General features: G+C 71.6%; 48 protein-coding genes and 5 pseudogenes (1 of these 53 only partly in view). 20 read left to right on the top strand and 33 right to left on the bottom strand.

The window, feature by feature from the left end; all coding sequences use genetic code 11:
• The first annotated feature begins 132 nt into the window (after window positions 1–132).
• Window positions 133–5310 carry an amino acid adenylation domain-containing protein gene (locus ACGF2V_RS04925; RefSeq protein WP_362705541.1) on the top strand — a complete coding sequence of 1726 codons (5178 nt, stop codon included), beginning with the start codon at window positions 133–135 and terminating at the stop codon, window positions 5308–5310.
• Between the two features lie 1054 nt (window positions 5311–6364).
• A complete protein-coding gene (locus tag ACGF2V_RS04920; RefSeq protein WP_362617598.1) occupies window positions 6365–7129 on the top strand; it encodes a BTAD domain-containing putative transcriptional regulator in 765 nt (254 codons plus the stop codon).
• A gap of 356 nt (window positions 7130–7485) precedes the next feature.
• Here the strand turns inward: ACGF2V_RS04920 and ACGF2V_RS04915 are convergent, their stop codons facing one another.
• Entirely contained in the window at window positions 7486–7971 is a 486-nt protein-coding gene (locus ACGF2V_RS04915) for an ArsI/CadI family heavy metal resistance metalloenzyme (RefSeq protein ID WP_362705544.1), read from the bottom strand.
• An 80-nt stretch (window positions 7972–8051) separates the two neighbouring features.
• Between ACGF2V_RS04915 and ACGF2V_RS04910 the strand changes: the two genes are divergently transcribed.
• The 3 genes from ACGF2V_RS04910 to ACGF2V_RS04900 are packed head-to-tail and all read left to right on the top strand — an operon-like array spanning window position 8052 to window position 10019.
• Window positions 8052–8453 (top strand): metalloregulator ArsR/SmtB family transcription factor, encoded by a 402-nt coding sequence (locus ACGF2V_RS04910; RefSeq protein ID WP_362705547.1) that lies wholly within the window; start codon window positions 8052–8054, stop codon window positions 8451–8453.
• A gap of 20 nt (window positions 8454–8473) precedes the next feature.
• Entirely contained in the window at window positions 8474–9562 is a 1089-nt protein-coding gene (gene arsB / locus ACGF2V_RS04905) for an ACR3 family arsenite efflux transporter (protein ID WP_362705550.1), read from the top strand.
• On the top strand, window positions 9555–10019 hold the full coding sequence (locus ACGF2V_RS04900; protein WP_362617609.1) for an arsenate reductase ArsC: 465 nt from the start codon (window positions 9555–9557) through the stop codon (window positions 10017–10019). Before arsB ends, ACGF2V_RS04900 begins: the two co-directional genes overlap by 8 nt.
• A 90-nt stretch (window positions 10020–10109) precedes the next feature.
• Here the strand turns inward: ACGF2V_RS04900 and ACGF2V_RS04895 are convergent, their stop codons facing one another.
• Window positions 10110–11042, bottom strand: a complete 933-nt coding sequence (locus ACGF2V_RS04895) for a hypothetical protein (protein ID WP_362705553.1) — start codon at window positions 11040–11042, stop codon at window positions 10110–10112.
• A gap of 8 nt (window positions 11043–11050) precedes the next feature.
• Window positions 11051–11155, bottom strand: a pseudogene (locus ACGF2V_RS04890) (Na+/H+ antiporter subunit G); the annotation flags it as partial.
• A gap of 385 nt (window positions 11156–11540) precedes the next feature.
• Here ACGF2V_RS04890 and ACGF2V_RS04885 point away from each other — a divergent pair.
• The 5 genes from ACGF2V_RS04885 (at window position 11541) to ACGF2V_RS04865 (ending at window position 17173) form a co-directional block, all read left to right on the top strand.
• Complete coding sequence (locus tag ACGF2V_RS04885; RefSeq protein WP_362617615.1) at window positions 11541–14516, top strand: nitrate- and nitrite sensing domain-containing protein; 2976 nt, start codon at window positions 11541–11543, stop codon at window positions 14514–14516.
• Window positions 14513–14950, top strand: coding sequence for a roadblock/LC7 domain-containing protein (locus ACGF2V_RS04880; protein ID WP_362617618.1), 438 nt, complete (start codon window positions 14513–14515; stop codon window positions 14948–14950). The genes ACGF2V_RS04885 and ACGF2V_RS04880 overlap by 4 nt, the downstream gene beginning before the upstream one ends.
• The gene (locus ACGF2V_RS04875; protein ID WP_389045155.1) at window positions 14947–15351 is read left to right on the top strand and encodes a DUF742 domain-containing protein; all 405 of its coding nucleotides are present in this window, start codon (window positions 14947–14949) and stop codon (window positions 15349–15351) included. The genes ACGF2V_RS04880 and ACGF2V_RS04875 overlap by 4 nt, the downstream gene beginning before the upstream one ends.
• A 6-nt stretch (window positions 15352–15357) precedes the next feature.
• Window positions 15358–15927: an ATP/GTP-binding protein gene (locus tag ACGF2V_RS04870; protein ID WP_362705555.1), complete on the top strand. Its 570-nt coding sequence runs from the start codon at window positions 15358–15360 to the stop codon at window positions 15925–15927.
• A gap of 112 nt (window positions 15928–16039) precedes the next feature.
• Complete coding sequence (locus ACGF2V_RS04865) at window positions 16040–17173, top strand: FAD-dependent monooxygenase (protein ID WP_362705557.1); 1134 nt, start codon at window positions 16040–16042, stop codon at window positions 17171–17173.
• A gap of 233 nt (window positions 17174–17406) precedes the next feature.
• Here ACGF2V_RS04865 and ACGF2V_RS04860 read toward each other — a convergent pair whose 3' ends face one another.
• On the bottom strand, window positions 17407–17808 hold the full coding sequence (locus tag ACGF2V_RS04860) for a RidA family protein (RefSeq protein WP_362617627.1): 402 nt from the start codon (window positions 17806–17808) through the stop codon (window positions 17407–17409).
• Window positions 17805–18953: an acyl-CoA dehydrogenase family protein gene (locus tag ACGF2V_RS04855; protein WP_362705559.1), complete on the bottom strand. Its 1149-nt coding sequence runs from the start codon at window positions 18951–18953 to the stop codon at window positions 17805–17807. The genes ACGF2V_RS04860 and ACGF2V_RS04855 overlap by 4 nt, the downstream gene beginning before the upstream one ends.
• Before the next feature lie 221 nt (window positions 18954–19174).
• Here ACGF2V_RS04855 and ACGF2V_RS04850 point away from each other — a divergent pair, with 221 nt between their 5' ends.
• Genes ACGF2V_RS04850 through ACGF2V_RS04840 form a run of 3 tightly spaced genes read left to right on the top strand, consistent with a single transcriptional unit; the run spans window position 19175 to window position 22187 of the window.
• Window positions 19175–20815: an AMP-binding protein gene (locus ACGF2V_RS04850; protein WP_362705562.1), complete on the top strand. Its 1641-nt coding sequence runs from the start codon at window positions 19175–19177 to the stop codon at window positions 20813–20815.
• 47 nt (window positions 20816–20862) lie between these two features.
• Window positions 20863–21702: a GNAT family N-acetyltransferase gene (locus ACGF2V_RS04845; protein ID WP_362705565.1), complete on the top strand. Its 840-nt coding sequence runs from the start codon at window positions 20863–20865 to the stop codon at window positions 21700–21702.
• Window positions 21699–22187 (top strand): hypothetical protein, encoded by a 489-nt coding sequence (locus tag ACGF2V_RS04840; RefSeq protein ID WP_362705568.1) that lies wholly within the window; start codon window positions 21699–21701, stop codon window positions 22185–22187. The genes ACGF2V_RS04845 and ACGF2V_RS04840 overlap by 4 nt, the downstream gene beginning before the upstream one ends.
• Here the strand turns inward: ACGF2V_RS04840 and ACGF2V_RS04835 are convergent.
• A complete protein-coding gene (locus ACGF2V_RS04835; protein ID WP_362618037.1) occupies window positions 22174–24543 on the bottom strand; it encodes a bifunctional salicylyl-CoA 5-hydroxylase/oxidoreductase in 2370 nt (789 codons plus the stop codon). The two genes, ACGF2V_RS04840 and ACGF2V_RS04835, sit on opposite strands and share 14 nt — an antisense overlap.
• A 49-nt stretch (window positions 24544–24592) precedes the next feature.
• Window positions 24593–25420 (bottom strand): enoyl-CoA hydratase family protein, encoded by an 828-nt coding sequence (locus tag ACGF2V_RS04830; RefSeq protein WP_362617639.1) that lies wholly within the window; start codon window positions 25418–25420, stop codon window positions 24593–24595.
• A gap of 228 nt (window positions 25421–25648) precedes the next feature.
• Between ACGF2V_RS04830 and ACGF2V_RS04825 the strand changes: the two genes are divergently transcribed.
• On the top strand, window positions 25649–26083 hold the full coding sequence (locus tag ACGF2V_RS04825; protein WP_362617642.1) for an ATP-binding protein: 435 nt from the start codon (window positions 25649–25651) through the stop codon (window positions 26081–26083).
• 42 nt (window positions 26084–26125) lie between these two features.
• Here the strand turns inward: ACGF2V_RS04825 and ACGF2V_RS04820 are convergent, their stop codons facing one another.
• The 4 genes and pseudogenes from ACGF2V_RS04820 to ACGF2V_RS04805 form a co-directional block, all read right to left on the bottom strand.
• Complete coding sequence (locus ACGF2V_RS04820) at window positions 26126–27592, bottom strand: amino acid permease (RefSeq protein ID WP_362705571.1); 1467 nt, start codon at window positions 27590–27592, stop codon at window positions 26126–26128.
• A 335-nt stretch (window positions 27593–27927) separates the two neighbouring features.
• Window positions 27928–28965, bottom strand: a complete 1038-nt coding sequence (gene argF, locus ACGF2V_RS04815) for an ornithine carbamoyltransferase (protein WP_362617649.1) — start codon at window positions 28963–28965, stop codon at window positions 27928–27930.
• Between the two features lie 150 nt (window positions 28966–29115).
• On the bottom strand, window positions 29116–30351 hold the full coding sequence (locus ACGF2V_RS04810; protein WP_362705574.1) for an arginine deiminase: 1236 nt from the start codon (window positions 30349–30351) through the stop codon (window positions 29116–29118).
• Window positions 30352–30489: 138 nt separating this feature from the next.
• Window positions 30490–32817 (bottom strand): annotated as a pseudogene (locus ACGF2V_RS04805) (polynucleotide kinase-phosphatase); the annotation flags it as partial.
• 256 nt (window positions 32818–33073) lie between these two features.
• On the opposite strand from ACGF2V_RS04805, the pseudogene ACGF2V_RS04800 reads away from it, so the two are divergent.
• Window positions 33074–33415, top strand: a pseudogene (locus ACGF2V_RS04800) (IS701 family transposase); the annotation flags it as partial.
• Window positions 33416–33517: 102 nt separating this feature from the next.
• Here ACGF2V_RS04800 and ACGF2V_RS04795 read toward each other — a convergent pair.
• The 18 genes and pseudogenes from ACGF2V_RS04795 to ACGF2V_RS04710 all read right to left on the bottom strand — a co-directional run bounded on the left by ACGF2V_RS04795 (window position 33518) and on the right by ACGF2V_RS04710 (window position 48504).
• A complete protein-coding gene (locus ACGF2V_RS04795; RefSeq protein ID WP_362705576.1) occupies window positions 33518–33985 on the bottom strand; it encodes an ATP-binding protein in 468 nt (155 codons plus the stop codon).
• Between the two features lie 39 nt (window positions 33986–34024).
• Window positions 34025–34210, bottom strand: a complete 186-nt coding sequence (locus ACGF2V_RS04790; protein ID WP_362705579.1) for a hypothetical protein — start codon at window positions 34208–34210, stop codon at window positions 34025–34027.
• Window positions 34207–34776 carry a GNAT family N-acetyltransferase gene (locus ACGF2V_RS04785; RefSeq protein WP_362705582.1) on the bottom strand — a complete coding sequence of 190 codons (570 nt, stop codon included), beginning with the start codon at window positions 34774–34776 and terminating at the stop codon, window positions 34207–34209. Before ACGF2V_RS04785 ends, ACGF2V_RS04790 begins: the two co-directional genes overlap by 4 nt.
• A gap of 119 nt (window positions 34777–34895) precedes the next feature.
• Window positions 34896–35425: pseudogene (locus ACGF2V_RS04780) on the bottom strand (alpha/beta fold hydrolase); the annotation flags it as partial.
• A 41-nt stretch (window positions 35426–35466) separates the two neighbouring features.
• Window positions 35467–37110 (bottom strand): hypothetical protein, encoded by a 1644-nt coding sequence (locus tag ACGF2V_RS04775; protein WP_362705709.1) that lies wholly within the window; start codon window positions 37108–37110, stop codon window positions 35467–35469.
• Window positions 37109–37366, bottom strand: a pseudogene (locus ACGF2V_RS04770) (3' terminal RNA ribose 2'-O-methyltransferase Hen1); the annotation flags it as partial. The pseudogene ACGF2V_RS04770 and the gene ACGF2V_RS04775, both read right to left, overlap by 2 nt.
• Before the next feature lie 12 nt (window positions 37367–37378).
• The gene (gene mmuM / locus ACGF2V_RS04765) at window positions 37379–38371 is read right to left on the bottom strand and encodes a homocysteine S-methyltransferase (protein ID WP_362705585.1); all 993 of its coding nucleotides are present in this window, start codon (window positions 38369–38371) and stop codon (window positions 37379–37381) included.
• Window positions 38372–38662: 291 nt separating this feature from the next.
• Window positions 38663–39586: an LLM class F420-dependent oxidoreductase gene (locus ACGF2V_RS04760; protein WP_362705587.1), complete on the bottom strand. Its 924-nt coding sequence runs from the start codon at window positions 39584–39586 to the stop codon at window positions 38663–38665.
• A 257-nt stretch (window positions 39587–39843) separates the two neighbouring features.
• On the bottom strand, window positions 39844–40380 hold the full coding sequence (locus ACGF2V_RS04755; protein WP_362617666.1) for a DUF6099 family protein: 537 nt from the start codon (window positions 40378–40380) through the stop codon (window positions 39844–39846).
• A gap of 123 nt (window positions 40381–40503) precedes the next feature.
• A complete protein-coding gene (locus ACGF2V_RS04750; protein WP_362617670.1) occupies window positions 40504–40872 on the bottom strand; it encodes a nucleotide pyrophosphohydrolase in 369 nt (122 codons plus the stop codon).
• A 2-nt stretch (window positions 40873–40874) separates the two neighbouring features.
• A complete protein-coding gene (locus ACGF2V_RS04745; protein ID WP_362705590.1) occupies window positions 40875–42332 on the bottom strand; it encodes an ATP-binding protein in 1458 nt (485 codons plus the stop codon).
• A 277-nt stretch (window positions 42333–42609) separates the two neighbouring features.
• Window positions 42610–43008: a cell division protein SepF gene (locus ACGF2V_RS04740; protein WP_073785031.1), complete on the bottom strand. Its 399-nt coding sequence runs from the start codon at window positions 43006–43008 to the stop codon at window positions 42610–42612.
• A gap of 104 nt (window positions 43009–43112) precedes the next feature.
• Window positions 43113–44444, bottom strand: coding sequence for a cytochrome P450 (locus ACGF2V_RS04735; protein WP_362705593.1), 1332 nt, complete (start codon window positions 44442–44444; stop codon window positions 43113–43115).
• A complete protein-coding gene (locus tag ACGF2V_RS04730; protein ID WP_362705595.1) occupies window positions 44441–45055 on the bottom strand; it encodes an ATP/GTP-binding protein in 615 nt (204 codons plus the stop codon). The genes ACGF2V_RS04735 and ACGF2V_RS04730 overlap by 4 nt, the downstream gene beginning before the upstream one ends.
• On the bottom strand, window positions 45033–45386 hold the full coding sequence (locus ACGF2V_RS04725; protein WP_362705598.1) for a DUF742 domain-containing protein: 354 nt from the start codon (window positions 45384–45386) through the stop codon (window positions 45033–45035). Before ACGF2V_RS04725 ends, ACGF2V_RS04730 begins: the two co-directional genes overlap by 23 nt.
• Entirely contained in the window at window positions 45383–45808 is a 426-nt protein-coding gene (locus ACGF2V_RS04720) for a roadblock/LC7 domain-containing protein (RefSeq protein WP_362617687.1), read from the bottom strand. The genes ACGF2V_RS04725 and ACGF2V_RS04720 overlap by 4 nt, the downstream gene beginning before the upstream one ends.
• Window positions 45805–47388 carry an ATP-binding protein gene (locus ACGF2V_RS04715; RefSeq protein ID WP_362705601.1) on the bottom strand — a complete coding sequence of 528 codons (1584 nt, stop codon included), beginning with the start codon at window positions 47386–47388 and terminating at the stop codon, window positions 45805–45807. Before ACGF2V_RS04715 ends, ACGF2V_RS04720 begins: the two co-directional genes overlap by 4 nt.
• A 114-nt stretch (window positions 47389–47502) precedes the next feature.
• On the bottom strand, window positions 47503–48504 hold the full coding sequence (locus tag ACGF2V_RS04710) for an MBL fold metallo-hydrolase (RefSeq protein ID WP_362617692.1): 1002 nt from the start codon (window positions 48502–48504) through the stop codon (window positions 47503–47505).
• 191 nt (window positions 48505–48695) lie between these two features.
• Between ACGF2V_RS04710 and ACGF2V_RS04705 the strand changes: the two genes are divergently transcribed.
• Complete coding sequence (locus ACGF2V_RS04705) at window positions 48696–48836, top strand: hypothetical protein (protein ID WP_362617695.1); 141 nt, start codon at window positions 48696–48698, stop codon at window positions 48834–48836.
• Window positions 48837–49257: 421 nt separating this feature from the next.
• Here the strand turns inward: ACGF2V_RS04705 and ACGF2V_RS04700 are convergent, their stop codons facing one another.
• The gene (locus ACGF2V_RS04700; protein ID WP_362705603.1) at window positions 49258–50058 is read right to left on the bottom strand and encodes a DeoR/GlpR family DNA-binding transcription regulator; all 801 of its coding nucleotides are present in this window, start codon (window positions 50056–50058) and stop codon (window positions 49258–49260) included.
• Between the two features lie 195 nt (window positions 50059–50253).
• On the opposite strand from ACGF2V_RS04700, the gene ACGF2V_RS04695 reads away from it, so the two are divergent.
• Together ACGF2V_RS04695 and ACGF2V_RS04690 are read left to right on the top strand one after the other, a co-directional pair.
• Window positions 50254–51150, top strand: coding sequence for a sugar isomerase (locus tag ACGF2V_RS04695; RefSeq protein ID WP_362705606.1), 897 nt, complete (start codon window positions 50254–50256; stop codon window positions 51148–51150).
• A gap of 31 nt (window positions 51151–51181) precedes the next feature.
• Window positions 51182–51586 carry an acyl-CoA thioester hydrolase/BAAT C-terminal domain-containing protein gene (locus tag ACGF2V_RS04690; RefSeq protein ID WP_362705609.1) on the top strand — a complete coding sequence of 135 codons (405 nt, stop codon included), beginning with the start codon at window positions 51182–51184 and terminating at the stop codon, window positions 51584–51586.
• A 41-nt stretch (window positions 51587–51627) separates the two neighbouring features.
• Here ACGF2V_RS04690 and ACGF2V_RS04685 read toward each other — a convergent pair whose 3' ends face one another.
• The 3 genes from ACGF2V_RS04685 to ACGF2V_RS04675 form a co-directional block, all read right to left on the bottom strand.
• Window positions 51628–52200: a hypothetical protein gene (locus ACGF2V_RS04685; protein WP_362705612.1), complete on the bottom strand. Its 573-nt coding sequence runs from the start codon at window positions 52198–52200 to the stop codon at window positions 51628–51630.
• Between the two features lie 113 nt (window positions 52201–52313).
• Entirely contained in the window at window positions 52314–53498 is a 1185-nt protein-coding gene (locus tag ACGF2V_RS04680) for a P1 family peptidase (protein ID WP_362705701.1), read from the bottom strand.
• A 220-nt stretch (window positions 53499–53718) separates the two neighbouring features.
• Window positions 53719–54498, bottom strand: coding sequence for a 4'-phosphopantetheinyl transferase superfamily protein (locus ACGF2V_RS04675; RefSeq protein WP_362705614.1), 780 nt, complete (start codon window positions 54496–54498; stop codon window positions 53719–53721).
• A 1237-nt stretch (window positions 54499–55735) separates the two neighbouring features.
• On the opposite strand from ACGF2V_RS04675, the gene ACGF2V_RS04670 reads away from it, so the two are divergent.
• Together ACGF2V_RS04670 and ACGF2V_RS04665 are read left to right on the top strand one after the other, a co-directional pair.
• Entirely contained in the window at window positions 55736–56920 is a 1185-nt protein-coding gene (locus tag ACGF2V_RS04670) for an ADP-ribosylglycohydrolase family protein (RefSeq protein ID WP_362705617.1), read from the top strand.
• Window positions 56908–57289: the 5' end (the start) of an ADP-ribosylglycohydrolase family protein gene (locus ACGF2V_RS04665; protein ID WP_362705619.1), read on the top strand. The gene runs 1211 nt beyond the window's last position; 382 of the gene's 1593 nt are visible here — the first part of the coding sequence; its start codon is at window positions 56908–56910; the stop codon falls past the right edge of the window. Before ACGF2V_RS04670 ends, ACGF2V_RS04665 begins: the two co-directional genes overlap by 13 nt.

Genomic DNA, 57289 nt, shown 5'->3' with positions numbered 1-57289 from the left:
GCAGGCCGCGGTGCGGCGACAGACCCCGGGGCCGGCGGGACCGCGCACCGGCCGTCGCACCACGACGCAGTTCACCGTGTCCGGAACGCAGCAGCCCGACTGTCCGGCCCGTCTCAGCCCAGGAGTACGCCTGTGAGTACGCCTTCCTCCCCCCGACCCCACACGTCCTCGACCGCCGCGCACGGGCCCGGGGGCACTGACCGGCACCGGCCCGGCGAGATCCCGGAGGCGTGGCAGGGCCCCGTCGTGCCGGAACCGGGCGCCACGCTGCCGGAGCTGTTCGAGCGGCAGGCCGCCCTGACCCCGGACCGGGTCGCGGTGGTCGCCTGCCGGGCGGAGATCCGTTACGGGGATCTCGACCGCCGGGCCAACCGCCTGGCGCGCCTCCTGCTGGCACGGGGCGTGCGTCCGGGAGACCGGGTCGCGCTGGTCCTGGGGCGCTCGGTGGACCTGCCGGCCTGTCTGCTGGCGGTGCTCAAGTGCGGCGCCGCCTATGTGCCGGTGGACCCGGCCCATCCGGCCGAGCGCGTCGCCGACGTGCTCGCCGACGCGGCCCCGGCGCTGGTGGTGGCCGACACCGCGACGCGGGACCGGCTCCCGGCGTCCGATGCCGTCCGCCTGCTGCTCGACGATCCGGACAGCGTCCGCGCGCTCGCCGGGTTCGACGGCGGCACGCTCACCGACGCCGAACGCGGTATGCCGCCGTGCCCGGCCTCGGCCGCGTACGTGATCTACACGTCGGGCTCGACCGGCCGCCCGAAGGGGGTGGTGGTCACCCATGCCAACCTGGCCAACTTCCTTGCGGACATGAGCGTCCGGTTCCCGCTCGGCGGGGGCGACGGCTGGCTCGCCGTCACCACGATCGCCTTCGACATCGCTGCGCTGGAGCTGTATCTGCCGCTGATCAGCGGTGCCCGGGTGATCCTGGCCGACCGGGCGGCGGTGCTGGATCCGGCGGAGCTGATCGCGCTGCTCCACCACCACAAGGTGACGATCATGCAGGCCACGCCCTCGCTGTGGCGGGTGCTGTCGGCCGAGCTGTCGGAGCGTGACGAGGTTCCGCCCGCACTGCGGGTCCTGGTCGGGGGCGAGGCCCTGCCCGCGCGTCTCGCCGACGCGCTGCGCCGGGTCGGCGAGACGACCAACCTCTACGGCCCGACCGAGACCACCATCTGGTCCACGGCCGCGCGGATCGAGGCGGGCGCGCCGGACGGCCCGCCGCCCATCGGCCGTCCGATCGCGAACACCCGGGCCCATGTCCTCGACGAACGCCTGCGGCCGGTGCCGCCCGGGGTGACGGCGGACCTGTATCTCGCCGGATCCGGGGTGGCCCGCGGGTATCACGGGCGGCCCGGGCTCACCGCGGAGCGTTTCACGGCGGACCCCTTCGGACCGCCGGGCTCCCGGATGTACCGCACGGGGGACCGTGTCCGCCGGACGCGGGACGGCGAACTGGTCTTCGTCGGCCGGGCGGACGGCCAGGTCAAGGTCCGGGGGCACCGGATCGAGCCGAGCGACGTCGAGGCGGGGCTGGCACGCCACCCGGACGTGGACCAGGCCGCCGTGGTCGCCCGCGCGGACGCGGCCGGGGACCAGCGCCTGGTCGCCTACGTCACCTCCGCGGCGACGGACACCGGCCGGCTTCCCGCCGCCGTCCGGGACTTCGCGGCCGAGCGGCTGCCCGAGTACATGGTTCCGGCGCTGGTGGTGGTCCTGGACGCGCTGCCGCTCACCGCCAACGGGAAGGTGGACCGCAAGGCCCTGCCCGCCCCGGACTTCGGCAGCGGCGCGGGGGCCGGCCGGTCGCCCGCCACACACCGGGAGGAGATCCTCTGCGGGCTGTTCGCCGAGGTCCTCGGCCTGCCACGGGCGGGGGTGGACGACGACTTCTTCGCGCTCGGCGGGCATTCGCTGTCGGCGTCCCGGCTGGCGAGCCGGGTGCGGGCCGTGCTCGGCGCGGAGCTGCCGATCAGGACGCTGTTCGAGGCGCCGACGGCCGCCGGGCTCGCCGCCCGCCTCGACGGTGCGGACGAGGCCCGTCCGGCGCTGTCCCGCGGGGACCGCCCGCGGCGCATGCCGCTGTCGTTCGCGCAGCGGCGGCTGTGGTTCATCAACAGCCTGGAGGGTCCGTCGGCGCTCTATCACCTGCCGTCCGTGCACCGTCTGACGCGGGGCACGGACCGTGGGGCCCTGGAGGCCGCGCTGGGCGATGTGGTGGAGCGGCACGAGGCCCTGCGCACCGTGTATCCCGAGACCGACGGGGAGCCCTGCCAGCTCGTGCTGGACGCCGCGTCCGCCCGCCCCCCGCTCCGGGTCGTCCGGTGCGCCCCCGAGCGGCTGGACGCGGAGCTGCGGCGGGCGGCGGCCGTGCCGTTCGACCTGACACGTGACGTTCCGTTGCGCGCCGTGCTGTTCGAAGTGGATGCCGACGAGTCCGTGCTGCTCCTGGTGTTCCACCACATCGCTTCGGACGGCTGGTCCGACGGCCCGTTCGGCCGCGATCTGGAGCGTGCGTACGCGTCGAGGTGCGCCAAAACGGCTCCGGACCGGGCCGAACTCCCCATCCAGTACGCCGACTACACCCTGTGGCAGCGTGAACTGCTGGGCGCGGCGGACGATCCGGGGAGCCGGTTCGCGGCCCAGCTGGAGTACTGGCGCAAGGCGTTGTGTGACCTGCCCGAGGAGCTGGCGCTGCCCTTCGACCGCCCGCGCCCGGCGGTCGCGAGCCATCGCGGCGAGCGGATCGCGTTGCGGATCGACGCCGGTCTGCACGCCCGCCTGGCCGGGCTCGCCCGCGAGAACGGCGGCACGCTCTTCATGGTCGTGCAGGCGGCGCTCTCGGCGCTGTTCCACCGGCTGGGCGCCGGTGACGACATCCCCCTGGGGTCGGCGGTCGCGGGACGGCCCGACGAACTGCTCGACGACCTGGTCGGGTTCTTCGTGAACACCGTGGTCCTGCGCACCGATGTCTCCGGGCGGGTCGGCTTCCGCGAACTGCTCGGGCGGGCGAGGACGGCCACGCTCGCCGCCCTGGACCACCAGGACGTGCCGTTCGAGCATGTGGTGGAAGCGGTCAACCCGCTGCGCGTGCAGGCGCGGCATCCGCTGTTCCAGACCATGCTGGTGTTCCAGGACGCGGGCGAGACGGGTCTCTCGCTGCCCTCGCTGGCCGGGACGTCCGAGGAACTCGGCACGGGCACGGCCAAGTTCGACCTGCTGTTCAACATCTCGGCACATCGCTTCGAGGACCGGGAGTGCGCGGGGATGACCGGGACCGTCGAGTACGCCACCGACCTGTTCGACCGTGCGACGGTGGAACGGCTCCTGGAACGGCTCGTCCTGCTGCTCGAAGCCGTGGCCGAGGACCCCGACCGGCCGGTCGCCTCGATCGGTCTGCTCGACGACGCCGAGCGGCATCAGGTCATGCTCGGTTGGAACGACACGGCCGCGGCGCTGCCGCCCGGCTCCCTGAGCCGGCAGATGGAGGCGCAGGCCGCCCGCACACCTGACGCGACCGCGGTGACGGATCCCGGGACCACGCTCTCGTACGGTGAACTCAACGCCCGGGCCAATCGTCTGGCCCGGCTGCTGGTCGACCGGGGAATCGGGCCCGAGGACCACGTGTGCGTCCTGCTGCCGCGCTCCGCGGAGCTCCTGGTCGCCTTTCTGGCGATCTTCAAGGCCGGCGCCGTGTACGTACCGGTGGACCCGTCGTTCCCACCTGACCGGATCGCGTACATCACCGAGGACTGCCGGCCCGCGCTCGTCGTGACGACCGGCGCCGCGAGCGGGTTGCCGCCCGCTGCCCCGGTGCTGCGGCTCGACGCGCCCGGGACCGTCGAGGCCCTGCGATGCCACTCGCCGGAGAACCTGACGGGCGCTCAATATCCGCAAGCCGACCCGCGGTCGCCGTCGTACGTGATCTACACCTCCGGTTCGACCGGCCGGCCCAAGGGCGTCGTCGTCACCTACCAGGTGCTGGACAACCTGCTCGCCTGGAACCGGCACGCCGTCCCGGCCGAACCCGGGGCCCGGGTGGCCCAGTTCAGCTCGATCACGTTCGACGCCTCCATCCACGAGTTCCTGGCGACGCTGCTCAATGGCAAGACGCTGCTGATCCCCACGGAGGAGACCAGGCTCGACCCGGCGGAGCTCGCCGCCTGGCTGGACCGGGAGCGGGTGACCGAGTTGTTCGCACCCGATCTGGTCATGAGCGGTGTGTACGAGGCGGCCGACCAACGGGATCTGGAGCTCGCCTCGCTGCGCCACGTGCTTCAGGCGGGCGAGGCGCTGCGGCTGTCCGAGAACGTCGCCGCGTTCCATCGGCGCCGCCCCTGGGTCCGGCTCCACAACCACTACGGGCCGTCGGAGACCCACGTGGTGACCGCGTACACCCTGCCGGACGACGTGGACGCCTGGCCCACGACGGCCCCGATCGGCGCACCCGTGTGGAACAGTCAAACGTATGTGCTGGACGCGTCGCTCAACCCGGTGCCGGTCGGAGTGGTCGGCGAGCTGTACCTGGCGGGCGACGGCGTGGCGCGCGGGTACCTCGGTCGCGCCGGGCTGACGAGCGAGCGCTTCGTCGCGGACCCCTTCGGACCGCCCGGCTCCCGCATGTACCGCTCGGGCGACCTCGCCCGTTGGCAGCCCGACGGGCAGCTCGACTACCTCGGGCGCGCCGACGGCCAGGTGAAGATCCGCGGCGTACGCATCGAGCCGGACGAGATCGTGAGCGTCCTCTCCGGCTGCCCCGGGGTGGGGCAGGTCGCCGTGGTGGCGAAGGCGTCCGCCGCCGGGGAGAAGCAACTGGTCGCCTATGTGGTGCCGCCGCCCGGGGAGCGCTGCCCGGACGCCTCGGTACTGCGCGGGCACGCCGCCGCGACGCTCCCGGAGTACATGGTCCCGTCCGCCTTCGTCGCGCTCGACGCGTTGCCTTTGACCGGCAACGGCAAGTTGGACCACCGGGCCCTGCCCGAGGTGTCCGCGGCCGTCTCCCCCGGTGGTGAGCCGCCGCGCGACGAGTGGGAGCGCAACGCGTGCCTGTTGATCGAGCAGGTGCTGGACGTCACCTCGGTCGGCAGGGAGGACAACTTCTTCTCCCTCGGCGGGAGTTCGATGACGGCGGCGAAGCTGGTGAACCGCGCCCGTTCGTTCCTGGGCCTGGAACTCACGGTCCGGACGGTGTTCGAGGCACCCGTGGTCGCGGATCTCGCGCGGCGGCTGGCCGGCGCGGCACCGGCACGGCCGCTGGGCACCTCCCTCCGGGATCTCGCGAGCCGTCGACGGTCCATGACGACCGACCACTGAGTGGTCAATGGTTCGCCAAGGCCCGGTAAAGCCGATTCCCCGTCCGTCCGGGGGGCCTGACACCCGATTCACCGCGCAAAGGCAATTGCCACGCCACAATCGATCACCACTGGACTCGGGGAACGGCTCTCGCTGTTCCCCGAGTCCAGTGGGTTCGGATCGTCCCGCCGATTTCCGAACGACGGGATGGCCGGCGTCGACCCGCCTGTGAGTCTCCCGTGATGCCCATACGGCTCGCGCGCGATCGGAGCACGCCCTTCCGGTTCCTTTCACAACCCCGCAACCGGAGGAAGCGGAAGGCCGATCGGCCGTTTCGCAGCGCATGGCAGGAACGGGACCATGCCCCCTTCGTTGCACCGACCTCGTCATTCCCGGGTGATCCGGGACCGATGAGGTCGGGGCAACACGCGTCCGCGCCCGGGCGGCGGGCGACCGGCGTCGTCCGGTGATGCGGGGAACGCTGCCGAAAGTCCCGGAGGGCCGAGCACACGGAAGGGGATTTCTCGCGCCGGGAGAAGGCGTGCTTCGCCACTCGGCCGACTTCAAAACGAAGCGCATGGCGAGAAGATCCCCACAGCTCGGGGGGATTGACACGGGCGTTGCGGACGAGCACGGTGATGCCGACGGGGAGGTTGGGGGTGGACAGTGCGTTGTCGTGGGCCGGTTGGCGGCCCCGGGCTCCGACGAGGAGCCGACACCACGCCGAAGGGCATTGCCCGGAGCAGCCCCGGGCGCGCGGATCCGGCCGATACCGAGTAGCCGGGTACGGCGTTCTCCCGACAGCCGGGCCAGGTGCCCGGCGATGTGAAGCGGACGATTTCCAGCGCAGCGGTGCAGGTGACGCCTCTGGCCCTGCGGAATCCCTCGGTCGTATGCGCCCTCGGCGGGATCGACCCTGCCAGGGGCATCGCGCTGCGGGGAAGTCGAGAGCCTGAGCGGTCCACGGGCCACGAGCCACGAGCCGCGGTCGGCGTCACCGGGCATGTCGAGACGTTACCGAGAAAGGTTAACGGGTAATTTCATGAGTGGCGACTGTACTATTTCGGTACGCGCTTTGGGCGCCTTCAAGGTCACTTTCAACGGAGATCCTGTTGAAAGATGGCAGGCCGGCAAGGCACGGAAATTGCTTCAGTTCCTGCTGCTGCACCGGGATCAGGTGGTGCCACGCGACAGCCTCTACGACGCCCTCTGGCCCGATGCGTCGACGGCGACCAACTCCAGCTCGCTCAAAGTGGCGGTGCACGCACTCAGGAAAATACTGCAACAGGCGCAGCGGCTGCACAGTCCGGAGCATCTGAAATCCTCGCTGCGCGTACATACGTACGAATCCGGCTACAAGCTGGAAACTCGTAACGTCTGGACCGACTTCAACGAATTCGAATCACTGGTCGACCGGGCATACCACGCCCAGAGACGTCACGACCTCCACCACGCGGACGAGCTCTACAGCAAAGCGAGCGAACTCTACGAAGGGGAATTCCTACCGGGCTTGTCGGACGACTGGGCCGCCACCCAGCGCGAGTGGCTGAGAAGCCGTCAACTCGTCGCGCTGAACTTCCTCTCGGAGAGGCACCTCAAGCAGGGCGACCACCTCGGCGTCATCGACGTGTGCCGGCGCATGCTGGCCGTCGACTCCCTCCACGAGGATTCGTACCGCATGCTCATCTCCGTGCACGCCGAACTGGGGCAGCTGACGCAGGTCCAGCGGTGGTACCGGCTCTGCGTCAAACGGCTGGGCGACGAGTTACAGGTGCCCCCGAACGACAAGACCCAACGCATGTACGAGCACGCCCTGCGCGGTGAACAACTGACCTGGTGACCACGGCGCCCCCGACAGCGATCGACCTCCGCCTCCCCGCCTGCCGCCTTCGATGCTCACCGCGACCGGTCCGCCGGTCGGCGGACGGGCGGCCCCGGCCCCTGTCACCCACTACCTGACCGCGGTCGCGGTCCGCACCCCGGACGCCACCGTACGGTCCCCCGCCCCTGCCGGCGGGTGGGCGTGCTCCCCTCGGCCGTCGCCGACGTCCGAGGGGACGGACATCGCCACACCCCACGCACGACTCCCCGGCCCCGGCCCACCCCCGTCGACGAGCCCGGCTCGTGGACGCGGGAGGCGACCGATCGGCCGTCTCCCGCGAGGCGGAGCCAAAGGACGCACAGGGCCGTTCGGGTTCAGCCGCCGCAGGCGCCCGCGGTCGGCGGCGCGGACGTCTCAGCCGCAGGCTCGGCGGTGCCCGTCCGACCGGAGCAGCAGGTGTCCTCGGCGAGGACGGGGCTCTTGCCCAGCCGGTCGGCGTCGGCCTTGACGACGTAGACCTCCCACGGCTCCTCGCCAGGACCGTGCACCCACACCTTGTCCTGGAGTGCGTAGCAGCAGGACGTGTCGTTCTCCTCGAACGTCGCGAGCCCCGCCTCCTTGAGACGGGTGGTCGCCGCCGTCACCTCGTCGGTCGTGGCGACCTCGACACCGAGGTGGTCCAGGCGGGTGGCCTGGCCGGGCTCGCCCTCGATGAGGACAAGCTTGAGCGGCGGGGTGGTGATGGCGAAGTTGGCGTAGCCGGGGCGGCGCTTGGCCGGCTCCACGCCGAACAGCTTGGAGTAAAAGGCCACCGAGCCTTCGAGGTCGGCGACGTTGAGTGCGAGCTGGACACGGGACATGACAGTTTCCCCGATCACGTTGCATCGATGTCGGTCGATGCAACCTTGCGCCTTGAATCGAAGAACGTCAACATAGAAGCATGTCGAAACAAGAACGCGTGGCGCTCGGCCGGGACGGCGCCGAGGGATGCTGCCCCACCCTGCTGACCACCCCACTGGACGAGGACCGGGCCGAGACGCTGGCGAAGGTGTTCAAGGCGCTCGGTGACCCGGTGCGGCTGCGGCTGCTGTCGCTGATCGCCTCCCGCGCGGGAGGCGAGGTCTGCGTCTGCGACCTCACCCCGGCCTTCGACCTGTCGCAGCCGACGATCTCCCACCACCTCAAGCTGCTGAAGCAGGCCGGGCTCATCGACTCCGAACGACGCGGCACCTGGGTGTACTACCGACTGCTGCCCGAGATGACCGACCGCATCGCCCGGATCCTCACCCGCCCCGCCGGGCAGTCTCTTCCCGAAAACGCCCCTGCCGGGGCCGCCTCGTGAGCGGCGAGGGGACCTCTGCCATGCCGGTGGCCCGGCGGCTGTCGTTCCTCGACCGCTACCTCGCCGTGTGGATCCTCGCCGCGATGGCCGTCGGTCTGGGGCTGGGCCGCGTCGTTCCCGGCCTCGGCGACGTGCTCGCCGGAGCCACCGTCGCCGGCGTCTCCCTGCCCATCGCACTCGGCCTGCTGGTGATGATGTATCCGGTGCTCGCGAAGGTCCGCTACGACCGTCTCGACACCGTCACCCGCGACCGGCGCCTGCTCGTCCCGTCGCTGGTCCTGAACTGGCTCGTCGGTCCGGCGCTGATGTTCGCCCTGGCCTGGGTGTTCCTGCCGGACCTGCCCGAGTACCGCACCGGGCTGATCATCGTCGGCCTGGCCCGCTGCATCGCCATGGTCATCATCTGGAACGACCTCGCCTGCGGCGACCGCGAGGCGGCCGCCGTCCTGGTCGCCCTCAACTCGGTGTTCCAGGTCGTCGCCTTCGGCCTGCTCGGCTGGTTCTACCTGACCGTGCTGCCGGGATGGCTCGGCCTGGAGCAGACCGCGCTCGACGTCTCCGCCCAGGAGATCGCCCGCTCCGTGCTCGTCTTCCTCGGCATCCCACTCGCCGCCGGGTTCCTGACCCGTCGCCTGGGCGAGAAGGCCCGGGGCCGTATCTGGTACGAGACCAAGCTCGTCCCGCGCATCGGCCCGTTCGCCCTGTACGGGCTGCTGTTCACGATCGTCGTCCTGTTCGCCCTCCAGGGCGAGGCCGTCACCTCCCGGCCGCTCGACGTCGCCCGGATCGCCCTGCCGCTCCTGGTGTACTTCGCCGTGATGTGGGCCGGGTCCATGGCCGTCGGCCGCGCGGTCGGACTGGACTACCCGAAGGCCACCACGCTGGCGTTCACCGCGGCGGGCAACAACTTCGAACTGGCCATCGCGGTCGCCGTCGCCACCTTCGGCGCCGCCTCCGGCCAGGCGCTCGCCGGAGTCGTCGGCCCCCTCATCGAGGTCCCTGTCCTGATCGGTCTGGTCCACGTCGCCCTGGCCGCCCGCCGTTACTTCCCCCCGCCCTGCCCCGCCGCCGAACCGGCGACGTCCCCCGAAGGTTCCGCCCGTGTCTGAGAGCCCGAAGCCGTCGGTCCTGTTCGTCTGCGTCCACAACGCCGGCCGCTCCCAGATGGCCGCCGCCTTCCTCACCCACCTCGCGGGCGACGCCGTTCAGGTCCGCTCCGCCGGATCCGCTCCGGCCGACGCCGTCAACCCGGCCGTGGTCGAGGCGCTGGCGGAAGTCGGCATCGACATCGCCGCCGAGACCCCGAAAGTGCTGACCGTGGAAGCCGTACAGGCGTCCGACGTCGTGATCACCATGGGGTGCGGCGACACCTGCCCCGTCTTCCCCGGCAAGAAGTACCTCGACTGGAGACTGGAGGATCCCGCCGGGCAAGGCGTCGAAGCGGTCCGTCCCATCCGGGACGAGATCGAGCAGCGCATCCGCGATCTGCTCGCCGGCCTCCTGCCCGAGCACGCCCGACCCCGACCCCGGCCGCCTGCCGTGGCCGTGCGTCGCTCGCATCCGTGACCAGGAGCGGGACTCCTCTCCGCGGGGACCCGCGCGATCCCTGCGGGGAGGCGGTGCGGCGCGGTGGCACGGACGTACGTCGGCAGCGGTTCAGTGCCCGATCTCGCGGGCGAGGTCCAGGCCGAGAACGCGGTCGAGATGGGCGAAGGTCTCGAACTTGGCGCCGGGCCGCACATCGCCCCGGGCCGCCGCGTCGACCAGCAAATCCAGGACGGCGTGGACACCGAGGTCCTCGGCGAGCGCCTCGTGCGACCGGCGCAGCAGTTCGGCGGGGATCGGCGCGGACGGTTCGCCTGCCCAGTCGGCCACCTGTCGGCGCCACTCGCGCAGCGTGTGCCGGGCGGCGGCCAGGGCCTCGCCGGTGACGCTCACCGGTGAAGCGTAGGGGTGCCCGAGCAGCAGCAGGCGCAGGGCGAGCGGATCGGCCGCGTCCGACCCGGCCGTGGCGACCGCGTCGGGCATGGCGACCAGGTCGGGCGCGGCCGGCGTGACGGGGGTGTCGACCGCGTCGGGCACGGCAGGTGCGGCGGCCTCGGCTCCGGCGCGGTCCGGGCGGTCCGGGGTGTGGGGACGGCCGGGCGGAGTGTCCTCGCCGGACGGGAGAGTGGTGACCGGACCCGCCTCGATCCGGACCCCGCTCGTGGCATCGGCCGGGCCGCCGCCCCGGGCGGTCACGTGGACGTCGGCGGGGCCGCCGAGCGCGGCGTCCGGGTGACGGGCTCCCACGACGACGGGCGGGTGGATGCCCAGCACGGCCATGACACGGTCGAGCGCCCGGAGCCGGTCCTCGGCCGGATGCGGGGTGGTGGTGAGGACCGTGACGACCTGCAGGCCCTGGAGCTCCGCGACGCGCGCGAGCACGTCGCCGACCAGCATCACGCGCAGATGGACCGGCCGGATGCCGGTGCCGTCGGCCGTCCCCGCGTCGAGGCCGGGCAGGTGGACGTGGCTGCGCAGCAGTCGGCGCGGCGCGGCGGGTACGTCCACGAGGCGGCCGGTGCGGGTGTCGGTGACGCGCAGCATGGTCGGTTCTCCTCGGTCAGTTGCTCGTCGAGTGCGTCGAAGAGCAGCTCGCTGTGGTCGATCTGGCCGGTGCGGTAGGCCGCCCGCGCCACCAGGCGCCCCGCGCCCGCCCCGGCCGGAGGGGGAAAACAGAACGATGCATCAAGGACAAAAGCCACTCAATACAGATATATCTCCGACCGCATCTCACCCCCACGGCACGCCGCGCCCGCCCCGGCGCCCCGCGTCCACCACGGCCGGGCGCGGACGCCCGGGCGTCCGCACGGGCAGCGCGGCCCGCTAGCCGAAACGGCACGGAACGGGCGCTTCCGGACCTTGTGGTGACACCGTGTGTGATCAGTAATGCACCTGTGAGACCACTTTCTTTTCATTTTTTGCAGTGTGACTACTATCTGTCTGTCGAAGTTCTCAACGGATTTGACCAGTCCCGAGGCTGGCACCATCCTCTAGGAGTACGCCCTGCGCACGCGCGTCTCACGGCGGACCAAATCGACCACCATGTCGCTGCGGACAGCCCTTCTCGTACTGGCCATCGTTCCGGGAGTCGCACTGGCCGCCCTCTGGGCCGTCACCAGTGGCCAGACCCTGCTGGATTTTCAGCGGCAGGCGGACCAGGGCCGGTTGGCCGAGAAGGCGGGTCAGCCGTCCAACATCGTGTACTACAACCTCCAGGAAGAACGGCGGCTCAGCGCCGACGTACTGGACGGCCGCAAGGGCGCCGAGGAGGAGCTGAGGCGGCAGCGCGAGCTGACCGACGACGCCGCCGAGAGCTTCCAGGCACTCTCCGACGTGGCGGCCGACGACGCCCCCGCCGAGGTCCGTGACGCCGTTCGCACGGCACGCGCCGCGCTCGGCCAACTGCCCGCCCAGCGCGCTCTCGTCGACGACGGCGGCGCCGGGCAGCAGAAGGCCGTGTACGAGTACTACTCGGACCTGATCGCGGTGGATCTCGAGCTCTTCGCGGCACTCAGCCACGTCGACAACGGCCGGATCACCACGATCTCCCAGCCGCTCGTCGACCTCTTCTGGACCAAGGAGATGATCTCCCGCTCGGAGGCCCTGCTGGCGCGCGGCTGGTCCAAGGGGGAGCTCAGCAACGAGGACCTCGCCCAGGTGCGGGAGGTCGTCACGGGCCAGCCGCTCCTGTACTCCACCCACGTCGTGCCCTACCTGTCGAAGGACGAGAGGGCCGCGTGGGAGGAGCTGACCCACAGCCGGGCCTGGAAGACCAAGACGCGCGTGGAGAACCAGGTACTGCGCCCCATGGAGGCCGACGACTCCGGCTTCGTCGCCCTCGACGCCGAAGAGAAGACCTGGCGCGGCGCGATGGACGAGGTGAACGAGCAGCTCGTCGACCTGCTGGAGAAGCGCACCGCCTCCGTGGTCGACGAGGGCAAGAGCGGTGTGCTGTCCCTGCTGTTCAAGATGGTGCTGACCACGGTGATCGGGCTGCTCGCCGTCATCGCGGTCATCTGGACCACCTGGCGCCTGACCCGTAACCTCCGCCGCCGGATCGGCGGCCTCCAGGAACGGGCCGAGGAGCTGGAGAAGGCGCTGCCCGACGTGGTCGAGCGGCTGGCCGGCGGCGAACGCATCGACGTCGAGGCCGAGGCCCGCGCCATCGAGCAGGACGCCAAGAGCGGCGAGGGCGACGAACTGGCCCGACTCGGTCACGCCCTCAACCTGGCGCGCACCAGCGCGCTGACGGCGGCCGTCCAGCAGGCCGACCAGCACCGCGGGTTCGAGAAGCTGCTCCAGCGCATCGCCCGCCGCACCCAGCAGTTGATCGGCCAGCAGCTGAGGAAGCTGGACGACCTGGAGCGCAAGCACGAGGACCCCGAGATCCTGGAGGGTCTCTTCGACCTCGACCACCTCACCGCACGTCTGCGCCGGTACGAGGAGAACCTCGTGATCCTCGCGGGCGGCACGCCGCACCGGCGCTGGCGCAAGCCGGTTGCGCTGCTGGACGTGATGCGTTCCGCACAGGGCGAGGTGCAGGACTACCGGCGTGTGATGCTGGACCTGGACGACAGTCCCTGGCTCTCGGAACGGGCCGTCGGCCCGGTCACGCACGTGCTGGCCGAGCTCATCGAGAACGCGCTCACCTTCTCCCGGCCGCCGAGCCCGGTCGAGGTCCGCGCGGCCAAGGTGAGCCGCGGTCTGGCCATCGAGGTCGAGGACCGGGGCCTGGGGATGGACGAGGAGCAGTTGGCCGCGGCCAACGAGCTGATGGTCCGGCCGCCCCGGATGGACGTGCTGGCCCACTCCGACGACATCCGGCTCGGCCTGTACGTGATCGCACGGCTCGCGAGCCAGCACGGGCTGCGGGTGGAGTTCCGCTCCTCGGCGTACGGCGGCACCCGCGTGGTCCTGCTCGTCCCCGACGAACTCACCGTCCCCGCACCGAACTCCGGCCCGGTCGGCGTGCCGTCCCCGGCCGCCGCACCGGCACCGGCACCCGCGTCCGCTCCGGCACCGGCGTCGGCGTCGGAGACGGCCGCCGGGGATCCGCTGCCCACCCGCGTCCAGGGCCGGGCCCTGGCCGATGTCACCGCGCTCAACGCGGCGGGCGCCCCTTACGCCCAGCAGCCGCACCGGACCACCGAACAGCCCGGGCAGCCGTACCAAGCCACCGAGCAGCCCGGGCAGCCGTCCGGAACCGCGTACCCGGGAGGTGTTCAGGAACCCCCCTACGCGGCGACGGAGAACGAACAGCCGTACCCGGCCCCGAAGAACGCCGATCCCGCACCGCACGACCCGGTGCCGCAGGAGCGGTACGGTGCGCCCGCGCCCACCGGCGACACGTACACCGCCGCGCCCGCCGGGCCGTTCGCCCCGCCCCCGTCCCCGTACGGCACGGACGAACAGCCCTACATGACAGCCGCCGGGCAGTACCCGGTGGACCCGCCGCCGTCGTACCCCGCCCCCGCAGGGGCGTACCAGCGACCGGAACAGCCGTACCCCGCCCCGTACTCCGCCGGCGCCGAGTCCGGTCACCCGCCTCTCGCCGGGCCCGCAGGTCTCACGGGCCCCGCGGACGCCTTCGGCCTCCCGGTCCCCGGCACCCGCCGGCCCGGGCCGGGTGACAACCGCCCGGCACGGCTGCCGGTGTCCGAGCCGGATCATCCGGCACCGCCGGACCCGGACGCCGTCCGGGCGGAGAACGGCTCCGGCCGGCCCGCGCTGCCCGCCGGGGGCGCCCTGCCCGCGCCCGGTACGGAACCGCCGCTGCCGCGCCGCGTCCGGCAGGCCAGCCTGGTGGACGAGCTGCGGGTCGGCCCGGCCCCCCGCAACACCGTGCCCCGACCGCCGGGCCCGGACGAGAACCCGCAGGCGCGACCGGCCCCGCGCCGGGCCGGAGCGGCCATCGGTGCCTTCCAGCGCCGGTCGCGCGCGGCCCGCGCGACCGCGGAGACGACACCGCGCCCCGCGCCGCCCGCCACACCGCACACCACGAGAGAAGATCGGTCATGACACGCACAACCGCCACACACCAGGACCTCGACTGGCTGCTCGACGGCCTGGTGGACTCGGTGGCCGAAACCCGCAACGCCGTCCTGCTCTCCGACGACGGTCTCGTGGTGAGCCACTCGCGCACCATCGAGCGCGCCGACGCCGAGCGGCTGGCCGCCATCTGCACCGGTCAGCAGAGCCTGGCCCGCGGCGTCGGCCAGCTCTTCGACGGCGGCGGCGTCCACCAGGTGATCGTGGAACTCGCGGACCTGTGGCTGTTCATCATCTCGGCCGCGCAGGGCACCCACCTGGCCGTGATCGCCTCCCAGGAGGTGGACGCCGAGATCATGTCCCTCGCCATGCACAACCTCGTCCAGCAGGTCGGCCAGAAGCTCTCCACCCCGGCCCGCAGCGAGTTCGACGCCTTCGGTACCGGGGACGGGCAGCGCGCGTGACCCCGTACTGGGATGAGGACACCGGGGAGGACGGGGCGGGCACGATGGTGCGCCCGTACACCATCACCCGGGGCCGGACCGCTCCCGAGCGCGACGACTTCAGCCTCATCACCGTGCTGACGACCGCGCAGGACCCCAGGGACGAGAACGGCGCGCCGATCCTGCCGGGGCGGCTCCAGCCGGAGCACCGGCTGATCCTGGAGCGCTGCCGCCGGCCGTCCGCGGTCGCCGAGGTCGCGTCCGACCTCGGCCTCCCGGTGTCGGTGACCAAGATCCTGCTGGCCGACCTCGTCGCCCAGGGCCTGCTGACGGCCCGCGCGCCGCTCTCGGTGGCGCGGGCGGCCGGCGGCGCCGACATGGGCCTGCTGGCCGCCGTTCGTGACGGACTCCGGAGACTTTGAACCAACATGACAATCAGTCAGGCGGCACCCGCCGCCGTCAAGATCCTCATCGCCGGAGGTTTCGGCGTCGGCAAGACCACCATGGTCGGCGCCGTCAGCGAGGTCACCCCGCTGAGCACGGAGGAGTATCTGACCCAGGCCAGCGTCGGCGTCGACGACCTGGCCGGCGTCGGCCAGAAGGACACCACCACCGTGGCCCTGGACTTCGGCCGGATCACGGTCAGCCCCGAGCTGGTGGTCTACCTCTTCGGCACTCCCGGCCAGGAGCGCTTCTGGTTCATGTGGAACGACCTGGTCAACGGGGCGCTGGGTGGTGTGGTGATCGCCGACACCCGCAGGCTGGGGACGAGTTTCGCCTCGATCGACTTCTACGAGAGCCGGAACATCCCGTTCGTCGTGGCGATCAACTGCTTCCACGGCCACAACACCCGTACACCGGAAGAGATCAGGGCCGCGCTCGACCTCGATCCGCAGGTACCGCTGCTGATCGGCGACGTCCGCGAGCGGCCGTTCTCCCGCGACGTGCTGCTGGCGCTGGTGGACCATCTGATGAGTCTGCCCACGACGGTCGGCTGACGCCCCGCACGGCCCTCTCCCCCTCGTTCCGCCCCCGCCTTCCCTCTTTCTCCCCCTTTCCCGTCCCTCTTCCCCTTCGTTTCGCCCTTCCCCCGTTCTGGAGAGTTCCGAGATGGCATCACCCCTGCGTGTCCTGATTCATGGCGGCGGTATCGGCGGGCTCGCTCTCGCCACGGCACTGGGCCGACGCGGCCACACCGTCGAGGTCGCCGAACTCCGCGACGAACTGGACGCGCTGGGCGTCGGCATCATCCAGCCGTCCAACGCCCTGCACGTGATGCGCGAGATCGGGGTCCTCGGCGACTGCCTCCAGGCGGGCTTCGAGTGGGAGGTCCTGACCATCGTCGACCCGACGGGCAGGACGCTCGCCGAGATACCGCAGCCGAGGATGGACGGCGCCCCCTCCAACAACGGCATCCCGCGCCCCGCCCTGGCACGGGTGCTGAACGCCGCCGCGGTCGCCGCGGGCGCCACGGTCCGCTTCGGCACCACCATCACCGAACTGACCGACGACGGCACCGGCGTGGACGTCACCCTCTCCGACGGCTCCACCGGTCGCTGGGACCTGGTCGTCGGCTTCGACGGAATCGGTTCGCCGCTGCGCACCCGGCTGTACGGGGACCGTTACGTGCCCGAGTACACCGGCTTCGCCAACTGGCGGGTGACGGTGCCCAGGCAGCCCGGGGTCCGGGGTGTGGTGATGGGCACCGCCGGCGAGGACACCAAGGCTCTGCTGACCCCGATCACCGACGAACTCATGTATCTGGCCGCGGTGTTCGCGGAGTCCGAGGACTTCCGTCCGGACCCGGAGCGGGCCCACGAGCAGCTCGCGCAGCGGCTGACGATGTTCTCCGGTCCGGTCGCCGAGGCGCTCGCCACGGTCACCGACCCGGCCGCGGTGGTGTACTCGCGCATCTCCCAGGTGACGGTCGAGGAGCCGTGGCACGTCGGCCGGGTGGTGCTGGCCGGCGACGCCGCGCACGCCTCCACCCCGCACCTCGCGCAGGGTGCGGCGATGGCCGTCGAGGACGCGCTGGTGCTCGCGCAGTCGCTGGACACCGAGGACGACGTGGCCGCCGCCCTCGACGCGTGGGAGGCCCGCCGCCGCCCCCGGGCCATGTGGGTGCAGGCCATGTCGCGTGCCGTGCTCAAGCAGGAGACCGGCCGGGAGACCACGCCCGAGGAGGACGAGCTGCTGAAGATCGGCATACCGGGCGCGGCCCACGCGCTGGTGAAGCCCTACTGACCGGCGCCCGCCTCCCGCACCTGTTCCGGGCCTGCGCCACCGCCCCTTCCCGGGCGAGGGCGGAGGCCGCAAGGGTTGGACGGGGTCGGGCGTGCATGCGGGCGGGCAGGCGTGCGGGGCCGGTGGTCCCCGTACGCCCGCCCCGACCCGGCGCGTTCGCGGCCCGACCGGCGCGTTCACGCCGGCTCAGGACGTCCACACCGGCTCAGCGCGTTCGGGGCCCGGCCGAGGGCTCAGGGCAGGACCGCCACCCCGTCGAGCTCGACGAGCGCCTGCTCGTCCCAGAGTCTCGCCACCCCGATGACCGCCATCGCCGGGTAGTCACGGCCCGCCAACCGGCGCCATATCCGGCCCAGTTCACCGGCCCGGGCCCGGTAATCGGCCACGTCGGTGGCGTACACCGTGACCCGGGCCAGGTCCGCCGGTGCGCCGCCCGCCGCCCGCAGGGCGGTGAGCAGGTTGGCGAGCGCCGTCGCGAACTGCTCGGGCAGTGTGGTGCCGACGACCTTGCCGTCCACGTCGAGCGCGGTCTGTCCTGCCAGGAACACCAGTTGACCGCCGACGGCGGTCGTGGCATGCGAGAACCCCGCCGGGGGCGAGAGTTCGGCGGGGTTGATCCGGTGCACCGGACTCATGCGGACGCCTCCTTGTTCGCGTACAGCTCCCGGGCGATGACGGTGCGCTGGACCTCGCTGGCGCCCTCGTAGATCCGTGGCGCGCGGACCTCCCGGTAGAGGTGTTCGAGGAGGTGGCCGCGGCGCAGGGCGCGGGCGCCGTGCAGTTGGACGGCGATGTCGACGACGTACTGCGCGGTCTCGGTGGCGTACAGCTTCGCCATGGCCGCCCGGCGCGGCACGCCCGGCTCGCCCGCGTCGTACGCGGCGGCGGCCGCGTACACCAGGAGCCGCGCGGCCTCGGTGCGGGTGGCCATCTCGGCGACCTGGTGGGAGACGGCCTGGAGATCCTTCAACGGGCCTTTGAACGCGATGCGTTCGGCGGTGTGGGCGAGCGTGGCGTCCAGAGCGGCACGGGCCATGCCCACGGCGAACGCGCCCACGCTGGGACGGAACAGGTTGAGGGTGTCCATGGCGACCCGGAAGCCCCGGTCCGGTTCGCCGAGCACGTCCTCGACGGTGACGGGGACACCGTCGAAGCACAGGGTCCCGATGGGGTGCGGGGAGAGCATGTCCAGTGCGGTGCCGGTGAGCCCGGGGCGGTCGGCGGGGACGAGGAACGCGGTGACGCCCCGCGATCCGGCGCCCCGGGTCGTGCGGGCGAAGACGGTGTAGAAGTCGGCCTCCGGGGCGTTGGAGATCCAGCACTTCTCACCGGTCAGCCGCCAGCCGCGGCCCGGAACGGAGCCGGTGCCGGAGTCGGGTTCGGCGTGCAGGGTGAGGGCCGCCGCGTCGGAGCCGGCACCCGGTTCGCTGAGCGCGAAGGCGGCCACGGCCCGCCCCGCCCGCACCTCGGGCAGCCAGCGCGCGCGCTGGGCGGATGTGCCGGCCCGCAGCACCGGGTGGGTGCCGAGACCCTGGAGGGCCAGCGCGGTCTCCGCCTCGGTGCAGCCGCGGGCCAGGGACTCACGGAGCAGGCAGAGGTCGAGGGCACCGGAGTCGAGCATCCGGTCGAGCAGACCCGACTCGCCGAGTGCGGCGATCAGGGGCCGGTTGACATGGCCCGGTTCGCCCTTCTCGGCGAGGGGGCGCAGTCGCTGTTCGGCGAGGGCTCTCAACTCCTCGCACCACGAGGTCTGTCCCGGATCGAGCGAGAATGCCGTCATCACGGCGTCTCTCCTGTCGCGTCTCGTCTGAGTCGTCCTTCTCGTTCTGTCGTCTTCCCCGTTCTTCCGTCCCCGGCCCACCGGACCTCTCGGTACGTCATGTTCCGTACCCGGCCCGCACGCCGGCCCTTCGACGGTTTCGCGCCCATTCCTCTATCGCGGACCGTTGACTACCGTCACCCGAACGATACGCTCCAGAGGCGACAAGGGGGCGATCCTTCATGGACCCGAAGACCTCAGCGCACCTCGACACCTTCGCCCGGGAACACCTTCCTCCCCCGGACCAGTGGCCGGACCTGCTCTTCGATCTCCCCGAACTGCGCTATCCCGCTCGCCTCAACTGCGCGGCGGAACTCCTGGACCGGACCGTCGACCGGCTCGGCCCGGACCGCCCCGCCTTCCGTACCCCCGACGGCGGGGTGTGGAGCTACGGGGAACTGCGGGAGCGGGTGGACCGGATCGCCCACGTCCTGACCTCCGTTCTGGGGGTCGTCCCCGGCAACCGGGTACTGCTGCGCGGCCCCAGCACCCCTCATCTGGCCGCCTGTTGGCTCGCGGTGCTGAAGGCGGGCGCCATCGCCGTCACGGTCCTGGACCGGCAGCGGGCGGCCGAACTCGCCACCATCTGCTCGATCGCCCGGGTGAGCCACGCCCTGTGCGACGTCCGGGCGGTCGACGACCTGGTGCGGGCGGAGGTACCCGGGCTGCGGATCACGGCGTACGGGGGCGGCGCACCGGACGATCTCCTCCGCCTGACCGGAAGCGGCGGCGGAGCCGGAAGCGGGGTCGGAACGGGCCCGTACACCCCGGTGGACACGGCGGCGGACGACGTCGCGCTGATCGCGTTCACCTCGGGCACGACCGGGCGGCCCAAGGGCTGCATGCACTTCCACCGGGACGTGCTCGCCGTCGCGGACACGTTCTCGCGCCATGTGCTGCGCCCCACGCCCGACGACGTGTTCGCGGGAAGTCCGCCGCTCGGCTTCACCTTCGGGCTCGGCGGGCTGGTGATATTCCCGCTCCGGGCCGGTGCCAGTGCGCTGCTGCTGGAACAGTCCGGACCGGACCGGCTGCTGCCCGCACTCGCCGCCCACCGTGTCTCGGTGCTGTTCACCGCGCCGACCGCCTACCGTCTGATGCTCGATCACGTGGACGCGCACGATCTGAGCGCGCTGCGGCGCTGTGTCTCCGCCGGGGAGAACCTTCCGGCCGCCACCTGGCGGGCCTGGTACGAGCGGACGGGACTGCGCATCATCAACGGCATCGGCGCCACCGAGCTGCTGCACATCTTCCTCTCGGCCGCCGACGACGCGATCCGCCCCGGCACCACCGGGGTCCCCGTGCCCGGCTGGCAGGCCCGGGTGCTGGACCGCGAGGGGCGTCCGGTGCCGGACGGGGAACCCGGTCTCCTCGCGGTGCGCGGTCCCATCGGCTGCCGCTACCTCGCCGACGAACGCCAGCGGGAATACGTGGCGCACGGCTGGAACATCACCGGCGACACCTACGTGCGGGACGCGGACGGCTACTTCCGCTACGTCGCCCGCGCGGACGACATGATCGTCTCCTCCGGCTACAACATCGCGGGCCCCGAGGTCGAGGACGTCCTCCTGCGCCACCCCTCGGTCGCGGAGGCGGCGGTGGTGGGCAGGGCGGACGAGCTGCGCGGCCGGATCGTGGTGGCGTACGTGGTCCTGCGTGCGGGCGCGCAGTCGTCGGCCGAGGAGTTGCGCACGTACGTGAAGGGCGAGCTGTCCCCGTACAAGTGCCCGCGCGTCGTCGAGTTCCTGCCCGTCCTCCCCCGCACGGCGACCGGGAAACTGCAACGCTTCCGCCTGCGCGACGAGCGCCCCGGAGGGGCCTGACCGCAAATGCGGATGCCGCGTACCCGTCGCTCCCGGCAGGATGAGGCATGACCTGGACCTTCACCCGTGACGTCGAGGTGTTCCTCGACGCGGCCGGGGCCTCGCTGACCGCCCGGCCCGCCGAGAACACCCTGGTTCTGACCGTCACCGCCGCCCTGCGGCTGGGCGGCCCCCATGCCTACGGTGACGCCGATCCGCTGCTGGGGTGGTGGCGCGGCGCGGACGGCGAGGTCGCGGGGACGCTGGTGGAGACTGCGCCGTATCCGCCGTTGCTCGGCCTCGTCGCCCCGGAGGCGGTCGGTCCGCTGGCCGCCGCGCTGCCCGGGACGGGCGCCGTCCCGACGGCGGTCAACGCGGACCGGGCCACCGCCGAGGCCCTGGCCACCGCCCTCTGGCCCGGTCACCGGGTCGTCCAGGAGCAGCGGCTCCACCGTCTGGGGACACTGACGCCGCCCGTCCCCGCGCCATCGGGCCGGGCCAGGACCGCCACGCCCGCCGACCGGGAGCTGCTGGTGCGCTGGCACCACGCGTTCGGCGAGAGCACCGGCCAGTCCGTCGCCCATGCCGAGCGGCTGGTGGACGAGCGGACGGCGTCCGGCGGGCTGGTCCTCTGGGAGGACGGCGGCGTCCCGGTGTCGATGGCCGGTGTCTCACCACGCATCGCCGGCGTGGTGCGGGTCGCCCCGGTCTATACGCCGCCCGAGCACCGCCGCCGCGGGTACGCGGCCGCGGTCACGGCGGAGGCGAGCCGGGCGGCGCGGAAGGCCGGCGCGGCGCAGGTGCTCCTCTTCACCGATCTCGCGAATCCGACGAGCAACGGCGTGTACCGCCGCATCGGCTACCGGCCGGTCTCGGACCGCCTGCTGCTCGGCGCGGCGGAACGATGAGCGGGCGCCCCGGGCCCCGGCCCCTCGAATCCGCCGAGCCCCCGTCGCCCGAACCCGTCGGACTCCTGAAACCCCGGTGGCTGGTCGCGGCGACCGTGGTGCGGTGGCGGCGGTACGGGCCCCTGGGCCGGGAGTTGCGGCCCGGGACGAAGACGTACCGGGGCGGGGCCAGGGTGTACGTCGTCGCCTCCTACCCGGGGGCGGGGAACCAACAGCTGACGGCGGTGGGGCACGCCCGGAACACCGGTCGCTGGATCACCATCGACATGGGGACCCGTCATCTGCACACCTTCCGGGCCCGGTCGGTGTACGCACCGGCGGTACTGCGCAGATGCTCGGAGCAGGTCGACCTCACAAGGGAGGAGGCCGAGGAGCTGGCCGCCCGGCTGGAGCAAGTGGCGCGGGAGGAGCGGCACGCCCACCACGGGGCGCCGCACCCCGATCCGTGCCTCTGCCACGAGTGTCTGCCCGTCACCCCAGGGTGAGCCGGGGTTTCGGGGCGTCGGTGCGGCCGGTCGGCGGGGTGCGGCTGCCCGCGCGGTACGGGAGCGGCCAGGGCGCGCCTGGACCGCCGTAGTCCTGTTCGGCCGCGGCGTGCAGCGTCCAGTGCGGGTCGTAGAGATGCGGGCGGCCCAGGGCGCAGAGGTCGGTCCGGCCCGCGAGCAGGAGGGAGTTGACGTCGTCCCAGGAGGAGATCGCGCCGACCGCGATGACGGGCACGCCCACCGTGTTGCGGATCCGGTCGGCGTACGGGGTCTGGTAGGAGCGGCCGAACTCGGGGCGTTCGTCGGCGACGACCTGCCCGGTCGACACGTCGATGGCGTCGGCCCCGTGGGCGGCGAAGGCGCGGGCGATCTCGACGGCGTCCTCGGCCGTGGTGCCGCCCTCGGCCCAGTCCGTGGCGGAGATGCGGACGGTCATCGGGCGGTCGTCGGGCCATGCGGCGCGGACCGCGTCGAAGACCTCGAGGGGGAAGCGGAGCCGGGCCCGCAACGACCCCCCGTACGTGTCGGTGCGGTGGTTGGTGAGCGGCGAGAGGAAGCCGGACAGCAGATAGCCATGCGCGCAGTGGAGTTCGAGCAGGTCGAAACCGGCGTGGTCGGCGTGCCGGGCCGCCGCCGCGAACTGTTCGCGCACGGCGTCGAGTCCGGCCCGGTCCAGGGCGTGCGGAACCTGGCTGACGCCCGTGTAAGGGACCGGGGAGGCGGCGACCACGGGCCAGTCGCCGTGGTCGAGGGGCTGGTCGATGCCCTCCCACATGAGCTTGGTGGAGCCCTTGCGCCCGGAGTGGCCGAGCTGGACGCCGATGGCGGTGCCGGGTGAGCTCGCGTGGACGAAGTCGGTGATCCGCGCCCAGGCGGCGGCCTGTTCCGCGGTGTAGAGCCCGGCGCAGCCTGGAGTGATGCGGCCTTCGGCGCTCACGCACACCATTTCCGTCATGACGAGCCCGGCCCCGCCGAGCGCGCGGGCGCCCAGGTGGACGAGGTGGAAGTCGCCGGGGACGCCGTCGACGGCCGAGTACATGTCCATCGGCGAGACGACGACACGGTTGCGGAGCGCGAGACCGCGCAGCCGCAGCGGCGTGAACATGGGCGGGGTGCCAAAGGGCGCGGCGAACTCCTCCTCGACGGCAGCGGTGAAGGAGGCGTCGCGCATCCGCAGGTTGTCGTGGGTGACGCGGCGGCTGCGGGTGAGGAGGTTGAACGCGAACTGGCGAGGCGGCTGGTCGACGTAGGTGGCCAGCTCCTCGAACCAGCGCAGACTGGCCGCCGCGGCCCGCTGGGTCGACTCGACGACCGGTCGGCGTTCGGCCTCGTACGCGGCCAGCGCGGCGGGCAGGTCGGGGTGTTCCTCGACGCAGGCGGCGAGCGCGAGGGCGTCCTCCACGGCAAGTTTGGTTCCGGAGCCGATCGAGAAGTGGGCGGTGTGGGCGGCGTCGCCGATGAGCACCGTGTTGCCGTGCGACCAGCGGGCGTTGACGACGGTACGGAACGTGAGCCAGCCGGAGTTGTTCGACCGCAGCGGCCGGCCGCCGAGCGTCTCGCGGAAGACGTCGCCGCAGCGTGCGATCGACTCCGTCACGTCCCCGGTGTCGAATCCGGCGGCGCGCCACACCTCCTCGCGCATCTCCACGATGACGGTGGAGGCGCCGGCGGAAAAAGGGTAGCCGTGGAGCTGCATGACACCGTGCGCGGTCTCGGCGATCTCGAAGCGGAACGCGTCGAGGGCGAAGTCCGCGGCGAGCCAGATGTAACGGCAGCGGTGGGTGGTGAGGCGGGGGCCGAACGTGTCGGCATGGGCGGTGCGGGTGAGGCTGTGCACCCCGTCGGCGGCGATCACCAGGTCGTGGGTCGCGGCCAGTTCGGCGGCGGGCGGTGCCTCGGCGCAAAAGCGCAGCCGTACGCCGAGGCGGTCGCAGCGCTCGTGCAGGATCTCCAGCAGTCTGCGTCTGCCCAGCGCCGCGAAGCCGTGGCCGCCGGAGGTCTGGGTCACTCCGCGGTGGACGATGTCGATGGCGTCCCAGCGGACGAACTCGTCCTGGAGGGCGGCGTGGACGACGGGGTCGGCGTGCTCGATGCCGCCGAGGGTCTCGTCGGAGAGGACGACTCCGAAGCCGAAGGTGTCGGCGGGGCTGTTGCGCTCCCAGACCGTGATGTCGCGCTCCGGGTCGAGCCGTTTGAGGAGCGCGGCGGCGTAGAGGCCCCCGGGCCCGCCGCCGATGACCGCGACCCGCTGCACGCCGGTCCGTGGCCCGTCGGCCGGCTCCGCACCGGGAGCCGCCGCGCCGAGGGGCGTCGTGGCGGACACCGTGGCATCGGACGCCATCACTCCGGACGCCATCACTCCGGACACCGTCGCATCGGACACCGTCGCATCGGGGGGCACGGCGCTACCGCCCCCGCCACTTCGGGGGCCGTTTCTCGGTGAAGGCGGCATGGAATTCCGCGTAGTCCTCGCCGTTCATCAGCAGGGCCTGGGTCGCGGCGTCCATCTCCACTGCGGCGGCGAGCGGCATGTCGAGTTCGGCGGTCAGCAGCGCCTTGGTCCGGGCGAGGGCGAGCGCCGGTCCGTCGGCGAGCCGACGGGCCAGTGCCGCCGCCCGCGCGTCCGCGCCGCCCTCCTCGGCCAGCTCGCTGATCAGCCCGATCCGCTCGGCCTCCGGAGCGCGCACCGGTTCGCCGAGCATCAGCAGCCGGGTGGCGTGTCCGAGCCCGACGACGCGGGGGAGCAGGTAGGCGGCGCCCATGTCGCCACCGGAGAGGCCGACCCTGGTGAACAGGAAGGCGAAACGGGCACAGGGGTCGGCGATCCGGAAGTCCGCCGCCAGCGCGAGAACCGCCCCGGCACCGGCGGCCACACCGTGCACGGCGGCGACGACCGGGAAGGGCGCTTCGCGCAGGGCCCGTACCACCTGGCCGGTCATGCGGTTGAAGTCGAGCAGCTCGGCGGTGTCCATGGCGAGCGTGGCGCCGATGATGTCGTCGACGTCGCCGCCGGAGCAGAAGCCTCGCCCCTCCCCCGCGAGCACCAGAGCGCGTACGGCCCGTTCTCGGGAGAGTTCGGCGAGCAGGTCGCGCAGATCGGCGTAGGCGCCGAAGGTGAGCGCGTTGAGTCTCTCGGGGCGGGAGAGGGTGACGGTGGCGACCCCGTCGTCCGTCGTCAGCCGCAGATGACGCCATTCATCCGTTCGGGGGGCGGAGCTGGGAAACGGGCTCATGGAGGGGGCTCCCCTTCAGCCGTCGGGCCGCTGCCTGCACACGAAAGTATCACTCCCATATGACCCCCGTCACGGGAACGTCATAAGCGAGAGCGTGAGAGCGTAGTGCCGAACGTCCCCTTCGTACCGGTCGGCGGACCCTTGTCTGCGTTGTTGCACTTCGTAAGGTTGAAGTTCAGAAGTTATTGACCTCAAGAGAGTCCCCGACTCCGGAACGGAATCGCTGCCGTGCCCCCCGATGCTCCCTTTCCCGCCTCCTGGCGGGTCGCCCTGCCGCACTCGACGGTGGCCGTGCCGGTCGCCCGCGCGCTCATCCGTACGGCACTGGCGGACATCGGGGAGGCGGCCGACTCCGAGACCGCCGAGCTGCTCACCGCGGAACTGGTCGCGAACGCGGTGGAGCACACACGCGGCGACGACCCCATCGAACTGGTGGTGGAGCTCCGTACGACCGGCTGCCAGGTGGAGGTGCACGACCGCGATCCCACACCCCCCGGCGGACTCTCCCGTCCCGCGCCCGACGGCGATCCGGACCCTTGGCAGGAGCACGGCCGGGGCCTGCTGCTCATCCGTACGCTCAGCGCCTCCTGCGGTCATCGCACGACGGAGCAGGGCAAGGCCGTGTGGTTCACGCTGCCGTCCCAGGCGTCGCCCCGGGACTGACCCCGGCGCGACGGCCGCCGCCCCGGAGGACGGCCCCGGGCCCTATCGGGGCTCCGCCGCGGCCAGCCGGGAGCGGCTGCGGCCGTAGCGGGCGTAGATCGTCGCGCCCACCAGCAGGAACACGGCGAACTGCACCCAGGTCGCCCAGCCCGTCCCGTACATGAGGTAGAGGCAGAAGCCGGCGCCCAGCAGCGGGCTCAGCGGATACAGCGGCACCCGGAACGAGCCCCGCACCTCGGGGTTGCGGCGGCGCAGCACGATCACCGCCAGGTTCACCACGACCATGGTGCCGAGGGTGCCGATGGTGGTCAGGTTCACCACCACGTCGAGCGACGAGAAGGCCGCCAGGACGGCGAAGACGAGCGCCACGATCCAGGTGTTGGCGACCGGCGTCGACGTGCGCGGCGAGACCCGTTCGAAGACGCGCGGCATCAGACCGTCGCGGGACATCGACATCAGGATGCGGGTCTGCCCGTACATCACGGCGAGCACGACGGAGGCGATCGCGACGACCGCCCCGAAGGCGATGACCGCGCCGCCGACGGCCGAACCGGTCACCTGGTCCACGACGATCGAGAGCGCGGCGGGCTTGTCGGCGACGTCCTGCGGGCCGAGCGCGCCGATGGCGGCCAGCGCGACGGCGCAGTAGAGCAGGGTCACCAGGCCGATGCAGACCATGATCGCGATCGGAATGTTCCGGCGCGGATTCCTGACCTCCTCGCCCGCGGTGGTGATGGCGTCGAAGCCGATGTAGGAGAAGAACGCCAGCGACGCGCCCGCAGTGATCCCGCCCGCCCCGTGCGCGACGAAGGGCGTGAGGTTCCCGTGCTGGAAGGCCGTGAAGGCAATGGCACAGAACAGGGCCAGGATGCCGATCTTGAGCACGGCCATCGCGGCGGTGGCCCCGGCGCTCTCCCGGACACCACGCACCAGCAGGACGGCGGCCATCATGATCACCATCACGGCCGGGAGATTGATCAGCCCGCCGTCGCCGGGGCCCGCCGAGAAGGCGGCGGGCAGCTGCGCGCCGAACAGGCTGTCCAGGAGTTCGTTGACGTACTGGCTCCAGCCGACGGCGACCGCGGAGACCGAGACCCCGTATTCCAGCAGCAGGCACCAGCCGACGAGGAACGCGACGCGTTCACCGAAGGTCGCGTAGGCGAAGGAGTAGGAGCTGCCGGACACCGGGATCGCGCTACCCAGCTCGGCGAAGGAGAAGGCCGTGAAGACACAGGTGATCGCGGCGAGCACGAAGGAGAGCACGACGGCGGGACCCGCCTCGGCGACGCTGTCGGAGAGGCCGACGAAGATGCCGGTACCGACGACTGCGCCGACGCCGAAGCACACGAGCTGGAAGAGGCCCATGGTGCGCTTGAGGCCGTGCCCCTCCAGGTCGGCGCCGGATTCGGCGATCAGCCGATGGGGGTCCTTGACGCGCGGTCCGGACGGGATCGGGCGGTTCGGCGGACGCAGCGCACTCACGGGCGGATCTCTTCTCTGGTGGAGCATGGGGGGGCGGCGCGCGGGGTCCGTGGGGGACCTCGGTGCCGTGGGGACTTCGCAGCCGCAGGGCTTCGCAGCCGCCGTGGCTTCGGAGTCGGACGAAGGTACGGCGGCCGGACGAAGGTACGGCGGCCGGACGAAGGTACGGCGGTCGGACGAAGGTACGGCGGTCGGACAGAGGTAAGGCGGCCGGATCGGGACGAGGCTGCCGTAGGGGCCGCGGTGCCGGCGGGCGGCACTCACGAAAGCGGGGTCCGGGCGTCCGGGCCCGAACCCCACCAAGAGGCACGATATTAATCACCTCTACGCATGTTCACCCAATCGGGTGCATGATCATGCAGTCAGTTGCCTTCGGTCGCACCCGTGGCGCCGGCCGCCGCGTCCGCCAGGGTGGCCACCAGTACGGCCTTGATCGTGTGCATACGGTTCTCCGCCTCGTCGAAGACGACCGAGTGCGCGGACTCGAAGACCTCGTCGGTGACCTCCAGCTCCGTCAGTCCGTGGGACGCCGCGATCTCCCGCCCGACCTCGGTCCCGAGGTCGTGGAAGGCGGGAAGGCAGTGCAGGAACTTCACGTCCGCGTTGCCGGTGGCCCGCAGGACGTCCATGGTCACGGCGTACGGAGCGAGAGCCCCGATCCGCTCGGCCCAGACCTCCTTGGGCTCCCCCATGGAGACCCAGACGTCGGTGGCGACGAAGTCCGCGCCCCTGACGCCTTCGGCGATGTCCTCGGTGAGCGTGACGGTCGCGCCGCTCGCCCCGGCCAGCCTGCGGGCCTCGCCGACGACCTCGTCGGTCGGCCAGTACGCCTTCGGCGCGACGATCCGTACATCCATGCCCAGCAGGGCCCCGGTGACCAGGTACGAGTTGCCCATGTTGAAGCGGGCGTCGCCGAGGTAGGCGAAGGAGATCCGGTCCAGCGGCTTCTCGCTGTGCTCGGTCATGGTGAGGACATCGGCGAGCATCTGGGTCGGATGCCAGTCGTCGGTGAGCCCGTTGAAGACCGGAACGCCGCCGTGGGCGGCCAGTTCCTCGACGGCCGCCTGGCTGTCGCCGCGGTACTCGATGCCGTCGAACATGCGGCCGAGGACGCGGGCCGTGTCCTTCACCGATTCCTTGTGCCCCATCTGGGAACCCGAGGGATCGAGATACGTCGTGGAGGCCCCCTGGTCCGCGGCCGCCACCTCGAAGGCGCAGCGGGTGCGGGTCGAGGTCTTCTCGAAGATCAGCGCGATGTTCCTGCCGCGCAGCCGCTGCACTTCGGTCCCCGACTTCTTCGCGGCCTTGAGCTCAGCGGCGAGATCGATCAGACCGCGGAACTCCTCGGCCGTGAAGTCCAGCTCCTTGAGGAAGTGGCGGCCTGCGAGGTCTATGGCCATGGGACAGCTCCTGGGTAGGGCGAGGATCGAACGCAGTGACCATGGAAGTCTATACGAAGCATTGCATCGCTATACAGAGCCCCCGGGGGGCCGCGCGAAGAGAGCCGTGGGGACGCTCAACGCTGGTGCCGTGGCCGGGAACGCCCCCGGTCACGACACGGCGTCGCGTTCCACGGGACAGCTCATGCAGCGGGGCCCGCCCCTGCCCCGGCCCAGTTCGCTGCCGCGGATCTCGATGACCTCGATGCCTTCCTTGCGCAGATGGGTGTTGGTGGTGGCGTTGCGCTCGTACGCGACGACGACCCCCGGCTCGACGGCGAGCACGTTGCAGCCGTCGTCCCACTGTTCGCGCTGGGCGGCGTGCACGTCCTGGACAGCCGTGAGCACCCGGATCGAGTCGAGTCCCAGGGCGTGGGCGATCGCCTGGTGCATGTGCTCGGGCGGGTGATCGGTGACCTTCAGGTCCCTCGGTCCTTCGCCCGGTTCGATGGTGTACGAGCGCAGCATGCCCAGACCCGCGTACTTCGTGAACGTGTCGCCGTCGACCATCGTCATCACCGTGTCCAGGTGCATGAACGCCCGGAGCTTGGGCATGTCGAGCGCCACGATCGTACGCGCCGAGCCCGCGTCGAACAGCCCGCGGGCCAGCATCTCGACCGCCTGCGGGGTGGTGCGCTCGCTCATCCCGATGAGCACGGCGCCGTGCCCGATGACCAGGACGTCACCGCCCTCGATGGTGGAGGGGTAGTCGTCCTGCCCCTGCGACCAGTGGTGGAAGGCCCCCGCGTCGGGGCCGGTGAAGAGGGGGTGGTGACGGTAGATCGCCTCGAAGTGGACGGTCTCGCGTTGCCGGGCGGGCCAACGCATCGCGTTGATGGACACCCCGTCGTATATCCAGGCGGAGGTGTCCCGGGTGAAGAGGTGGTTCGGCAGCGGCTCGAGCAGGAAGTCGTCGAGATCCATGACGTGGAAGCGGACGGAGGTCGGCTCGGTGTGCCGTTCCAGGAACTCCCGCTTGGTCATTCCGCCGACGAGCGCCTCGGCCAGTTCGGCGGCGGGCAACTCCTCGAAGGCGGCGCGGAGGTGTTCGGTGGCGAGCGGTCCGTACTCCTTCTCGTCGAACACCCGGTCCAGGACGAGCCGTCTGGCCACCGGGATCTCCAACGACTCGCGCAGCAGATCACCAAAGAGGTGCACCTCGACCCCGCGGTCGCGCAGCACGTCCGCGAAGCCGTCGTGCTCCTGCCGGGCCCGGCGCACCCAGAGCACGTCGTCGAACAGGAGCGCGTCCTTGTTGTCGGGCGTGAGCCGCTTCAGTTCCAGATCCGGACGGTGCAGGATGACGCGGCGCAGCCGCCCGGTCTCGGAGTCGACGTGGAATCCCATGTCTCCATCCTCACCGTGCGAAGCGCCGTTCACCCGGCGAATCGCCAGGCGGGTTTCCCATGTCCGCGGCGACTCGCCGGGGAACGGCGTCCGCGCCCCGTCACGGCTCCACCGCGGGCGGGGCGTGGGAGGCGGGTGTCAGAGACGGGGGTCGACCGGCTCCGACTCCAGGGCCAGCACCGCGAACACCGCTTCGTGCACCCGCCACAGCGGCTCCCCGCCCGCCAGCCGCTCCAGCGCCTCGAGCCCGAGGACGTACTCGCGCTGCGCCAGCGAGCGTTTGTGGCCGAGGAACCGGCCGCGCAGTCGCTCCAGGTTCTCCGGGCGGGTGTACTCGGGTCCGTAGACGATCCGGAGGTACTCCCGGCCGCGCACCTTGAGACCGGGCTGGACGAGCCGTCCCCGGTCGTCCCGCACGAGCGCGGCGAGCGGTTTGACGACCATGCCCTCGCCGCCGCTTCCCGTCAGCTCCAGCCACCAGTCGATCCCGGCGCGCACGGATGCCTCGTCACCCGTGTCGACGACGAGCCGGCGCGTCACCTGGAGCAGCCCGGTCGGGTCGTGCTCGACCAGCCGGTCGATCCGGGCGAGCTGTTCGTCGTGCGGTACCGGAGCCAGCGAACGGCCCTCCACGGCGAGGACCTGGAACGGCGCGAGCCGGACCCCGTCCAGGCCCTTGGTGCTCCAGCAGTACCGGCGGTACGCCTCGGTGAACGCGGCCACGTCCTCGGCCCGTCCGCGTCGGCGCTCCGCGAGAGCGGTCACGTCCACACCGCGCGCCGCCGCTGCCGCGAGAGCCTCGCCCGCCGCGGGAAGGGCGGCCCCCGCCGCGGCGCCGACGGCGGCGTACTGCGAGCGCAGCAGTCCGGACGCCTTGAGGGACCACGGCATCAGCTCGGCGTCGAGCAGCACCCAGTCGGTGTCCCACTCCTCCCAGAGCCCGGCGGCGGTGACGGCGGTGCGCAGCCTGTCGAGGATCGCCTCGGTGAACGCGGCGTCGTCGAAGAACGGGCGTCCGGTACGGGTGTACAGCGCACCGGTCGGACCGGCCGCACCGCCGGGGACACCGGTGGTGTCCCCCACCCCGAAGCGTTCGCGGGCGGTGCCCGCGTCCCGGCAGACCAGGACCACCGCGCGGGAGCCCATGTGCTTCTCCTCGCACACGACCCGGGCGACGCCGTCCGCCCGGTACTGGGCGAACGCCTCGGCCGGGTGCTCCAGAAAGCCGTCCTCGCGCGACGTGGCCGTGGGCGCCATGGGCGGGGGCAGGTAGCCGAGCAGCCGGGGATCGGCGGCGAACCGGCTCATCACTTCGAGCGCCGCCGCGGCATTCTCCTCGCGGACCGCGACGCGCCCCATGCACCGGGTCTCCACGATCCGGTGGCCCTGCACATCGGCGAGGTCCAGCGGCCGGCCCTCCCGGCCTCCGGGCGCCTCGGTGGCCAACGGCCTGGCCGGCTCGTACCAGACCCTCTCTGCCGGTACGTCGACGATCTCTCGCTCCGGCCACCGCAGCGCGGTCATCCTCCCGCCGAAGACCGCGCCGGTGTCCAGGCAGAGGGTGTTGTTGAGCCAGGAGGTGCTGGGCACCGGGGTGTGGCCGTAGACCACGGCTGCACGGCCCCGGTACTCCTCCGCCCACGGGTAGCGCACGGGCAGGCCGAACTCGTCGGTCTCGCCGGTGGTCTCCCCGTACAGCGCGTGCGAGCGGACCCGCCCGGAGTTGCGGCCGTGGTACTTCTCGGGCAGCCCGGCGTGGCAGACGACGAGCGCGCCCCCGTCGAGCACGTAGTGGCTGACGAGCCCGTCGATGAACTCCCGCACCCGTTCACGGAAGGCCGGGTCCTTCTCGTCCTCGCGGTCCAACTGCTCGATGGTCTCGGCGAGTCCATGGGTGTGCTGGACCTTGCGGCCCTTGAGGTACCGGCCGAGCTTGTTCTCGTGGTTGCCCGGTACGCACAGGGCGTTGCCCGTCGACACCATGGACATGACGCGGCGCAGCACGCCGGGGCTGTCCGGGCCCCGGTCCACCAGGTCGCCGACGAAGACGGCCGTGCGCCCGCCGGGGTGCGCGCCGTCGACGTAGCCGAGCTTGCCGAGCAGCTCCTCCAGTTCGGAACTGCAGCCGTGGATGTCGCCGATGATGTCGAAGGGGCCGGTGAGGTGGCGTAGGTCGTTGTAGCGGCGCTCCAGCACCACTTCGGCGTGCTCGACCTCCTCCTCGGTGCGCAGGACGTGCACCTTGCGGAAGCCCTCGCGCTCCAGGCCGCGCAGCGAGCGCCGCAGCTCTCGGCGGTGGCGCTGGATGACATGAGGCGGCATGTCGGCACGGTCCGGGCGGGTCGCGTTGCGCGCGAGGCAGACCTCCTCGGGCAGGTCGAGGACGATCGCGATGGGCAGCACGTCGTGGCTCCGGGCCAGTTGCACCAGCTGCCTGCGCCCCTCGGCCTGGACGTTCGTGGCGTTCCCCGTCAAGTTCTTCTGTTCAGCATCGCTTCAGGCTGGACAAGCGCCGAGAGATGGCTGGAGCACCGCTTGAAGCCGATCGAGAGCCAACTCGCCAGGGGGCGGTGTCTTGGTCGTGGCGGAGTAAGTCCTGGAGCAGCGACCCCGTGTTGCCCCGCAGAGCCCGGCTGTCAGTGCTGACTGGAAGACTGACCGACATGATCGAACCGAATCCGAAAGCGGACCTTCTCCGTTACCTGCAAGACGGGCGTGACGCTCTGTTGTGGAAGCTCGATGGGCTCTCGGAATACGACATCCGACGCACTGGGTGCTGGCCCGCCGCAGTCCCACCGATCCCACCGAGATCGCCTACTACGTCTGCTACGGCCCGGTGGGCACCCGGCTGAGGGACCTGGCCCGGGTGGCGGGAGCCCGCTGGCAGGTCGAGGAATGTTTCCAGGCCGCGAAGAACGAGTGCGGCCTGGACCACTACCAGGTCCGCCGCTACGACGCCTGGTACCGGCACATCACCCTGTCCATGGCCGCACTCGCCGCACTGACCGCCATCCGCGCCCAGGAACTGTCAAAGGGGGCAACGATCTTGGACAAACCCGCCTGATCCCGTTGTCCGTCGCAGAGATACGCCGCCTGATCGGACTCATCCTGCGGCCACAACACCTCACGCCGACGCACCATCTGCACTGGTCATGGTGGAGACGACTCAGCCAGACCCGCGCTCGTCACAGCCACTACAAACGCCGAGGCCAGACCCCATAACTGTGATTGCAGTATTAAGGTCTATCAGCAGGGGTCGGGGGGCGGCGTTGGGATTCACTCGGACGACCACCACGCTGCGCCCGGAGTTGTCGTCAAACGGGACGGTAAAGAAGGTCGGCTCCCAGGGCGGGTCGAGCTTCTCGCTGCAAGTGCTGGCGATCTGGTCGATCGTCTTCTGGGCGTCGACGCCGACGACGCGCTCTGTGCCCGGCTCGGCCTTGTCGTTGATGCCCACCAGGATCGTGCCGCCGTAGGTGTTGACCATCGCTGCGATGGTCTTCACCAGGCCGTAGGAGTACTCTCGCTTGAACTCCAGCGTCAGGCTCTCCACCTGGTCCGACCGCGCGGCGAGGGCACGGATGCGCTCGATCGTCAGATCCGCCGCCGAAGCGGCGAACAAGGAGTTGGTCATCTCTGCATAGTCCACCAACGGCCCCGTCCGCACACCCAATTACCCCAGCGGCAGGGGCTTGCGTTCCTCGGCGAGGTGGTCGAACTGGATGGCCTCGAGGGACGCTTTGGTGATGCGTTCGCTGCCATCCATGATCGCATCGAGTGCTGCCTGGCGGACCAGCCGGGAGAGGCTGTCGATTTTCCCGCCGGCGCGTTCGTGGAGGTATGACAGCGTCGGGCTCAATCGCCTGATCGACTGCCAAGATCCGCGGACAGCGCCGCGTAGATGTACTCGCTGCCCCAGCGATCCCCGTCGAGGTCGTTCTCGACCAGGTGCGCCTCCCGGCGCATCCCGAGGCGCTCACAGACCCGCACAGACCCGGTGTTCTCCACATCCAGCCGTGCGTAGAGCCGGTGCACGCCCAGCGTGTCGAAGGCAAACCCGGCCAGCGCCGCGGCCGCCTCGGTCGCGTAGCCGTGCCCCTGGTGACCTGGGTCGAGAGTCCAGCCGATCTCGGCCTGGGCGGCGCGGGCATCGGCCAGGGTGAGGCTCACCTCTCCAAGGACGCCGGGCTCATCGCGTCGGCAGACAGCGAGCGCCAGCTTGTCCCCGTCGGCGCGCCAGGCCGTCTGCGCCGCGCGCTCGGCGGCAACCTGCTCGCTGCGCTCACGCGTGTGCGCCGGCCGGTACAAGTAGCGCGCCACGCTCGGCAGGCTCTGGTAGGCGTACAGGTCGTCGGCGTCGCCGGGAGTGAACAGACGCAGCGACAACCGGGACGTGGTCAACGGCAGCAGCGAGGCGATGTCCATGCGGACCTCCGGGACGCGGATGTGGATCAAGTTGCGGACTGATTTTCGCATCACGACTGCCCGACAGCCACGTCTTTTCAAGAGCAGCGGTCGGCAGCCGCACCTCACCGCGAGGCGTGGCCACCTCGGTCTGCCTCCGGCAGCGCGTCGCGGAATGTCTCCCAGGGGCCGGGCAGCAGGCGGCCGACGCCGTGGTAGAGCCAGTCGGTCTCCTCCGGCCGGGTCATGGTGACGCCGACGATGACGACCTCGGAGACCCGCTCTGGGTAGCGCTCGGCGTAGGCAAGGATCAGCGTCGAGCCCCAGGAGCCCCCGTAAAGGAGCCAGCGCTCGATTCCCAGGTGCTCGCGGAGCCGCTCCATGTCGGCGATGAGATGGTCGGTGGTGTTGGCATCGAGGCTGACGGACCGGTCGGAGGCGTGAGGCCGGCTCTCACCGCACCCACGCTGATCGAACAGGACGATCCGGTAGACCTCGGGATCGAACATCTTGCGACTGCCACGACGCCCCCGCTGCCGGGCCCGCCGTGCACGCACAGAGCCGCCTTCCCATGGGGGTTCCCGCTGGTCTCCCAGTAGATCTGGTTTCCGTCGCCGACATCGAGGAGACCGTGCGCGTACGGTTCGATGGGCGGGAACGGCTGGGTCATGATGGTCTCCTCCTGAATGCGCGAAGAACAACCTCGCGAGGCTAGTCGGCGGCTGGAGTGATGTCTCCGGATTTATCCTCGGCTCGGGCGGCGAGGTACTCGGCCCAGTCGCGTCTGGCGTGGGCGACCCAGCGGAGTGCGGTGTGGCGGTGCATCCCGGTCACGTCGGCGAGGATCGGGCTGGGGAGATCAGCGGCGAGGGCGGCCAGTGCCGCGTTGCGGGCGGTGCGAACCGGGACACCGTGCCGGTTGAGTTTCTGGGTCATGCCATGCGTCGAGATCGGCTTTCCCGGGACCATGCCCGGGAAGAGCCACCGAGGGCCTGAGTGAACTCGCGAGAGCTGCGGCCGCAACTGGGGTTGTTCGGCGAGTTGCCGCAGGAGTTCGGCGAGTCGTGGAGGCAGCAGGACGGGGTGTCGGCCCAGGACCAGGTGGGCTTGCTTGTTGCCGAACTTGAGGTGCTCGGGTGTCAGATGGCAGAGGCGTTCGGTGGACGGGCCGAACAGCAGGGTGATCGCGCCGGCAGTCCGGACGTCCGTAGGCAGGGCATCGTCGGTCAAGCAGCGCTGAAGGAGCGGCCATCGGTCGTCCTCGTCGAGCAGGTTCTGGGGCTCCTGGCTCGGGATGGAGGGGACGGTCAGCTCGCGGGTGAGCCGACGGCTTGTAGTCCATTTCAGGAAGTAACGGATCAGGTAGCGCCGTTGGCTGGTGGCACCGGCGATCCAGTCGTCGATGTGCTCCTGGGCGAGGTCGGCGAGGACCAGGCCGCGTTGGTCCATCCAGGCCAGGAAGTCCAGGACGACGCTGACGCGGCGCCGCAGGTCGCGGTCGGCGGAGGCGGGATGGTGGCGGTAGGCGGCCCGTTGGCGTGCTCGCCGGAGCAGGAACCAGTGCAGGAACGGGCGGGCGAGGTTGGCGTGGGCGTCCGGCTTGTCCTTGAGCTCGTGCTCCAGCCAGCCGGGGATGCGTTCGAGGTCCTCATGCCGCTCGTGCAACACGCCGGTGTGTACGAGGAGTTGGCGGATGTAGCGCTGGTTCCGGCTGGGCGGGAGCTCGTCCAGCAGCTCGTGGCTCAGGGCCTGGCCTTCGGCCGCGAGCCGGGCGAGGAGCTTGGTGTTCGGGCTCTCTTTGACCCACTGGATGGCGGGGAACGGCGAGGGGACGGACGCCAGCGCGGCCGCGAGCGGCTCCATCTGCGGGGCGACCGTGCCGTCAGGCCCGGCCAACAGGGCGTTGACCCGCTCGGCGAGTACGCAGTGAGCGCATCGGCCGCGGCTGTGGGGGTTACCGGCCCGGCCGCACCGGCGGCAGTTGTGGTCGGCGGCGAAGCCGACGCAGGGTCCGCAGACGCCAGTGCCGTTTTCGTCCCGCGCGATCAGTGGCTGGACTGTGCCGCAGCGGGGGCACTCGGCAGGGGATCGGAGCACGGCGGTGTAGCAGACCTGGCAGACCGGCCCGATCGGCCATCGGGTGTTGACCGGCTTGGTCTGACCGCAGCGGGCGCATGGCTCGCCGGTGCGGTGACGCCGGTAGCAGTTGGCGCAGATCGGCTGGCCTTGCTCGTCGCGGCTGGTGCAGGGGCGGACCCGGCTGCAGATCGAGCAGGTCACCTCGGGGCCCTGGTAACAGCCGTCGCAGAGGTCCGGTTGACCATCGCGCGCGTTGCGGGCGATGCGCTTGAGCACCCTTCCCCTTGCCCCGACGCACCAGGGCCACCGGATCCACCTCCAGGAGGAGCGCCGCGGTGCACCGCTCGGCGGACGCCTCGGGGTAGAAGACGTGCGCCGTGCCATGGGAAGTGGAGAACGTCTGCGCCTTGTCGGGGTGCTTGTGCAGCAGAAAGCCGAGGTCGGTCGCGGGACGTTCCAGGTCGCCGGTGGTACTGATCGTCAGGAACACACGTCCGAGTATGGTCCGGTCCACTCGCCCGCCACCAAGCATTTTGAGATGCCCTCAACACTGCTGTCCTTCCTGGTCGTTCCCCCTTTCCACACGCCCGGCGTCGGCGTCGATCATCCCGGCCAGCTCCGCGACGGCGGCCGGTCCGACCCGGCAGCACCCGCCCACCAGCCGGGCTCCCGCGTCCCACCAGGCCCGTGCCTTCCCCGGATCGAACGTGGCGCCTCCCGTCCAGCCCCGGCTCCGGGTGTCCCACCGCTCACCGCTGTTGGGATAGACGACGACCGGCTTCCCGGCCGTCTCGGCCGCCACCCGTATCGCCCGGTCCGCGTCCTCCGGATCACAGCAGTTCACCCCCACGGCAAGGACCTGGTCGCTCCCCGCGGCCAGGGCGAAGGCCGTCTCCAGCGGCTGCCCCGCCCTGGTCCGGTCCCCCGCGACGCTGTACGAGAGCCAGACGGGCAGGCCGCACCCCTTCACCGCGCGCAGCAACGCCTCGGCCTCGTCGACGTCCGGCACCGTCTCCAGCGCCAGCACATCGGGCCCGGACTCGGCGAGTGCCTCGGCCCGGGGCCGGTGGAACCGCTCCAGCTCCCGGACCGAGAGCCCGTAACGGCCCCGGTACTCACTGCCGTCCGCCAGCATCGCGCCATATGGACCGATCGAGGCGGCGATCCAGATCTCCCGCTCGGTACCGGCCGCGGCCCGCCGCGCGAGGCGAACGCTGCGGGCGAACAGCTCTGCCGCCCCGGACCGTCCGATTCCTCGCCGCTCGAAGCCCTCGAAGGACGCCTGGTAGCTCGCCGTGATGAGCACCTGCGCGCCCGCCCGCACATAGGCCGTGTGCGCCGCGACGATCTGCTCCGGCCCATCCGCCAGCAGCCGGGCCGACCACAGCGCGTCGGACAGGTCGCAGCCCTGGGCCTCCAGTTGGTTGGACAGACCGCCGTCGAGCAGGACCATCCCCTGGGAGAGCGCGTCGGCGAGGGCGCGGGCGGGCGCCCCCTCGACCGGCCGTCGGACGGATTGCACGGTGACCTCCTTCATGAACCGGACCTCCTCCCCTCGGCCCGACCCCACCACCCGAGCCTCGACGGCGCCCGGGCCCGCCCGCGGGCCGGAGCCGACGGGCCCTGGTCGGATCCGCCCGGTCCGGTCCCGGACCGGCGGGTCCATGTCGGGGCGGCTCGCCCGGCCCGCCGAACCCCCGAGTCCGGCAAGGGTCGATCCCTGCGGCCGGGATCGATGCCTCGCGGGTCGAATGCGAGCCGCCCCCGCGTCCGGTCCGCTCGCCCCCGGTCCGCTCTCCGGCCGGGCGGTGACGAGCCACCGGTCGGCTCAGCCGAGCTGGGGCTGGACCTGGGACGAGATCAGCTCCAGGTGCTCCAGGTCCTCCAGGTCCAGCACCTGGAGGTAGATGCGGGACGACCCGATCGCTCCGTACCTGCCGATCTTGTCGACCACCTCGGCGGGCGAGCCCGCGAGCCCGTTCGCCTTCAGCTCCGCCACCTCACGGCCGATGGCGGAGGCACGGCGCGCCACTTCCGCGTCGTTCTTGCCGACGCAGACGACCAGGGCGTTGGAGTACACCAGGTCGTCGGGGTCGCGATCGACCGCTCGTGCCGCCTCCCTGACCCGGCCGAACTGCTTCTCGCTGTCCTCCAGCGACGCGAAGGGGATGTTGAACTCGTCCGCGTACCGAGCTGCCAGCCGCGGCGTACGCGTCGCTCCGTGGCCACCGACCAGGATCGGCACCTTGGCCTGTGCGGGCTTGGGCAGCGCGGGCGATTCGGTCAGTTGGTAGTACGTACCGTCGAAGCTGAACGTCTGGCCGACCTCCGTCGCCCACAGTCCGGTGACGATCTCCAGTTGCTCCTCCAACCTGCCGAACTTCTTCTTGGGAAACGGAATGCCATAGGCCCTGTGCTCCTCCTCGAACCAGCCCGCGCCGAGCCCGAGCTCGACACGCCCGCCCGACATCTGATCGACCTGCGCGACCTGGATGGCGAGCACACCGGGCAGTCGGAAGGTCCCGGCCGTCATGAGTGTGCCGAGGCGGATCCGCTTGGTCTCGCGCGCCAGCCCGGCCAGGGTGATCCACGCGTCGGTCGGACCGGGCAGCCCGTCGCCCGGCCCCATGCGGAGGTAGTGGTCGGAACGATAGAACGCGTCGAAGCCGAGGTCCTCGGCCGCCTTGGCGACGGTGAGCAGGGTGTCGTAGCCGGCCCCTTGCTGGGGCTCGGTGAAGATTCGAAGATCCATGCATCCATCCTGCACCTCCGGACGCCGGTCGCTCCTCCATCCTTCCACCGCACGTGCCAGGACCACCGTTCCCGCGCATGCCCCATGTCCCCGCTTCACCGCAGTCGCACCATCCACTGCTCCCGGCATCGGGTGCTGTCCCGCCGCCCCTTTCCGCCGACCACGCACGTCCCCCCGATCACGGACGGCCCCGCCCTCACGGCTGCCCGTCGACGACGGTCGCCCCGCTGATCACGGACGGCCATCGATCACGTCGATCACGGTTGGCCCTTCATCGATACGGCCGCTCCGCCCGCCGCCCCGTACGGTCCGTCCCGCTCCCGGCCGCGCTCCAGAGCCTGTTGTCGTTCACGCTCGTGCTCGTCCAGGCGCCGCAGCATTTCGTGCACCCGGTCCATCGACTCGTCGGCCGCGTCGATCGCCTCCATGCACTGCCAGTAGAGCGCCTGCTCATCGGTCTCGCAGGCCACCCCGACCAAGGCCATCCCCACCTCCCCCAGCAGCGCCCCCAGTCCCGTCAACGTCGCCCGGGGTTCGGCCAGTTCGGACAACTGGACAGCCCGGGCCACCTGCGCCCGCGCCGCCGGATGGTCCAGCGGTCCCCCGCTCCTGCCGCCGATCTCGCTGAGCCCGCGCGCCTCTCCCCGTAACTCCTTCGGCCCCTCCGCAGCCAGTCGGCTGCCGATCGCCTGGGCGAGCGCCTGGGCCTGCCACGCCTCGGCGATGATGTCCGGCGTGCCCCGGCTCTGCGCCAGCGCACGCCTACTGACTCCAACAAGCCGCTCCGCTTCCACGCGTTACCCCGTCCGTACGAAAAGCCGCTCAACTCATCCATTACCCACAGTGAGGGCACCCGCACCGAAAAGCCAGAGGAATTCGGAAATCTGTGGACAGGAATCCAACTGTGGATAAGTTGATCACTCCGAAGAGTGACGATCCTGTGATTCGGCGGCCTCGGGACACTCCGGAATCGGAAATCTGATCTCATTCCGGTCGATCTTCTCCGACAGCGCCGTCAGCGCGTCGACGCCCAGCACCTCGCACAACTGCAGCAGATACGCGAGGACGTCCGCGACCTCGTCCGCCACCCGGTGCGCCGTGCCGGGGCTCTCCATCACCCGCGCCGACTCCTCCGGCGTCAGCCACTGGAAGATCTCCATCAGTTCCGACGCCTCGACGCTCAGCGCGATCGCCAGGTTCTTCGGGGTGTGGTACCGCTCCCAGTCCCGCGCGGCCGCGAACGCGGCCAGTCGTCGCTGCAGGGCCCGTACGTCAAGTTCTGTCACCGCTACAGGTCTACCACCGTCACCCCGGGCGTCTCCCTGGCCCCGGCGGCCCCCCGTTCCGTGACCGTACCCACGAGCCCGATGCGCCCGGTCGCGCCGGCCGAGACCGCGAGATCCAGCAGCCCGCCCAACTGCCGTCCGTCCAGGTCGCGGTCGAGTCCGTCGGCCAGCACGGTGAGAGTCTGCAGGGCCGACGGCACCTCCCCGACGGCATCCACCGCCAGCACTCCTGGGCCGATGAGCAGTACCAGCGCGTGCGCGAGGTACCTCAGCTCGCTGTCGCCGAGCCGGCCGAGCGGTGTGCTGCCCCCGCCGTCGCGTCCGACCGTGGCGCGCACCAGCCCGTCCGTCGATCGTTCGGCACTCAGCGTGGTGACCGGCCGCGCACAGCCGGCGCGTGCCGCCGCGACCAGACGGGCGTGGCGGCGGACGCACCGCGTGTACGTGCGCTCCAGCACTGCCGCGAGGTTGTCGCAGCCCCGGCGCAGCCGGTCGTCGCCTGCCGGGACCGGGGCGCGCATCCGCGAGGGCCGCGGTTCGCAGGAGAAGACGGAGCGGAGGGCCACGATCGTCTGTTCCGCGGCGGCCAGGACTCGTAACTGCCCCTCGGTCCTGCCCGCCACCCGCAGGGGCAACAGGGCCGTTCCGAGCCTGTCGTCGGGCAGCGGCGCCCGGGTGACCGGGGCCGTGCCCGCCGTGTGCCAGGCCGCCTGGACCATTGAACGGCCCGGGTCGCGCAGGGCGGTGGTGAGCAGCGTCTCACCGCCGCCGGTGAGGCGTTCACCGACGACACGGAGCGTGGGTTCCGCCTGGACGGCGACGTCGAGCCGCACCGGCCCCGCCGGGCCGTCCGTCGTGCAGCCGATCCGGAATCCTCGGCGGCCCTGCGCATCGGCCGCGGCGCCCTCCGGTACGCAGCCCTCCGGATCCGGGAACACCTGGTCGAGCGGTTCCCCGCCGGCCAGCCGGGCCAGCGCCTCGTACGCCCGCAGGACGCTCGACTTACCGCTGCCGCCGGGACCGGTGAAGAGCGTGACGGGGCCGATGGGGAACGTGGCGCCCCGGTGCGCGGCGAAGGCGGAGAGGCGCAGTTCGGTGACCACCGGCCCGGCGGACCGGACGCAGCCGGCGGATCGAGGGGTTCCGACGGAACCGAGGGACCCGGTGGAACGCAGGCGCTCGATGGAACGCACGCGCTCGGTGGAACGAACGGAGCCGACGGAGTCCGGCGCACCCGCGGCGGCCGGCACGACGGAATCCGGCGCACCCGCAACGACCGACACGGCAGGACCAGCACCCACGACCGTCGACACCACGGGACCGGCGTCCGCGTCGGCCTGCACGACGGGGCCGGTACGGGCGCGGACACCCTCGCCACCGGGCGCCCCTGCGGCGGCATCGGGCGCCGGCGTACCGGAGGCGGGCGGCGGGGTGATGACCCCCGGGCGGAGTGCAGTCATGGGCGGACGGTATGCAGACCGCGAAATGCAGAATCGTTCCGCCTGCCCGACCTTCCTACGATCGGGCTACGTCCACCGTGGCAACCCTGCCCGGTCACTATTCCCCCGATCGAGGGAACTCACCTCGTTCGAACCGCCCCACCCCGACACACCCCGAACCACCACACCCCGAACCACCCCACCCCACCTCGCCCCACCTGCCACGCGACCGTCGCCCGGCCGACCGCCCCCGCACATCGGAGCCGTCCTCCCTCCGCGCCCCCAAAGGCCGACTCCCCTACGAGCCCGGGAGGCCCGCCGCCGCGGCTCCCTCGACCTCCATGCCGACCGGTGACAGCAGGAAGACGTTCCGGTCGACCCGGTGCATCCCGCTGCCGAGCCCGAAGACGACCCCGCTGGTGAAGTCCAGGATGCGCTTGGCCACGTCCGTCTCGGCACTGGTCAGGTCGAGCAGCACCGGAACCTGCGCGACCAGGTATTCCGCGACCTCGCGCGCGTCCGCGAAGACCTGGACCCGGATCACGACGAGGCGCCGCTGTTCGGCTTCCGGGATCTCGTCGGGCACCGTGCGGTGATCGACCCGCGACGGCCACTCGTTGCGGCTGCGCAGAGGCACGACCTGGGCAAGCCCCTCCCACTGCTCGTCCGTGACGTCGTACCTGTCATACCTGCTCACCGGACCACCCCGTCTGTGCTTCGGTCGGCGTTGCGCCCGCTGCGCCCGCTGTTCATCGGGCAATTCTCTCGCCCCTCACCCGTTCGGCGTACTACCGACACGGTTCACGGGCCGATCGACGCCGCCGGCGGGCCTTCCCGCGTGAGGTCGTTCGCGCCGCCCCGCCCGAGGTCGTGCGCGACGTCGGCGGCGTCGTTCGGCCTCATGGCCGCGTCCGTCGGCTCCGTGGCCGCGTTCATGTCGACAGGAGTGAAACGTACCGGAAGCCTCACCAGGGCACGGTGGAAGGGTCCCGGCCGCCACTCCAGCCCATCGACCGGAACACTCAACTCCACATCGCACAACTGGCCGGTGAGTTGCTCGATGGCGGTCATCGCGATGAGCAGCGCCGGCTGCTGCGCCGGGCACCGGTGCGGACCGGCCGACCAGGCCAGGTGGGCGCTGGATCCGGAGCGGGTGCCGGGGGCCGAGAAGCCGGGCACGGACTGGGTGTTGGCCGCGGCGTAGGACACCAGGACCAGTTGTCCGGCGCGCAGCCGGACGCCGTGGAACTCCGTGTCGTGGCGCGGGTAGTGGGCCGAGAAGTTGGCCAGCGGCGGATTCTGCCAGAGAACCTCGTCGATCGCCTCGTACGCCGTCATCGCGCCGCCGTGCAGCGAACGCGCGTAACGGGCGTCGGTGAGCATGTGCAGCAGGGCGTTGCCGATCAGATTGGTCGTCGGATCGTGACCGGCGCTCATGAGCAGGGTGATCTGACGCACCGTCTCGTCATCGTCGAGGCCCTTCGGATGGGCGAGGAGGTACGAGGTCAGGTCGCGGCCCGGCCGGGCACGCCGGGCGGCGACCAGGTCGGTGACGACGCGTACGAGGTCGGCGTACGCGGTGGCGGCGTTCTCTGCGGAGTTGAACATTCCGGCGATGCCGTCGACGACGCGATCGGCGTCGCCCGAAGGCACGCCGAACCAGGTCATGAAGAGGTGCAGCGGAAGCCGTCGGGCGTACTGGGCGATCAGGTCGCCGCTGCCGGTGGCGGCGAACTCGCCGATCAGGCGTCGGGCGAACCGGGCCACCTCGACCCGCAGGTCGTGCGGCTCGATCAGGGCGAGGCTGTCGTTGATGGTCTCGCGGTAGCGGGCGTGCACCTCGCCGTCGCTGAACAGCGCGGTGGGCCGGTAGCCGAGCATCGGCAGCACCGGTGAGTCATCGGGGACGGTGGCCTGCCACGCTCGCGGGTCCTTGGTGAAGGTCTGCGTGTCGCGCAGCAGGTCGACGGCGGCCTGGTAGTCGATGACCAGGAGCGCGTCGATGCCGGGGGCGAGCCGGACGGGGGCGAGGGGTCCGTGCTCGCGCAGCCGCCGGTAGTGGCCCTGCGGATCGGCGGCGAAGTCCGGGCCGTGCAGCGCGAGGGGCTGCGGCGGCTGTACGAACGGTGTCATGACGGATCCTCGGGCCGGGGCAGTCGGGTCAGCACGTGCTCGGCCAGCGCGATCAGCGCGTCGATGCTGCCGCTGCGTTCGCGGGCGTCGCACTGCACCAGTGGGGTCTCGGGGGCGAGGTCGAGGTGCCCCCGCAGGACCTCGTCGCCGTGGGCGGGGGCGTCGGGGAAGCGGTTGACGGCGACGGCGTACGGCAGCCCCTGTTCCTCGACCATGTCCATGACCGCGAAGGAGTCGGCGAGCCTGCGGGTGTCGACCAGGACGAGTGCGCCCAGCGCGCCGCGCGCGATGTCCTCCCAGAGCGGGAAGAACCGTTGCTGCCCCGGCGTACCGAACAGGTAGAGCACCAGGTCGTCGAGAACGGTGAGCCGGCCGAAGTCGACGGCCACGGTGGTCGTGGTCTTGTCCGGCAGACCCGCGGTGTCGTCGAACCGGGTGCTGGACTGGGTCATCGTCTCTTCGGTGTGGAGCGTGGCGATCTCCGACAGCGTCCGGATCAGCGTGGTCTTGCCCACGCCGAACGGACCCGTGACAACGATCTTCATCAGGGTCCGGGCGGCGGGCGGCAGATAGCCGACGCCCGCGCGGTCAGTGGAGGGAGCGGAGTCCAACGAGCAGCCTCTCGACGAGTGACCGGTCGATCTCCCCGGCGCTGGGGATGGGCGGTCGGGTGTGCAGATGTCCGGCGGCCGCGAGATCCGTGGCCAAGAAGACGGTCGCGCTGACCGGCAGGTCCAGGTGGGCGGCGCATTCGACGACGGTGAGCGCGCCCGGTGCCAGCAGTTCGCAGAGTCTGCGCTGCTCGGAGCCGGTGTCCGGGGGCAGGTCCGTGTCGGTGCGCACGAGTACGGCGAGCCGGTCGAGTGCGGGCCCGGCGGGCCGGGTCCGGCCGCCGGTGACCAGGTAGGCGGGGATCAGGCGGCGTCCTCGGCCGGCGGTCATGGCCGGTCGGTGGTGTCCGGTCGGCGGGCGGGCGAGTTCATCGCCCGGTTCAGTGCGCTGACCTGCACCTGCATCTGGTACGCGATGTCGCCGAGCTTGGCCCCGGGCTCCGCGAACAAGGCGAGCGTGGTGTTGTTCCCGGCCGGTACGACGATGGCGAAGCCCTGGTCGGACTCGACGACCGTCTGTGCCAGGTGCGGTGACTGGACGTCGGTGAAGGCGGTGGTGAACGCGCGGGCCGCGGCGTGCAGCGTGGCGGTCATGGCGGCGACCCGCTCGCCCGAGGCCCGGTCGAGGCCGGGCGACGCGCCCTCGACGAGGCCGTCACCGGTGGCGACCACGGCGTGCTGGACCCCGGGGAGTTCCAGCAGGGGGGTCAGCACCCAGGCGAGGTCACCGGTGGTGGGGGTGGGGGCGCTCACGTCTCGTCTCCTTGGTCGTCCTGGCCGTCGCGGCGGGGCTCGTCATCGTGGTGGCTGTGCTCGTCGTCGGTGCGGTGGCGGACTCGGCCGTCCGGTGCGGGTGCGTCGGCGGCCCGTCCGGTCGAGCTCCTGCCGTTGAGGGTGCCCTGTTGGAGTGCCGCCCAGGAAGCCCCCGCCTGCTCCGGTGTACGGGAGACGCTTTCGCGGTCCCGGGTGGCCGCCGCCGTCTCGGAACGGGCCGGGGCCGGCCTCGGGGAGCGCCGGCGCCGGGTGGGGAGCCCGGTGGGCTGCCCGGTACCGGACTGCGCGACGGGCGCGGGCTGAGGGGCGGGGGCGGGGGCCTGCCCGGAGGCGGAGGACTCGGCGGGCGCGGCGGCGGAGGCGGAGGCCGTGGCGGCGGTCACGTGGCCGGCCGCGGAACCGGAGGACTCCGGGGAACCGGAAGGCGCCGTGGAACCGGAAAGCGCGGCGACAGCCGGAGAGACGGCGGATCCGGACGCCGGTACCGGGCCGGATGCAGGCCCGTGGGAACCGATCGGCGCCGGGGCGAGCGCGGACAGGCTGTGGCCGTCCTCCAGCACGGTCAGCAGGTGGGCGGGAACGCGCAGCATCGTCCGCATGCCGCCGAACGGCGACGCCTCGATGCGGCAGTCGAAGCCGTACTGCGCCACGAGCCGGCCGACGACGGCGAAGCCGGTCCTGGGCGGATCGCCCAACTCGGTCAGGAGCACCTCGGACCGGCCGGCCAGCAGCCCGCGGGCCCTTTCGAGCTGGTCGTCGTCCATGCCGATGCCGCCGTCGTCGACGACCAGGAACGCACCGCGCCCTCCGCTCTGCTGGATGGTCACCTGCACGTCGGTGTCGGGATGCGAGTACGCCGTGGCGTTGGCCAGCAGTTCGGCGAGCGCGATGGCGAGGGGTTCGGCGGCACGGGCGACGAGTGCGAGCCGTTCGTCGCGCAGATGGTTGGCGACCTTGATCCGTTCGTAGCCCGCGACGCGGGACTGGGCACCGAGCACGATCTCGACCAGTGGCGAGTTCTGGCGGGCGAGCCCCGGCCAGGCGTCGCACAGCACGGCGGTGGCCTGGGTGCGACGCAACGCCAGTTCGTTGCGGAAGTCGAGTTGGAGGATCCGCGGGTCGTCGTATTCGTGCTGGAGCTCGTGCAGAAGCTGCTGGGACTGGTTGAGCAGGGACTGGATCTTCGCGGAGGTGCCCCGCATCGCCGCGCGGGCGGCGGCGTCGACCCGGCCGCGCTCCTCGACGACCACCGCGCAGGCGGCCTGCACGGCCTCGGCGAGCAGCCGGGCGGCCTCGCCGTCGATCTCGGCCGGCTCCTTGAGCCCGGGGACCGGTGCCGTGGGGTGGGAGAGGGCGAGCGCGGCGACGGGTATGCGCTGGCGGGCCAACTGCCGGATCTCCTCGGTGAGGGCGGCGGTACGGGCCTCGGCGGCCTTCGCCTGCCGTTCGGCCACCTCGGCGCGCGCCAGCGCCAGGCTCTCCGAACGCGCCGCGTTCTGCACGCGGACAGCCGCCGCCACCGCCACGAAGGCGGCGATCACTGCCACGATCCATCCCATGCCGTCACCACATCCCTGTAGTCGGACCGGGCGTCGGCCACGTGGGTCTTCGGCCGGGCCGGGCGCCCAACGACCCGGACCGGTGTCCGGCAAAAGCGGCTGCGGCGACTCTGCTCACGGCTCGGCGGTACCCATCGACTCGCGGGACTGCTCCACTTCCCGGGCGATGACGGCGACATCGGTCATCACCTGAAGCACTCCGGGCAGTTCGGAGCCGTCGAGCTGCCGGTACTCGCTGCCGATAGTTACCACCAGCCGCTCGGGGAGCCCGAGTTCCGGGTAGCGGCCCTCGCCGATGACCCGGCGGGCCGCCTCCAGGGCGGGGACACCCGCGGTGTGGAAGGCATGGGCGCGCTCGCGCACGTACTCCAGGTACACGATGTGCTCGCGCACGCCGGCCCGGTCGAGCACCGGCCCGTGTCCCGGCACGATGGTCTCGGCGCCCGTGGCCAGGACCTTTTCGCAGGCCGCGATCACGTTGCCGAGCGGCCCCGCCCAGTGCACCGCGTGGTCACCGGGCCGGGCCGAGGTGGAGGAGAAGATGACGTCCCCGCTGAACACGGCCTTCTGCTCGGGCAGATGGACCATCAGGTCGCCGGTGGTGTGGGCGGAGGGCAGGGCGGTGAGCCGGACCGGGTACTCCCCAAGGGTCAGTTCCAGCTCGCCGGTGAAGTACGTGGTCGGATGCACGGGCTCGGTCCGCGACCAGTCGAACGGGCCGAAGTGGCGCGCGAGGTAGGCCCCGAGAGGGGACTCCCGGTCCCCAGCGGTGACGAGCGCGTGCTGCTGCTGCGGCGTGAGCTCGTCATGGATGTGGTCGCGGGCCTCACGGGTCGCGATGATCTCCGCGTCGGGAAGCACACCCGCGCCCCAGAAGTGGTCACCGTTCGCGTGGGTGACGATCACCCGGTCGATGGAGACACCGTCGGGCAGCCGCTGGGTCGACTCGGCCAGGAACTGGCCGGCGAGCGCCGTGTCGTACGGGGTGTCGATCCAGAGCGCGCCGCGGGGCGAGACGAGCAGACCGCAGTTCGCCAGCCCCCAGCCCCGCTTCGGCGGCAGCCATGCGTACAGGCCCCGCCCCAGCTCAACGACGTCTCCACCCGTGATCGACATGGACGCGATTATGCCGACCGCGATCCGGCCATGCGTTCGAAGTCGGCCAATAACGTTCCCCATTGGCGTGAAATCGATCACACCAACCTCCGATGGTGACCGTTCGGTGACCCTGAGAGACCGACACTCCGAATCTCCGTACGCCCCATAGCGGGCGAATGCCGTCGACTCCCCCGGAGTCCTCACTCATCATGGCGAAGCAGCTCCGGGCGGTCGCCAAACCCGATGACGTCGACTACCCACCGAGCATGACCAAAAACAGCCGCTTCGACGCCTCCGGCGGCGAGCCGGCGGTGCGGTCGGCCGACCCGGCGATGCGGTCGACGATGTGACCGACGCCTCGCCGGAAGGCCGGAGCAGCGCTCCGCGGCCCGTCGGCCCCGGACCCGTCGAGAGTGGCCCGAGGCGCGCCTCGGCGGACCTGGCCGCGTTCCACGTACGCGATCGGCTCCGGATCGAGGCCCGGCACCTCGCACGGCACACCGCCCTCGCGTGCGCATCCTGCATGGCAAGAGTCACCCGGATGGCAAGAGTTGCTCTTTCCTCCGCCATATCGAGCATTTGCCAACATGGGTGTCTCCATACGAGTTCACTGGCACACCACCCGATGCCCCTTGTCCCGCCCGGGCATGGCCCGTGCGCCCCTTCCGCCCGCAGCACCCCGCCGCCTCGCACGGCGTACGCGTACGGCAGGGCCGCCCCGGGAAGGCGGCGGCCCGCCGTTCGGGCGACCGGCGCGGACCGCGAAAAGGGTCAGACGGCCAGGACGGTGACTCCGGCCTCCGTGAACCTGGCCGTGGCTTCGGGCGTGATCCCCTTGTCCGTGACGAGGAAGTCGACCTGCCCGAGGTCGCAGACCCGGGCGAATGCCCGCTTGCCGATCTTGGAGGAGTCGGCCGCCACGACCACCCGCTGCGCCTGCTGGGCGAGCAGCCGGTTGATGCTGGCCTCGCCCTCGTGGTGGACGTAGGTGCCACGCCCGGTGTCGATCGCGTTGACGCCCAGCACGGCGACGTCCAGGGTGATCTCCCCCAGCACGCCACTGGCCAGCGGTCCCGTCAGTTCGTACGACTGCGGCCTGGCCACGCCACCGGTCACCACCATCTTGATCTGCGGCCGGATGACCAACTCATTGGCGATGTTGAGTGCGTTGGTGACGACGGTGAGCGCCGGCTGCCCGCCCATCCCGGCCGCGCTGTCACCGACGACGTCGGGGCGCACCGCCAGCGAACGGGCCACCTCGGTCAGCGTCGTGCCACCGGTCAGCCCCACCACCTCGCCCACCGCAACCAGCTCGGAGACGGCCCGGCCGATGGCCTGCTTCTCGGGGGCGTACCGCCCGGCCTTGTAGCGCAGGGCCAGTTCGTAACCGACCCCGTGCGCGACCGCGCCGCCCCGGGTACGCGTCAGCAGCTGCTGCTCGGCGAGCTGGTCCAGGTCGCGGCGGATGGTCGCGGCCGAGACGTCCAGCGTGGCCGCGGCGTCCTCGACCTCCACCCGGCCGTTCTTCCCGACGAGTTCCAGCAGCGCGTTCCACCGGGCTTCCCTGGACAAGAGAACTCTCCTCACGATCCCGGGCTTCGGGCACCCATCCCCGTGGGTACGGTCACCGGATTGCGCAAGCGTCGCACAAGGCTCTGACCGCTCAAGCATTCCGCACCACGCATGCTTGAGAATGCTCGTATCACACCTATAGCGTGCACGTACGAGCATCATTCAGCATCATTTTACGAGTTCGGAGTGCATAACGTGCCTTTTGTCGAGATCGAGACAGCCAGTCAGCCGGAGTGCTGGTGCCGCGCCGCCGAACTGGCCGCCGAACTGGCCGAGTCCCGGGCGGGCGTTCTGCCCGTCGCCGGTGAGCGTGTCGCGATCGTCGGCTGCGGCACCTCGTTCTACATGGCCCAGGCGTACGCCGCGCTCCGCGAGGGGGCCGGGCAGGGCGAGTCCGACGCCTTCGCCGCCTCGGAGTTCCCCATCGGGCGCGCGTACGACCGGGTCGTCGCACTCACGCGCTCGGGCACCACGACCGAGGTCCTGGACCTGCTCGGCCGCCTCCGCGGCGTCACCCGCACCGTGGCTGTCACCGCCGACCCCGACACCCCCGTCATGACCTGCGCCGACGACGTCGTCGTCCTGGACTTCGCGGACGAGAAGTCCGTGGTTCAGACCCGGTTCGCCACCACCGCGCTCACCCTGTTCCGCGCCCACCTCGGCCTGCACACCGACGCCGTGGCGCGCGACGCCGAGACGGCGCTGACGGAGCCGCTGCCCGAGGGCCTGCTGGACTGCACCCAGTTCACGTTCCTCGGCCGGGGCTGGACGGTGGGCCTCGCCAACGAGGCCGCCCTCAAGATGAAGGAGGCGTCGCTCTCCTGGACCGAGTCGTACCCGGCGATGGAATACCGTCACGGTCCCATCAGCATCGCCACCGACACCACCGCGACCTGGATGTTCGGCACCGCGCCCGAGGGCCTGTCGCAGCAACTGCTCGCGACCGGCGCCCGCTGGGTGGAGAGCGACCTGGACCCGCTGGCCGACCTGGTGCGCGTACAGCGCCTGGCGATCGCCCGCGCGGCGGCCCGCGGCCTGGACCCCGACAGCCCGCGCCACCTCACCCGCTCCGTCGTGCTCACCGACGACTGACCGCCGGTGGACATCGTCGAGCACACCTTCGGTGCTCCGGGCGCGCGCACGCGGGAGACCACCGCCAAAACCCCTCAGGTGCCGCCCCACGTCCCCGGCCGACCTCCTGCTCGTCGCGGGCGGGGACGACGCGATGTGGCCCTCGCTCCCCTACGCGGAGGAGCTGGCCGACCGGCGCAGGGCCGCGGGGCTGCCCGTGCGGTTGATCAGCGCCCTGGACGCCGGCCACCGCCCGCGCTTCCCCGGCGAGGGGCCGGCACCGGATTCCGCGCATTTCCTCTACGGGGGTTCGCCGGCTGCGGACGCCGCGCTCGGGGCACGGGCGTGGCCGCACCTGCTCGATGTGTTCCGCGGGGCACGCGGGCATCGGGGCGGTCTCCGACCGCTCCCGGCGCGTCGAATGCCCGCCGGTGACGGGCGGGTTCCGCGTCCGTGAGGGGCCGGTGTGCGTTCCGGCCCCTCAGGGGCGCCGTCGTCTCAGGACTCCTCGAAGTAGGCGTCGAGGGCCGCGTCGAGCTGTTCCGCCCACCGCTTGAGGTCGCTCCTGGCAGACGCCTCGACCTCGGCGTTGAACCATCGGCGTGTCGACACGTGGACCGTGACGGTGAACCGGCGGCCGAACCGAGGGGTCTTCACCTCGACCGCCCCGATCTCGTCCCAGTCGAATTCGGCCTCCTGGTCGTCCAGCCGGAACCGGATGCCCTCGTGGTTCACGGTGATCGCTCCGCGGCGGTCGCTCACCTCGAACACCGGTCCGTCCTTGGGCCGTCGGCCCTTCTTCTCCTTCCCGTCGGCTTCCCCGCCGTCCGCCGTACCGTCGGCCTCGGCCTTGGACCCGGACTGGGGCTCCGCCTCGGCGGGGGCGTCGTCGACGGCGATCGCGCCGGGCTCCGGTCCCTCCCCCTGTCCCCGCCCCTGCTCCTGTTCCTGCTGTCGTCGGTCCGGTTCCGGCTTCCCGGCGGTGACGGGGGCCGTGAGGCCGGGGATGTACGCCGGGTCTGTCCCCGCGGCGTACCCGGGCTGGGTGTTCGGATCTATGCGCTGCTCCACGGCGGGCAGTATGGCCGACGAACCTGTACGAGACCAGTGACCCCCGCGTCGACCGCCCGTACGCCCCGGCAACTCCCCCGAACGCCGGGCCGGGACCGGCCCGGCGTGCCGCGTCAGCGCGTCCGGTCCGCCACCAGTTCGGTCACCCGGTCCAGCGGAAGCGCCGGCACGTGGTGGCCGGCCCGTCCGGTCGTCGAGTGTGCGCCGGTGAGTGCGTTGAGCACCGCCTCCTCCACCGATTCGACCACCGCTCCGTAGAAGGGATCCATCCGCCCCCACGGCACGAAACGCATCGACTCGTACGGCGCGCTGCCGTCGTCCTCGGGGAACGTGCTGGTCAACGCGGTCGGGTTGGCCGTGGAGAAGGCCAGGAAGAGGTCCCCGGAGAAATGGCTGCCGGTGGTTCCGGTACGGCCCAGCCCCAGCGTCGCCCGCCGCGCCAGCGCCTTGCACTGCCCGGGCAACAGCGGCGCGTCGGTCGCCAGCACCACGATCACCGAGCCCGCGCCAGGCGGCACCGGGCGCTCCTCGGCGACCGCCGGTCCAGCGGCGGATGCCGGGCCTGTGGCAGGTGTCGTGGCCGGACCGGCGGCAGGTGTCGTGGCCGGACCGGCCGCCGGAACCGGCTCGGACGCCGTGGCCGGACCGGGCAGTTCGCGCCCCACCGGCACGCCCGCCACCACCAGTTCGCGACGTGCGCCGAAGTTCGCCTGCACGAACGCGCCCACGGTGTAGCGGTCGGAGCCGTAGCGGACCACTCGCGACGCCGTCCCCGAGCCGCCCTTGAAGCCATAGCAGCGCATGCCCGTGCCGCCGCCGACGCACCCCTCCTCGACGGGACCGGAGGCCGCCGCGTCGATCGCGGCTCCCGCGTGATGCTCCCGCACCGCCGTGCCGTGGATGTCGTTCAGGTGGCCGTCCCACGTCTCCGTCACCACCGGCAGCAGCCATTCCGGTGCCATCCCACGGCAGTTGGCGCGCACCCACTCGACCACGCCCCGGTGCACCGGGCCCACCGCGTACGTGTTGGTGATGAGCACCGGGACGGCGAGCGAGCCGCTCTCCTCGATCCAGGCCGTGCCGGTCATCTCTCCGTTGCCGTTGAACGAGTGCCAGCCCGCCGCGCACGGGGTGCCCACGCCGCCCCGGCCGCGCGGCAGGAGCGCCGTCACCCCGGTGCGCACGTCGTCGCCCTCGACGAGGGTGACATAGCCGACCTCGACGCCCGGAACGTCCGTGATGGCATTCCACCGCCCCGGCTCACCCGTCAGCGGGATACCCGCCTCACGCGCCCGCATGCGGCCTTCGTTCCTGTGATCATCGCTCATGCGAGCAGAGACTACGGCCGGGCCCGGGCCCGCACGAGAGTGCGACGACAACGGTCATACCCCCCTGCCGCCCTCGGCCCCCTGACCACGGGGCACTGGCGCCCTCTGCCGACCTCGGCCCCTGCTCACCGGGCACCTCTTGACGACTGGGCGCCCCTGTCGGCCCGCCGCGCTCCAGGTGTCCGGATCGCTACGGGGTGTCCGGCGCGTTCTCGATGACGATCGCGGTCGCCAGCAGGCCGTCCGCGACCAGCCAGCGTCCCCGCAATTCCCTGGGGACCACCGGCACCGTGGCCGACGGCCGCGCCTGCGTGTCGCAGGCCGCTCCCCGTTCGGCCTGCGGCGCGGTGCCCGGGGCGGATCCCGGGGCGGATCCCGGCACGACATCCGCCCGTGCCACCAACTCCTCGGCGGAGACCAGCAGTTCCACGTTGAAGGAACCGTCCGGACGAAGCACGATGTCGGCCTGCTCGAAGCCCAGCCATCGATGGGTGAGCGGAAACCACGTCTTGTAGACGCTCTCCTTCGCGCTGAACAGCAGCCGGTCCCAGTGGATCCCGGGGTGCCGCTCGCGCAGTTCGCGTTCCCGCCGCTGTTCCGTGGCGAGTGCGACGCTGTCGTGCACGTCGTCGGGCAGTGGCGCGTGCGGTTCGGCGTCTATGCCGATGGTGCGGACATCCGCACGGCGCGCCACCGCGGCGGCTCGGTAGCCCGCGCAGTGGGTCATGCTCCCGACGGTGGCCGGCGGCCAGACGGGGGCACCGCGTTCGCCCTTGAGTATGGGCGCGGGAGCGACGCCCAGCGCACCGAGCGCGCGGCGGGCGCAGTGGCGCACCGTGGTGAACTCCCTGCGCCGGACCTCCACGCTGTTGCGGACCAGCTCCTCCTCGGCAGGGAAGAGGGTGGCGTGAGGCGGATCGGAGAACGCCTCCTCCACGACCACCCGCGACGGCAGGATTCTCTCGATCACTGTCTCCCCCTCATCTACTGCGCCGCCTCGGCGGTTCGGCCGGTCCGGCCGGTGCCGGTTCCAGCATTCCCCTCGTAGGAACACTAGTGCCGCATCGGGCAGCGTTCGCCCCGTCGCGACGCCCGGCACTTCCCCGAGCTCTCGGCTTCGCTCGAGCAGGGGAGACCCCTTCCTCGCCGCACCGGCCGACAACGCACGTACGTCCAGTACGAGGGCTTGCGGCCGGCACACCGAGAGCACGCACCGCACGCGCTCCTTGACGGGCAAACGTTGCCTGCCGCGGCCCTGGTTGCGGCGGGGCGGAAGGTTCATCGCATCGTTACTGATCCATGATGCGTGACGCGCGCCCGCCCCCTGACGCGTGACACGGGGTACGCGCCCGCCCCCTGACGCGTAACACGGGGTGCGGGACGTGTGATGCGGGACATGTGATGCCTGGACGGACGAACAAGGTTTCTAACCTTCGGAGCCCGGACGGTTCGGTCGAGCACACGGGTGACAACCTCACCGTCAACTCCCCATGTCGCCTCGGCCGCCCGGGTCCAGTACCGCTCGTACGCGGAGCTGCGGCAGTGGACGCGCGGCAGCGACGTACGGACCGAGCGGGCCGCGTCCCTTCAGCCGACGACCGCCCGTGCTCGGACCTCTCGTGCGGCTGACCGCCCGGTCAGCGGACCGGTGTCCGGTACGCGGCAGCCGTCCTGTACGAAACAGGCGGGCTCCGGTACGGGACAGCCGGGTCGGCAGTGTGCACCGTCCCGCGCGCCTCGCCGTACGTCGGATCACCCGTTGCGATGGCCGCTTCGCCGTAACCGGCCCTGTAGCGGGTCGGCGGGTGCAGTGTGATCGGCATCCGGTTCAAAGCATGCCTGGGGGCGTGGAAGCAACCGGTACTCCGCACAGGCCGATCACCCGCCCGAGTGATTGTTCCGAACCAGGCAGTGACGTGGACGCCGACATCCACGACCACCCGGCCGACAACGGCGACCGTGGCCTCGACCGCCGCCGATGCCGGTGCACGGCATGGGCCGGTCGGGAGGCGACCGGAAACGAGAACGACTCGCCCCGTTTCGACGCCGACCCGTTTCGACGCCGACCCGTTTCGACGCCGACCCGTTTCAACGCCGACCCGTTCCAGCGCCGCCCGCTCCGCCACTCACGGCGTGCTCCCCCCCCCCCGCCTCCCCCTTCCTCCCCCTTCCTCCTCTTCCCTCCCCCGCACCCGGAAGGAACCGGTATGACTCCTCGGACCGATACGAAGCGAACCGTCACGAACCTGGAGGACCGCACCACCGGCACGCTCGTCGGCGCCGCCGTGGGCGACGCGCTCGGCGGCCCGGTCGAGGGCTGGGCCCCGGAAGCCATCGTCGAACGGCACGGCGGCCGGGTGCGCGGCATCGTGGAACCGTTCCACAAGGACGAGTGGCGGACCGCTCGCCCCCTCGCGCCGTACCACAAGGGCGACGGCCACGTCACCGACGACACCTTGATGACGCACGCGCTGATCCGCGTCTACGAGAAGGTGCGCGACCACCTCGACGCCTACGCCGTCGCCGACCACCTGGTCCCCGACCTGATCACCAACGCCCGCTGGATCCCGGAACTGGAGGCGGAGGCGCTGCCGCTCCAGCGGATCTTCCTCGCGGAGAAGTGGATCGTCGCACGCATCCACTACGGGCACGTCGACCCGCGCGAGGCGGGCGTCGGCAACATCGTCAACTGCGGTGCGGCGATGTACATGGCTCCCGTCGGCGTGGTCAACGCGGGCAACCCGCTCGCGGCGTACCAGGAGGCGCTGGACGTGGCGGGCGCGCACCAGTCGTCCTACGGGCGCGAGGCGGCGGGGGTCCTGGCGGCGGCGGTGGCCGCCGCGTTCAAACCGGACGCCACCCCCGTGTCCGTCGTCGAGGACGCCCTCGGACTGGCGAAGGACGGCACGAGGGCGGCCATCGAGGCGGTGTGCGAAGTCGCCGCCCGTTATGACGACTTCGAGGATGCGCTCGTACCGCTGAGGCAGGCAGTGGCCCCCTTCGACACGGTCGGACCGGACTACCGCAAGCCGTCGCTGGGGGCTCGTCGCCCCTCGCGTCTGCACTCCATCGAAGAACTCCCCGTCGCCCTGGGCATGGTGCTGGTGGGCAGCGGAGACTTCCGGCACGCCGTGCTCGGCTCGGTCAACTACGGTCGCGACTGCGATTCGATCGCCACGATGAGCGGTGCGATCGTCGGTGCCCTGCACGGCGAGAGCGCGGTGCCCCGCGAGTGGAGCACCGAGGTCGCCCGGGCCAGCCGACTGGATCTGCGCGCCCCGGCGGCGTCCCTGGCCAGCGTCGCCCGCGAGGTGCACGCTCTCGACCTGGAACGGCGCCGCGCCCACGAGGCCGCCTTCTCGGTGATCGCGGGCCACCGATGCTGCGACTGACCTGGGTCCAGCCCGAGGACCTGCTCGGGCACGAGCTGCGCCAGGCCGCGCAGGACGGCAGGGACGCGACCGGAATCGTACGCCGCTGGGCCGCGGCGGGCGGCCATCCGGCGCCCGGCCGGGACGGCGCCTCCGCCCGACCGGGGCCACCCGGACTGCGCGCGCTCGCCGAGGAGTTGCTGGACGAACTCGCACTGCTTCCGACTCCCCTGGCAGCGACGGAGCCCACACCCGGCCCGGTCATCACCGTCACCCCGGGCCCGGGCAATCCCCGACGCACGGAACCGTTCCCGCACACGGAGCCCGCACCAGGTACGGAACCGGTTCCGCGCACAAGACCCGCACGGCGTGCGGAACCGTCCCCACACG

The organism is Streptomyces sp. NPDC047982, from assembly GCF_043204165.1.
Classification (GTDB): domain Bacteria; phylum Actinomycetota; class Actinomycetes; order Streptomycetales; family Streptomycetaceae; genus Streptomyces.
Note: the sequence above shows the minus strand (reverse complement) of the source record. Positions and strands in the feature narration are given on the sequence as shown.

Coding starts and splice junctions, on each gene's coding strand:
- ACGF2V_RS04915 (WP_362705544.1), bottom strand. CDS start 7,971: ATGTCCCGTGTCCAGCTCGCACTCAACGTCGCCGACCTCGAAGGCTCG.
- ACGF2V_RS04910 (WP_362705547.1), top strand. CDS start 8,052: ATGTCGAAACAAGAACGCGTGGCGCTCGGCCGGGACGGCGCCGAGGGA.
- arsB (WP_362705550.1), top strand. CDS start 8,474: ATGCCGGTGGCCCGGCGGCTGTCGTTCCTCGACCGCTACCTCGCCGTG.
- ACGF2V_RS04895 (WP_362705553.1), bottom strand. CDS start 11,042: ATGCTGCGCGTCACCGACACCCGCACCGGCCGCCTCGTGGACGTACCC.
- ACGF2V_RS04885 (WP_362617615.1), top strand. CDS start 11,541: ATGTCGCTGCGGACAGCCCTTCTCGTACTGGCCATCGTTCCGGGAGTC.
- ACGF2V_RS04880 (WP_362617618.1), top strand. CDS start 14,513: ATGACACGCACAACCGCCACACACCAGGACCTCGACTGGCTGCTCGAC.
- ACGF2V_RS04870 (WP_362705555.1), top strand. CDS start 15,358: ATGACAATCAGTCAGGCGGCACCCGCCGCCGTCAAGATCCTCATCGCC.
- ACGF2V_RS04865 (WP_362705557.1), top strand. CDS start 16,040: ATGGCATCACCCCTGCGTGTCCTGATTCATGGCGGCGGTATCGGCGGG.
- ACGF2V_RS04860 (WP_362617627.1), bottom strand. CDS start 17,808: ATGAGTCCGGTGCACCGGATCAACCCCGCCGAACTCTCGCCCCCGGCG.
- ACGF2V_RS04855 (WP_362705559.1), bottom strand. CDS start 18,953: ATGACGGCATTCTCGCTCGATCCGGGACAGACCTCGTGGTGCGAGGAG.
- ACGF2V_RS04850 (WP_362705562.1), top strand. CDS start 19,175: ATGGACCCGAAGACCTCAGCGCACCTCGACACCTTCGCCCGGGAACAC.
- ACGF2V_RS04845 (WP_362705565.1), top strand. CDS start 20,863: ATGACCTGGACCTTCACCCGTGACGTCGAGGTGTTCCTCGACGCGGCC.
- ACGF2V_RS04840 (WP_362705568.1), top strand. CDS start 21,699: ATGAGCGGGCGCCCCGGGCCCCGGCCCCTCGAATCCGCCGAGCCCCCG.
- ACGF2V_RS04835 (WP_362618037.1), bottom strand. CDS start 24,543: ATGGCGTCCGGAGTGATGGCGTCCGATGCCACGGTGTCCGCCACGACG.
- ACGF2V_RS04830 (WP_362617639.1), bottom strand. CDS start 25,420: ATGAGCCCGTTTCCCAGCTCCGCCCCCCGAACGGATGAATGGCGTCAT.
- ACGF2V_RS04820 (WP_362705571.1), bottom strand. CDS start 27,592: ATGCTCCACCAGAGAAGAGATCCGCCCGTGAGTGCGCTGCGTCCGCCG.
- argF (WP_362617649.1), bottom strand. CDS start 28,965: ATGGCCATAGACCTCGCAGGCCGCCACTTCCTCAAGGAGCTGGACTTC.
- ACGF2V_RS04810 (WP_362705574.1), bottom strand. CDS start 30,351: ATGGGATTCCACGTCGACTCCGAGACCGGGCGGCTGCGCCGCGTCATC.
- ACGF2V_RS04795 (WP_362705576.1), bottom strand. CDS start 33,985: ATGACCAACTCCTTGTTCGCCGCTTCGGCGGCGGATCTGACGATCGAG.
- ACGF2V_RS04785 (WP_362705582.1), bottom strand. CDS start 34,776: ATGGACATCGCCTCGCTGCTGCCGTTGACCACGTCCCGGTTGTCGCTG.
- mmuM (WP_362705585.1), bottom strand. CDS start 38,371: ATGAAGGAGGTCACCGTGCAATCCGTCCGACGGCCGGTCGAGGGGGCG.
- ACGF2V_RS04760 (WP_362705587.1), bottom strand. CDS start 39,586: ATGGATCTTCGAATCTTCACCGAGCCCCAGCAAGGGGCCGGCTACGAC.
- ACGF2V_RS04745 (WP_362705590.1), bottom strand. CDS start 42,332: ATGACTGCACTCCGCCCGGGGGTCATCACCCCGCCGCCCGCCTCCGGT.
- ACGF2V_RS04735 (WP_362705593.1), bottom strand. CDS start 44,444: ATGACACCGTTCGTACAGCCGCCGCAGCCCCTCGCGCTGCACGGCCCG.
- ACGF2V_RS04725 (WP_362705598.1), bottom strand. CDS start 45,386: ATGACCGCCGGCCGAGGACGCCGCCTGATCCCCGCCTACCTGGTCACC.
- ACGF2V_RS04715 (WP_362705601.1), bottom strand. CDS start 47,388: ATGGGATGGATCGTGGCAGTGATCGCCGCCTTCGTGGCGGTGGCGGCG.
- ACGF2V_RS04710 (WP_362617692.1), bottom strand. CDS start 48,504: ATGTCGATCACGGGTGGAGACGTCGTTGAGCTGGGGCGGGGCCTGTAC.
- ACGF2V_RS04705 (WP_362617695.1), top strand. CDS start 48,696: ATGGCGAAGCAGCTCCGGGCGGTCGCCAAACCCGATGACGTCGACTAC.
- ACGF2V_RS04680 (WP_362705701.1), bottom strand. CDS start 53,498: ATGCGGGCGCGTGAGGCGGGTATCCCGCTGACGGGTGAGCCGGGGCGG.
- ACGF2V_RS04670 (WP_362705617.1), top strand. CDS start 55,736: ATGACTCCTCGGACCGATACGAAGCGAACCGTCACGAACCTGGAGGAC.